Genomic DNA, 49,770 nt, shown 5'->3' with positions numbered 1-49,770 from the left:
GGCCCACCCTCCCCCGCAGTGGGGGCAGGGACGCGCGCCGACCGAGATTCCTTCAGTGAGGCGGTATGCCGTCTCCACCTTCAGCGAGCAGACACGGGTCTCACCCCTTCTTCTTCCGGCCCTTCGGCGGGGGCGCATCGTGGTCCTTGCCGTCCCAGGTCGCGGAGAAGGGGCGGCTGCCCAGCGCCCGCTCGGCCTTCGGCGCCTTCTCGGCAGCCGGCGCTTTCGCGTTCTTGGCGGCCTTGGCCTTCCCGGCCGGCTCCTCCCTGTCCGCCAGGGCGCCGATGCGGCGGCGATGCCAGGCGGCCGAGGCCGCCTTGAGGTCGGGATGGTGCTTGTCGAGGCGCGTCACCAGCCCCTTGGCTTCGGCGTCGGTCAGCCCGTCCACGATCAGCGCGAAGCTCTCCGCGCCCAGGATGTCGCGGATGCGGCGCAGGGCCGGCAGCGGCAGGGCCTTGGCCTTGAGCTGCTTGACCACCAGGGCGCGGCCGGCCTTGGCCACGTCGGCGCGGATGTCGGGAAACGCGTCCGGCGCGGCCGCGACCGCCTTCAGGACGGCGTACCCGTCGACGTCAAGAGCCATGGAGAATCCCCTTCAGTTCCTCGACGAGCGGAATCAGCACGTTCGAGACATGGACACCGTACTTGGCCGAGAAGGTCGGCGGCACCTCGGTGGGCACCAGCGCATCCGCCAGGGCCGCGGCCTGCGGCACCCGCGTCTCCAGGAGCCGGAACCCCGCATCCTCGGAGTCCGCTTCCGCGTGCAGGCGCTCCAGGGTCTGCTGGTGCTGGCGGACCTGCTGCTGGAAGCGCGTGACCAGGACGTAGGGCGGGCTCTTGGGACCGACCCGGCTGCCCTGCCGGGCGCTGCGCCGCCAGATCGTCTCGACGAAGGCGTTGAGGCCGTAGGTCGAGAGGAAGTCGGGGATCGAGGTGACCAGCACGAGGTCGGCGCCGCGCACCACCACCTCGGTCATCGGCGAGATGCCCGGCGCGCAGTCGAAGAGGATGTAGTCGAACTCCTCCGCGAGCGGCACGAAGTCGTCCTGGAACACCTTCCACAGCCGCCCCTCGATGGCGTGCATCGAATATTTCTGCGCCGTGAGCTCGTAGATGATCTCGCGCTCCACCATGCGCAGGTACGGGCCGGACGGCAGCAGGGAGAGCGCCAGCGGCTCGTTCCGGTGCGTGGTCAGGCTGACTTGGCGGTGCACCCGGGCGGCGAGCACCGGCTTCTCCTTCCGGATCAGCTTGAGGGCGAGGTAGGCTTCGAGGGTGCGCCCCTTCGCGATCATCTCGGCCAGCAGCGCGTCGCCAGCCAGGCACACCGAGACGCTGGCCTGCGGGTCGAGGTCGACCACGAGCACCTGCGCCCCGCCCGCGGCCAGGGCCTCGGCCAGCATCACCACCGTCGTAGTCTTGCCGACGCCGCCCTTCATGTTGGCGACCGCGATCAGCTTGCCCGTCACGCCTGTGCCCCCCTCACCGCCGCTTCGAGGGCGGCCCGATGCTTCGCCGACAGCCTCGATTCGAGGAAGCCGTCGATCACGGCGGGCAGCGTCGCCCGGCGCTTGGGATCGACCAGGATCTCGCCGCTCTCCGCCCGCTTCGGGTCGCGCAGGCGGATCAGGCCGATCCCGTGGGCGTCGCAATGGGCTTCGATCTCGGCCAGCCGCGTCTCGGCCTTCGAGCCGGTGGGCAGGTGCCAGACCAGATGGCCGAAATGGGTGAACCGGGTCTGGGCCAGGGCCTCGTGCACCGCCTGCACCGTGCCGCCCGCCTCGGTCTTCAACTCGAAGGAATGCACGTCCACCTGCGCGCCGGGAAGCAGGCGGAAGCGCATCGCCGTAACCAGGACGAAGTCCGGCCGCGACCACTGGCCCCTGCCGATGGTGGAGGTGTCCTGCACGAGGCAGAGGGCGTCCGAAAGGTCGAGGCCGGCGCGGAACGGGCCTTCCAGGTAGGCCCGGAGCGGCCCCATCAACTTGGCCTCGGGCCAGGCGTCGGGCTCATCCGCGGACCGGTCGGCGGGCGGGGCCGGGAGGGCCTCCGCCTCGGTGGCCAGGAAGACCTGCCCGCCCTGCCCGCGCAACCGGCCGATCGACCGGTCCGCGAGCAGGCGGTCGCGGGCGGAGAAGTAGGCCTCCGACGAGACCGGCCGCTCGCAGGCGCGGGCCAGCATCGCGCGCATCACCCGGTTGAGGACCGGCGTCCCGTCCGTCGGCAGCAGCGCGAGGATGCGGGCGTCGAGGCTGCCCTGGTCGGGTGTCGGCATGGACGTTTGCGGCACCGGGTCGTGCGTGAGCGCCCTGGAGCGCCGCACGGTACCTAAAGTCGGCGCGTGCCCCGGCAAGCGGCATCCCGCATCGCGGAGCGATGGGGCTCAGCCGGCGCGGCGATTGCAGCGGACGTAGGAGGCGGAGCCCTTGGCGCTCGACCACGTCAGGCGGTCGCCCTCGACCATGAGGCGGACCTGGGAGGACCAGCGGCGGCCGCGGTCGCTGCACTCGGCGGCCATGACCCAGGTGTTGCCGCTGCGGTGGCCGTCGTGGAAGTTGCAGATCGTGCGGCCGGCCTGGGCACGCTCCTGGGAGATCATGGCCGGGATGTAGCCGCGGCGGCGCGAGCGGGCACCGCACGCGGCCGGGTTCGGCCCCCAGAGGCCGACATACTCCGCCCGCGGCGGCGGGGCCGCGTCGTCGGCCGGCCGCGCCGCGGCGGCCTTCGTGTCCGCGACGATCTTGTCCGCGACGATCTTGGGCTCGACGACCGGCTTGGCCTCGGGAGCAGGCCTTGGCTCGACAGGCGTCCGCGCGGCCGGTGCGGCCTCGACGCTGCGGGCGACCGGGCCCAGCGCGGCCGGCGGCTGGGCGGGCCAGGCGGGGAAGTCGAAGGCCGTGGCCTCGGACTGCGTCGGGGCCGGGCGGAACGGCAGGTCCTCGGCCAGGAAGATCGCGCTGTAGGCAAACAGCGCGCCCCAGCCGGCGGCCAGGGCGAGGACGACCGCGAACCACCGGCGCGTCCCCCCCGGGACCTCGCCGCCGAACTCCGCCAGGCCCGGGTCCAGCCCCGCCGCCATCATGCCCTCTCGCTCCTCCCGACCCGGCCCGGCGCCGTCAGCGCCCGAAGATCCCCTTCAGGAACTGGGCCGTGCGGTTGCGCTTCTTCTTGCGCTCCAGCTCCGACGCGTCCTTGAGCCAGGCCACCTGCACCACCCGGCGCTCGCCCTCGAACGGCTCGTGGCCGTGCCAGGAATTGTCGGCGCGCAGGAAGGCGAACATCGTGCCCATGGTCGGCGGCACCTCGACGGCGAAGGGCGAATAGTTCTTGCCGTCGTAGAGCACGCGCAGCCGCCCGGCCGCCGGGGCGTCCCAGGCGTCGTTCATGTAGACCAGGAGCGTCAGAACCTTGGAGGGGCCGTCCGTGTGGATCGAGCCGTATTTCGGCTGGCTGCGCTTCATGATCGTGGTCAGGCGCGGGCAGGAGACGAGGTCGATCCCGAACTTGTCGCCCAGGATCTTCGAGAACGCGTCGCTCTCCAGCTCCTCGATCAACTCCTTGAAGCGGCCCTTCAGGGCGACCTCGTCCACGGTCAGGTAGCCGGGCTTGGCGATGTCGGGGAAGTCGCGGCGGATCGCGTCGATCGTCTCGGGCTTCAGCACGTCGTGGCCGAGGGTGAAGGCGTAGGGCTCCCGCGTGACCGGGGCGGCGCGCACGGCGGCGATATCGAGGATCGAGGTGGCGGACATCGGTCGGATCCCTGGAGGCACGTCGGGCTTTCGCATCGGGGACGGCCGATTCCTGTCCGAGAACAACGAATTCTTAACCGTTCGCGAGGGCGTGAGAATCCCTAAATCGCCCGATTGCGGCGGCGGCACGGCGAATGGTCCCGGATGGGGCACGGAAGGCACAGTCCGGCCCTTCCCGGCCGGCGCGGAAACTGCCATGCTTGGCCCGGTAGACAACTCCTGCGTGCTCACGGAAGGCGTCCGGCCCCCTGCGATGAGATCCATCGCCTTCCCTCTCCTCGTCGGGTCCCTCGCCGGCCTGCTCGCCGCAGGACCCGCCTCGCCCCAGTCGCGCGCGCCCGCGCAGGGCCGCTCCACCGTGCAGCGCATGACCTGCGCCGAGACGATGGACCTGGTGAAGCGCGAGGGCGCGGTCGTGCTCGGCGCCGCCGCCGGGCAGCCGGAGCGCTTCGTGCGCGACCGCAGCTTCTGCGAGATGTCCGAGATCGCCGAGTTGCGCTTCGTGCCCACCCGCGACAACCCGCAATGCCCGATCGGCTACCGCTGCCGGGAGCCGGGTTTCGACGACTGGAACTGGGACTGATCCCCGCACCGCGGCCGCCCTGCCCCGCATGACGGACGTTTCACGGGGCACGGGCGCCCCCGCGCCACGATCTCGCCACGACCCGTCGTCACTGCCGCTCACGGCGGCCTCGTAGGCGGGTCCGCCGGGATTTCAGGCGTCGGGAGAAGCGCGTGGCGGCAATCAGGAACGGGCTCGGGGTCCAGGCCGTGCTGACGGCGCTCGCCGCCCTCGTCCTGATCGCGGTGCCGGGCATCCCCTCCCCGCCCCTCTACGTCTCGCTGGCGGGCTTCGCCATGGCCGGCATCCTGCTGGCGTCGGCCAACATCTCCGCCTACCTGAAGGTCTTCGTCTCGGTCTACGGGGTCGGCTACCTGCTGCTGGCCGGCTCCAAGACGCTCGCCGCGATGGGCGCCCTGCCCGCGGTGGTCGCGGCCCTCCTGCCCCCGGCCTTCGCCGCCACCGGCGCCGTGGTCTTCGCCGGCATCGTGCTCGGCATCTCCTACCTGCGGCCGATCCGCGAGATCACCCTGATCGCCGACCCCTACTTCGCCAACCGCGACGCGCCGACCAAGGAGATCGGCCTGTTCCGCTGGTTCGGCAACACCGAGGGCAAGATCGGCCAGCGGCTCGTGGCGCTCTCGATCTTCGTGAACTTCGCCGACGTGGCCCTGACCCTGCGGTTCAACTTCTTCTACCGCGACATGTACAACACCCTCCAGGAGTACAACGCGGACGCGTTCTGGTATCAGGTGCTGTGGATCTTCATCCCGCTGGCCTGCCTCAACATCGCCATCGGCATGATCGACCTGTTCGTGGATTCCTCCCTCCACATCCGCTGGCGGACCTGGCTGACCCACAGCCTCTACGAGCGCTGGCTGGGCAAGGGCACGCATTACCGCATCCCCTTCACGGACGAGCCGGCCGACAACCCGGACCAGCGCATCCAGTCCGACGTCAACGCCTTCATCCAGCAGACCGCGAGCCTCTCGATCCGGCTGCTGTCCCAGGCCGCGCAGCTCGTCTCCTTCATCGTGATCCTGTGGGCGCTCTCGCGCGACTTCGTGCTGCCCTTCACGGACCAGGTCATCCCCGGCTTCCTGGTCTGGCTGGTGATCGCCTACGCGGTGGTCGGCACCTGGCTGACCCACATCATCGGCAAGCCCTTGATCGGGCTCGACTTCCGGCAGGAGCAGGTGGAGGCGGACTTCCGCTTCTCGCTGGCCCGCAACCGCATCTACTCGGAGCAGATCGCGCTGCTGCGCGGCGAGCGGGCGGAGGCGTCCCGGCTGCACACGCTGTTCCACGCCATCATCGACAACTACGTCGGCATCATCTTCCGGCGCATCAAGCTGATCGCCTTCACCTTCAGCTACCGGCAGGCGAGCACGATCTTCCCGCTCATCATCGCCGCCCCCTCGTTCTTCGCCAAGAAGATCACGCTCGGCGCCCTGCAGCAGACCTCGGACGCCTTCGGCAACGTCCAGTCCTCCCTGTCCTTCTTCATCAACGCCTACATCACGCTGGCCGCCTACAAGGCCAACACCATCCGTCTGGGCTCCTTCAAGCGGGCGATGACCAAGGCCGAGGCCCTCACCAGCGTCGGCTACGGCCTGGCGCAGGGCAACGAGACCGGCGCCGACGTGACGGCCCGCGACCTGGTGATCGCCCTGCCGGACGGGCGCGAGATCGTCGTCGCCGACCGCCTCGCCTTCGCCAAGGGCACGGCCACCCTGGTCACGGGGCCGTCCGGCTCGGGCAAGTCCACCCTGTTCCGCGCGATCGCCGGGATCTGGCCCTTCGGCAAGGGCCGCATCGACGTGCCCGCCGGCCAGTCGGCGCTGCTGCTGCCGCAGCGGCCCTACATTCCCCTGGGCACGCTGCGCGGGGCCGTGGTCTACCCGAACACGGTGGACCAGTTCTCGGACGAGGCGATCCGCGACGCGCTGGTCGCCGTACGGCTTCCGCAGCTCGCCGACCAGCTCGACACGGTCGATGCCTGGGACCGGCGCCTGTCGGGGGGCGAGCAGCAGCGCCTCGCGCTGGCCCGCGCCGTGCTCGCCAAGCCCGCCTGGCTGTTCCTGGACGAGTCGACCGCGGCCCTCGACGAGCCGAGCGAGGCGGCGATCTACCGGATGCTGCGCGAGCGCCTGCCCGGCACCACCATCGTCTCGATCGGCCACCGTTCCACCCTCAACGCCCTGCACGACCAGCGGGTGGAGATGCAGCCCGGCGACGGACGCTTCACGCCCCGGGTGCTGCAGGTCGCCATGCCCGCCGGGTGAGTGGTTCGGGGTCGGATCCGGCGCGCGAACGTATAATTTCGTACAGTCGGGATGATTTTCCGGTCAAGCTTGCCGATCGGAAATATTAAGGAACCGATTTGGACAGGGCCCGTTCTTTCGGAGACACAAAAATCCGGAGGAACGTATGACCAAGATCACCACCCTCGCCGGTGCCGCCGCCGTTCTGCTGATGTCGTCGGCCGCGTTCGCCGCGCCCTGCTCGACCGGCACAACCGTCGGCAACGACAAGAACACGAACAAGAGTTCGACCGTCGATCCGAAGGCCACGGGCAACACCAGCCCAGGCGCCAAGGCCGAGTCCCCCGGCACGGTCGGCGCCATGAACAACGCGGGCTCCGCCGCCTCGACGGCGACCTCGCCCGGCGACGTGCAGCGCCAGTCGGAAGGCAAGCCCACCGCGACCCAGGAAGCCAAGGGCGGCAACGACTGCTGATCTAGCGCTTAGTTTCGTTCAAGGCCCGCCCGGCTCACGCCGCGGCGGGCCTTTTTCGTTCGGGCTCAGTGTTTCCGGAGCAGGGAGGCCGCCTCGGCGGCCTTGCGGATGGCGGCCACGTCCGGCGTTCCCGGCTTCACAACCCAGCTTCCGCCGACGCAGAGGACGCAATCCTGCGCCAGCCAGTCCGGCGCGGTGGCCTCGGTGATGCCGCCGGTCGGGCAGAGGCGGACCTGGCCGAAGGGGGCGGCGAGCGCCTTGATGGCCTTGAGGCCGCCGGCGGCCTCGGCCGGGAAGAACTTGAAGCGGTCCAGCCCATGGTCGAGGCCGCGCATGATGTCGGCGGCGTTCGCCACCCCCGGCAGGTAGGGCACGCCGTTGGCCTGCGCGGCCTCGGTCAGTGGCGCGGTGAGGCCGGGGCTGACGATGAACTTCGCGCCGGCGCCCAGCGCCGCGTCGAGGTCGCGGGGGTTCAGCACCGTGCCGGCCCCGACCACGGCGCCCTCCACCCGCGACATTTCGCGGATCACGTCGAGGGCCGCCGGCGTGCGCAGGGTGACTTCCAGGGCGGTGAGCCCGCCCTCCACGAGGGCGCGGGCGATGGGCTCGGCATGGGCCGCATCCTCGATCACGAGGACCGGGATCACGGCGACGGAGCGCATCAGCGCGTCGATGCTGGTCATGGCGGTATCCCTGTTGTCTCGGCTCATAGGCCCGCGGCGGCGAGCATGGCGGAGGCGCCCTTCTCGGCCCCGTCGGCCCCGTGGCGCATGAAGGCGAACAGTTCGCGCCCCGTGCCCGAGGCCGGCAGCGGCGGCACGGCCTCCTCGCGGGCCGCGAGTTCCGCGTCGTCCACCATGACTTCGAGCAGGCCCTCCGCCGCGCTGAGGCGGACGACGTCCCCGTCGCGGATCTTGCCGATCAGGCCGCCGCCGAGCGCCTCCGGGGTCAGGTGGATCGCCGCCGGCACCTTGCCGGAAGCCCCCGACATGCGGCCGTCCGTCACCAGGGCGACCCGGTGGCCGCGATCCTGGAGGACGCCGAGCGGGGGGGTGAGCTTGTGCAATTCCGGCATGCCGTTGGCGCGCGGCCCCTGGAAGCGCACCACCACGATCACGTCCTTCTCGAGTTCCCCGGCCTGGAACGCCTTGAGCACGTCGTCCTGGTGGGAGAAGACCCGGGCCGGCGCCTCGATCGTGCGGCGGCTCTCCTCGACGGCGCTGGTCTTGAAGGTGGCGCGTCCGAGGTTGCCCTTCACCAGCCGCATGCCGCCATCCGGCTGGAACGGCCGGTCCGGCCTGCGGATCATGGTGTCGTCCAGGCTCTCGGGCACCGCGTCCTCGAAGACGAGGTCCTCGCCCGAGAGCTTCGGGTCGCGGGCGTGGTCGCGCAGGCAGGCGCCCGAGACGGTCAGGATGTCGTCGTGCAGCAGCCCGCCATCGATCAGGGCGGCGATGACGAAGCTCATGCCGCCGGCCGCGTGGAAGTGGTTCACGTCGCCCGCCCCGTTCGGGTAGACGCGGGCGACGAGGGGGACGACGGCCGAGAGCTGGTCGAAATCCTCCCAGTCGAGGACGATGCCGGCCGCGCGCGCGATGGCCGGCAGGTGGATGGCGTGGTTGGTGGAGCCGCCCGTCGCGAGCAGCCCGACGAGGGCGTTGATTATGGCCTTCTCGTCGATGCAGCGGCCGAGGGGCCGGTAGTCGTTGCCGGACGCCCCGATCTCGGTCAGCCGGTGGATCGCCGCCCGCGTCACGGCCTGCCGCAGCTTGGTGCCGGGGTTGATGAAGGAGGCGCCGGGCATGTGCAGGCCCATCACGTCCATCATCATCTGGTTGGAGTTGGCCGTGCCGTAGAAGGTGCAGGTCCCGGCCCCGTGATACGAGGCGGATTCCGATTCGAGCAGTTCCTCGCGGCCGACCTTGCCCTCGGCATAGAGCTGGCGGATGCGCTGCTTCTCCTTGTTGGCGAGCCCCGAGGGCATGGGGCCGGCCGGGATCAGGATCGTCGGCAGGTGGCCGAAGCGCAGCGCGCCGATGAGCAGGCCCGGCACGATCTTGTCGCAGATGCCGAGGAGCGCCGCCCCGTCGAACATGCCGTGGCTCAGGCCCACGGCGGCCGAGAGCGCGATGGTGTCGCGGGAGAACAGGGACAGCTCCATGCCCTGCTGCCCTTGCGTGACCCCGTCGCACATGGCCGGCGTACCACCGGCCACCTGCGCGGTTGCGCCCCGCTCGCGGGCAAAAACCCGGATCTGGTCGGGATAGCGCGCATAGGGCTGATGGGCCGAGAGCATGTCGTTGTAGGCGGTGACGATGCCGATGTTCATCGTCCGCCCCGAGCGGATCGCGGCCTTGTCCTCGCCGGAGGCGGCGAAGCCGTGGGCGAGGTTGCCGCAGGCCAGAGTCGGACGGTGCACGCCGGACTCGCGCTCCCGCTCGATCAGGTCGAGATAGGCCCTGCGCGAGTCCCGCGAGCGCGCCACGACGCGGGCCGTGACGGCGGCGACCTCGGGATGGATCTCGGCCATGCTCGTTCCCTCCGCTCAAACCGGCGCATCCGCGCCCGCCCGTGATTTCGAGCCCTTCTAGACTTCGCAACGCAAACTGTGAACGTTTACAGAGACGGTCCTGGACGCCCCGGCCACCCTCGCGAAGCGGCCGGGGCGCGCGTGCGCCCTCAGTATTCCCAGAAGATGCGCTGCAGCTCCTTGGTGTCGCTGGTCTTGGTCAGGGCCACGGCGGCCAGGATCTTGGCCTTCTGCGGGTTGAAGTCGTGGGCCACCACCCAGTCGTACGTGTCGTCCGGCTGTTCGGCGTTCCGCAGCACGAACCCGTCGCCGACATGGGACGAGCGGATGATCAGCGTGCCCTTGGCGCGGATGTCCTTGAGGGTGTCCACGAGGTAGCCCGGCACCGAGCCGTTGCCGGTGCCCGCGTTGACGATCGCCTTGGCGCCGGCATCGACCGCCGCCTTGTAGGCGCCCGCGTACATGGTGCCCGAGCCGTAGACGATGGCGACCAGCGGCAGGCTGTCGATCGTGTCGATGTCGAACTCGGAGCCGGCGTTGTGGCGCTTGGTCGAGGCACGGAAGAAGTAGGTCTTGCCCTCCACCACCATGCCCATCGGGCCCCATTGGCTGAAGAAGGCGCTGGGCACGATGTTCGTGCGCTTGGTCACGTCGCGCCCGGCCTGGATCTGGTCGTTCAGGGTGACCATCACCCCCTTGCCGACCGACTCCTTGCTGGCGGCCACCGTGACCGCGTCGAGGAGGTTCAGGGCGCCGTCCGCCGAGATCGCGGTGGAGGGGCGCATGGAGCCGACCACGACGATGGGCTTGTCGCTCCTGACCACGAGGTCGAGGAACAAGGCCGTCTCCTCCAGGGTATCGGTGCCGTGGGTGATGACCACGCCGTCCACGTCGTCCTGCTTCAGGAGCGCCGAGACCCGCTTGCCGAGCTGGACAAGCTGAACGTCGGTGAAGCTCTCGGAGGCGATCTGGAAGACCTGCTCGCCGCGCACGTTGGCGATGGTGGACATCGCCGGCACGGCGGCGATCAGCTGCTCGACGCCGACCTTGGCCGCCTTGTAGGTCGCGCTGTTGGCCGCATCCGCCCCGGCGCCCGCGATGGTGCCGCCGGTGGCCAGGATCACCACGTTCGGCTTGCGGATCGCGGCCTCGACGGCGGCGTCCGGCATCTCGCGAGCGGCCGCCGGCGCGACGAGGGGCAGCACCGCGAGGGCGAGCGCCGCGAGGGCGACGCGCGGGCCGGTTGAGACTGGAAGCATCGGCAATCCTCGATTCTGTGGCGTTCGCGATGGTAGGCCCGGCGCAGGACGAGGCAAGGAGCGGGCCGCGGACCCGCGTGACAGGACCGGGCCTCGCTCACGGCGGAGGCCGCGTGGATCGATCGCCGAGCTTGAGCGTTGTCGGATGTTCGCGTCCTCGATCGGAAGGCGTCGCCGATGCTCCCCCTCGCGAGTCTTCTCGACGAACTCGAGCGCAACCTGCCCGCGCGGGCGGCCATGACCCTGCTCGAGAGGTCCCTGTCGCGGCGCACGGTCGAGGAGCAGACCGCGTTCTGGCGCGCGATCGACCTCTACTACGTCTCCCGCAAGGCGCCGGGTGAGGCGGACCCTCAGCCGGCCCCGGTCGGGCCAGCTACGGACGCGGCGATCCCGGCGGTGGCCTGACGACCGGGTCCGCGTCATGCCTCGATAGGCGGGCGGGACAGGGGCGCCGCGACGTCCCGCGCCGCCCGGCCGGTCCTCAGGTGAGGCGCACGCGCCAGATCTCGTCCGCGTATTCCCGCATCGCGCGGTCCGAGGAGAACCACGCCATGCGGGCGGTGTTGCGGATCGCCTTGGCCCACCAGCCGGCCGGATTGCGCCAGGCCACGTCGATCTCGCGCTGGGCCCGCCAGTAATCCTCGAAATCCACGGTGAGGAGGTACTGGTCGCGGTGGCGCAGGTCGTCGGTCAGCGGCCGGAAGCGGTTCGGCTCCTCCGGCGAGAACCGGCCGGAGGCGATCATGTCGAGGGCGGCGGCCAGCCGCGGCGAGGCGAGGATGGCGTCGCGCGGATAGTTCGGCTCCGCGATGCGCGCCTGCACGCCGGCGGCGTCGAGGCCGAAGATGAAGATGTTCTCCGCTCCCACATGGTCGCGGATCTCGATGTTGGCGCCGTCGAGGGTGCCTACCGTCAGGGCGCCGTTGAGCGCGAGCTTCATGTTGCCGGTGCCCGACGCCTCCATGCCGGCGGTGGAGATCTGCTCGGAGAGGTCGGCCGCCGGGATGATCGCTTCGGCCAGGCTCACCGAGTAGTTGGGCAGGAACACGACCTTGAGCCGGTCGGCCACCTCGGGATCGTCGTTGACGGCACGCGCCACGTCGGCGGCGAGCTTGATGATGAGCTTGGCCTGGGTGTAGCTCGGCGCGGCCTTGCCGCCGAAGATCTTGACCCGCGGCGTCCAGTCCTTGTGCGGTTCGGCCTTGATCGCCTGATACAGGGCCACCGTCTCGACGATGTTGAGGAGCTGGCGCTTGTATTCGTGGATGCGCTTGATCTGCACGTCGAACAGGGCCGCCGGATCGACAGCGATGCCGGTGCGCTCGGTGATGATGGCGGCCAGCGCCTCCTTGCGCCCGCGCCGCATCCCGGCGTAGCGCGCCACGAAGGCGGGGTCTTCCGCGAAGGCGTCGAGGCCGCGGAGCTTGCCCGGATCGTCGAGCACGCCCTCGCCCACCGCCTCCACCGCGAGGCGGGTCAGGGCGGGGTTGGCGTTGTGCAGCCAGCGGCGGAAGGTGATGCCGTTGGTCTTGTTGACGATCTTGTCGGGATCGAGCGCGTGCAGGTCCCGGAACACGGTGGAGCGCATCAGGTCGGTGTGGAGCGCCGAGACGCCGTTCACCCGGCGCGAGCCGTGGAAGGCGAGATGGCCCATGCGCACCCGGCGCCCGTGCGATTCGTCGATCAGGGAGACGGAGGCGAGATGGGCCGCATCGTGCCGCCCGTGCCGGCCCTGCTCTTCCAGGTGCATCCAGTTGATCAGGTAGATGATCTGCATGTGGCGCGGCAGCAGCCGCTCCATCAGCTCCACCGGCCAGGTCTCCAGCGCCTCGGGCAGGAGGGTGTGGTTGGTGTAGTTGAGGGTGTTGGTCGTGACGTGCCAGGCGTCCTCCCAGAGGAGGCCGTGGTCCTCCAGCAGGATGCGCATCAGCTCCGGCACGGCGATGGCCGGGTGGGTGTCGTTGAGCTGGATCGCGGCGTGGTGGTGGAGCGAGCGCACGTCCCCGCGCTCGGTCACGTGCCGCCGCACGAGGTCCTGCAGCGAGGCCGAGGTGAAGAAGTATTCCTGGCGCAGGCGCAGTTCCTGGCCGTCGGTGGAGGAATCGCTCGGGTAGAGCACCCGCGAGATCGCCTCGGCCCGCACGCGGCTCGCCACCGCGCCGACATGGTCGCCGCCGTTGAACCGGGCGAGGTCCACGGGTGCGTCGGCCTCCGCCTTCCACAGGCGCAGGGTGTTGACGTTGCGCCCGCGCCAGCCGACCACCGGCACGTCGTGGGCGACCGCGCGGATCGTCTCGGCCGGGTGCCAGCTCCGGCGGATCACGCCCTCGGAGACCATCGCCATGGTGACGTGGCCGCCGAAGCCGATCGCGTAGGTCGCCTCGGGCCGGACGAACTCCCAGGGATTTCCTTCCGCGAGCCAGGTCTCCGGCGCTTCCCGCTGCCAGCCGTCCTCGAAGGATTGCCGGAACAGGCCGTGGTCGTAGCGGATGCCGTAGCCCACCGCAGGCAGGCCGATGCTGGCCATGCTCTCCATGAAGCAGGCGGCCAGCCGCCCGAGGCCGCCGTTGCCCAGCGCCGCGTCGGGCTCGGCGCCCTCGACCGTGCCGAGGTCGATGCCGAGGTCGGCCAGCGCCGCCCGCGTCGTCTCCACGAGGCCGAGGTTGTTCATGGCGTCCGAGAGCAGGCGCCCGATCAGGAATTCGAGGGAGAGATAGTAGACGCGCTTGTTCGGCACGCTCTGGTCCGAGGCCATGCAGGCGTCGACGATCCGGTCGCGCAGGGCCAGGGCGGTGGCGGCGAACCAGTCGCGCTCGCGAGCGGTGGCGGGGGTCTTGCCGACGACGTAGGCGAGCTTGGCGCGGATCGCCTCGCGCATGTCCACCACCGGGTCGCCGGACGTGGGGAGCGCGGGCTTCGTCCAGGGCGCCTTGGCGGCGGCGACGGTCGCGGCGTGTGCGGCGGGCATCTCGTGGACCTTGTCGTCCACGGTGACGGGCAGGGTCGGAGCTTCGTTCAGCACGTGCATTCCCCCATTCGTTCCACCGGCGCGAAGCTGCGATTCTGGAGCGTCACACGCGTCTGGCGGCGGTGATCGGTCCCGCTTCCGGGGACCACGATCCTGCGGCCGCATTCCGGCCTTGTCGAGGCGTCAAGGCCTGCGGCGGCCCTTGCGATCGATCTGCCTCGTATCCGTGTCATTGTGGACACAACAGCCTCCTGCCGCAACCCGACCGGTACTTTGGCACCTCCGGTTGAAGCAAAGCTGAATGCCGGGCAGGTCGAACCACGCCGTTTCACGGGTCGCCTCGCGTGCGGTCACAGGCTAACCCTGTCGCACCGATTCGCCCGGGAGCGACGCATGCCTGAGACGGTCTGGTGGAAGCGCGGCACCGTCTATCAGGTCTATCCGCGATCCTTCCAGGACACGAACGGCGACGGCGTCGGCGACCTGCGCGGCATCACCCAGCGGCTCGACTACCTCGCCTGGCTCGGGGTCGACGCGGTCTGGATCTCGCCGGTCTATCCCTCGCCCATGGCCGATTTCGGCTACGACGTGGCCGATTATTGCGGCATCGACCCGCTCTTCGGGACGCTCGACGACTTCGACGAACTGGTGGCCGAGGCCCACCGGCGCCGGCTCAAGGTCATCCTCGACTTCGTGCCGAACCATTCCTCGATCCGGCATCCCTGGTTTACCGACAGCCGGGCCTCGCGCGCGAGCCCGCGGCGGGACTGGTACATCTGGCGCGATCCCGCCCCGGGCGGCGGCCCCCCCAACAATTGGCTGAGCAACTTCGGCGGCCCGGCCTGGACCCTCGATCCGGCCACCGGCCAATACTACTACCACGCCTTCCTGGCCGAGCAGCCCGACCTCAACTGGCGCAACCCGGCCGTGCGGGCGGCGATGCACGACGCCCTGCGGTTCTGGCTCGACCGGGGCGTGGACGGCTTCCGCGTCGACGTGATCTGGCACCTGATGAAGGACGAAGGATTCCGCGACAACCCGGAGAACCCGGACTTCTCGGCCGACCTGCCGGAGATCAACCGCTTCGCCCAGGTCTATTCCGCCGACCGGCCCGAGGTGCTCGACGTGATCGCCGGGATGCGCGCGGTGCTGCGCGACTACGGCGAGCGGGTGCTGATCGGCGAGATCTACCTGCCGATGGAGCGGCTGATGGCCTATTACGGCCCGGACCTGACGGGCGCCGACATGCCGTTCAACTTCCAGCTCATCCAGACGCCCTGGCGAGCGGACGCGGTCTGCGAACTCGTGGAGAACTACGAGGCCGGCCTGCCGGAGGGCGGCTGGCCGAACTGGGTGCTCGGCAACCACGACCAGCCGCGGATCGCGGCCCGTGTCGGCGAGCTCCAGGCGCGGATCGCGGCGATGCTGCTCCTGACCCTGCGGGGCACGCCGACCCTGTATTACGGCGACGAACTCGGCCTCGGCCACGTCCCCATTCCGCCCGAGCGGGTGCGCGACCCGTGGGAGCGCAACGAGCCCGGCCACGGCCGCGACCCGGAACGCACGCCGATGCAGTGGGATGCGGGGCCGCAGGCGGGCTTCTCCACCGCCGAGCCCTGGCTGCCGCTGTCCGAGGACGCCACGACCCGCAACGTCGACGCGATGCGCGACACCGCGACCTCGATGCTGACCCTGCACCGCCGCCTCCTCGGCCTGCGCCGGGAGCACGCGGCTCTGGCTGTCGGCGGCTACCGCACGGTGCCCCTCGGCCTGCCTGAAATCTTCGCCTACGAGCGGTTCGAGGACGGGACGGTGCTCCGCATCGTCCTCAACTTCGGCGATGCCGGCCACACGATCCCCCTGACGGACGCCTCCGCCTGGACGATCCTGATGTCGAGCCATGCCGGGCGCAGCGGCGCGCGGGTCTCGGGCGCGGTCGACCTCGCGCCCGCGGAAGGGCTGATCCTCCTGCGTGCGTGACGATTTGCGTGCATGACGATTTGCGTGCGTGACGGTTCGCGTGCGTGACGTTGACGCGTTGCGGTGCATCGAAAATCTGTTGCGGCGCCGTCGTAAATTACCTGGGCTTAACGATAGCGATGGCTTAATTTGTGCGTCGCAACGCGAACCGCGGCGCACGGGGGCATCAATGAGCATGGCGACGATCGTGACGGACGAGGCCGGCCATCTCGGACCGGTTGCCCGCCGCGAGACGCCCGGTCCGGACGATGCCGTCCTGTGCGACCACCGCGAGGCCGGGGCCGAGCGCCGCTCGAAGGCCAGGGCGAACCCGGCCGAGGCCAGGACCACCCTCCAGCCGCGCATCCTCTACGCGACCCCCGAGATGTCGGACTTCGTCAAGACCGGCGGTCTCGGCGAGGTCGCCGGTGCGCTGCCCCGCGCGCTTCGGCGCCACTACGACGTGCGGGTGCTGATCCCCGGCTACCGCCAGGTGCTGGCCGCGCTCACCGACATCACGGTGGTGGGCCGCCTCGAAGGCTTCGCCCACGTGCCGCCCTGCGACCTGGGGCTGGCCGAGACCGCGGACGGGTTGCGCGTCTACGTCCTGCTCAGCGCCGAACTCTACGAGCGCGACGGGACGCCCTACGGCGACGCGAACGGGGATTTCGCCGACAACGACCTGCGCTTCGCCCGCCTCAGCCTCGCCGCGGCCGAACTGGCGCAGGGGGCCGACCCCGCCTGGAGCGCCGACCTGCTCCACCTGAACGACTGGCAGGCGGCGCTCGCGCCGGCCTACCTCGCCTGGCGCGCCGCCCGCGTGCCGAGCGTGCTGACGATCCACAACCTCGCCTACCAGGGCCTGTTCCCGCGCGACAACCTCGCCCGCCTCGGGGTGCCGGACACGGCCTTCCAGATGAACGGGGTCGAGTTCTACGGCCAGCTCTCCTTCCTCAAGGCCGGCATCTACTACGCCTCGCAGGTGACGACCGTCAGCCAGACCTACGCCCAGGAGATCCTGACGCCCGAGATGGGCTGCGGCCTCGACGGGCTGCTGCGTACCCGCGCGGCGCAGGGGCGGCTCGCGGGCATCCTCAACGGCATCGACGAGAGCTGGGACCCGCGCACCGACCCGCACCTGGCCACCCGCTTCGAGGCGGACGACTGGAAGGGCAAGCGCGCCAACGCCGAGGCGGTGCGCCGCCAGTTCGGGCTGTCCGTCTCCCGCGGGCCGCTCTTCGCCATCGTCTCGCGCCTCGTGCACCAGAAGGGCATCGACCTCAGCCTCCAGGCGGCGGAGGCGATCCTGGCCGAGGGGGGACAGCTCGTCGCCATCGGCCAGGGCGAGAGCCGCTTCGAGAATGCGCTGCGGGGCCTCGCCCGGCGCCATCCGGATTCGGTGGGCGTCCATGTCGGGTTCGAGGAGACGGATGCGCGCCGGATGTTCGCCGGCAGCGACTTCCTGCTGATGCCCTCGCGCTTCGAGCCCTGCGGCCTTGCGCAGATGTACGCCCAGCGCTTCGGCTCCCTGCCGATCGTCCACCGCACCGGGGGGCTCGCCGACACGGTCGAGGACGGCGTGACCGGCTTCACCTGCGCGGACGCCTCGGCCAAGGGGTTCGGGGGCGCCGTGCGCCGGGCTCTCGACGCCTTCGGCCAGAAGAAGCGCCTCAACGCCATGCGCCGGCGCGCCATGTCGCGCACCTTCGGCTGGGACGAGGCAGCGGCCAATTACGGCAGCCTCTACGCCCGTGCCTTCGGCAACGGCGGCCCGTCGCGCCTTCGGATGGCCTGACCGGCCTTTTTTACTCTGGCGCCGCCGTCGGCAAAAACGATCCGAAGGGCACCATGACGCTGCATCGAACGAAGATCGTTCGGTGCGAGTCCCTCGCCCTCTGCGGGTTACCGGATTCACACATCTGCACAGGGTAACCGGAGAGGTCGTTCGAAGCGCTGGGCGGCCCCCTCTCCCGTGCGGGAGAGGGTTGGGGTGAGGGACCCAGGTCTCTCCGGAGAGGTCGCATCCCTCACCCTGCCCCTCTCCCGTACGGGAGAGGGGACCCACGCCTTTTCGCCTAGTGTCGCGAGATGTGTGAATACGGTAGCTCTGCGGGGGCCACCCTGTCCCGCAAAGGGGAGCGGGAAACGCCCGCGCCGCGTCACGGCATATCGACAGGCAGAATCCTCGTTCAGCCCTCGCGCACGAAGATCATCGTCGCGAGCGGCGGCAGGGTCAGGCAGAGGGAGTGCCCCTGCCCGTGGCTCTGCGTGCCCTCGGCGTGCAGGCCGCCCATGTTGCCGACGTTCGAGCCGCCGTAGATCCCGGCATCCGAGTTGAAGGCCTCGCGGTAGAAGCCCGCCTCCGGCACGCCGACGCGGTAGCCCTCGCGGGGTACGGGCGTGAAGTTCGAGACCACGATGGCGACCTCCCCCTGCTCGCGGCCCTGGCGGGCCCAGGCGATCACGCTGTTGTCCTGGTCGTCAGCCACCAGCCACTGGAAGCCGGCGGCCTCCGTGTCGCGGCTGTGGAGGGCCGGCGTGCCGGTATAGAGCCGGTTGAGGTCGCGGACCGCGTCCTTGACGCCCCGGTGCAGCGGGTCCTCGAGCAGGTGCCAGTCGAGGGACTGGTTGTGGTTCCACTCCCGCTCCTGGCCGAACTCGCCGCCCATGAACAGCAGCTTCTTGCCGGGATGCCCCCACATGAAGCCGAAATAGGCACGCAGGTTGGCGAATTTCTGCCAGCGGTCGCCCGGCATCTTGCCGAGCAGCGAGCCCTTCCCGTGCACGACCTCGTCGTGGGAGAGCGGCAGCACGAAGTTCTCGGAGAAGGCGTAGAGCAGGCCGAAGGTCAGGTCGTGGTGGTGGTAGCGCCGGTGGATCGGATCGGTCGCGATGAACTGCAGGGTGTCGTGCATCCACCCCATGTTCCACTTGAAGCCGAAGCCCAGCCCCCCGGCATAGGTCGGGTGCGAGACGCCGGGCCACGAGGTGGATTCCTCCGCCACCGTGATGGTGCCGGGCGCGTGCGAATACGTGGCCTCGTTGGTCTTGCGCAGGAAGTTGATCGCGTCGAGGTTCTCGTTGCCGCCGTACTGGTTGGGAATCCACTCGCCCGCCCGGCGCGAATAGTCGAGGTAGAGCATCGAGGCCACCGCATCCACGCGCAGGCCGTCGAGATGGTAGTGCTCCAGCCAGAACCGGGCGTTGGCGGCCAGGAAGGTCGAGACCTCGGCGCGGCCGAAATTGTAGATGTAGGTGCCCCAATCCTGGTGGAAGCCCTGGCGCGGGTCGGCATGCTCGTAGAGATGCGTGCCGTCGAACTGGCCCAGCCCATGGGCGTCCAGCGGGAAGTGGCCGGGCACCCAGTCGAGCAGGATGCCGATGCCGGCCTCGTGGGCCGCGTCCACGAAGGCGGCGAAGTCGTCGGGCGTGCCGAAGCGGCTGGTGGGCGCGAACAGCGACACGGGCTGGTAGCCCCAGGAGCCGTCGAAGGGGAACTCCGTGATCGGCAGCAACTCGATATGGGTGAAGCCCATCTCCGTGACGTAGGGGATCAGCCGTTCGCCCAGCTCCTTGTAGGTGAGGTAGCGGTTGCCCTCGTCGGGCACGCGGGCCCACGAGCCGAGATGGGCCTCGTAGATCGAGATCGCCGTGTGGCGCGGGTCGCGCTTGCCGCGGGTGGCCATCCATCCGCTGTCGCGCCAAGCGAACTCGCTGGTGCCCTGGAGGACGGAGGCCGTGGCCGGCGGGTGCTGGGCGGCGAACGCCACCGGGTCTGCCTTCAGGGGCAGCAGCGTGCCGTCGGGCCCGCGGATCTCGAACTTGTAGTTCTGGCCGACCTTGAGGCCGGGCACGAACAGCTCCCAGATGCCGCCGTTCTGCCAGAGCCGCATCGGGTGGCGGCGGCCGTCCCACTCGTTGAAGTCGCCGACCACGCTGACGCGCCGGGCGTTCGGCGCCCAGACCGCGAAGCGATAGCCGTCGATCCCGTCGAGGCGGCCGATCTGCGCGCCGAGCACGGTGTAGACGACGTTGGTGCCGATCTCGCGCAGGTTGTCGATGTCCTGCTGGTTCAGCGACGAGCCGAAGCCGTAGGGGTCGTAGCGCCGCCGCCGGGTCCCGTCCCAGAACGTGACCTCGATCTCGTAGAGGGGCCGGCCCTCGCTCGCGATGCGGGCGACGAAGAACCCGTCCGGATGGCGCTTGTCGAAGGCGATCCGCTGCTCGCCGACGACCAGCGTCGCGCCCTGCGCCTCCGGCAGGATCGCGCGCACTTCCCAGGCGCCCGGGCCGACCTGATGGGGGCCGAGCACGGCGAAGGCGTCGCCGTGGTCGGCCGACATCACCGCGGCGACGGCATCCGGATGCAGGCTGTGCCCGCCCGCGGCCGAGGCCGACGGGGAGCCGGGCGCCGGGACGTCCGCGAGGCGAGGCGAGCCGGTTCCAGGGTCGGTCCTCGGTGCGAAAGTCTCGTCGATAGCCGTCATCCAATCGCCTCTCTTGTCCGCGTTCAGCGGGCGTCGTCCAATATGGAGAGAACCCCGCGGGCGGGGATTTCGATCCAGTCCGGACGGTTGTTGGCCTCGTAATCGACCTCGTAGAGCGCCTTGGTGAGCAGGCTCAGCCTGAGCAGGCGCGCGTGGGTCTCGGGATCGGTCACGGCGGCGCGGCTCTCCCGCACGGCCGTGTCGTAGCCTTTGAGGAACGCCGCATCGATCATGCCACGCCATGCGGTGGCGGCGGCGCGTGCGCGCCCCTCCGAATCGGCGAACCGGCCCGCGATCTCGCGGGTGATGGTCTCGGCGCCGTAGGCGAAGGAGCGCAGCATCCCGGCCACGTCCCGCAGGGGGGTGGACTTGGCCCGGCGCTCGTCGGCCGGCCGCGAGGGCTCGCCCTCGAAGTCGACGATGACGAGGTCGCCCTCCGCCGCCAGCACCTGCCCGAGGTGGTAGTCGCCGTGGATGCGGGTCTTGAAGGCACCCTTCGGCGGGTCGCGGGTCAGCGAGGCGATCAGGGCCTCGATCTCGCTCCGGCGCCCGGCCAGGGCCGAAATGCCCGGCCGCCCGGCATCGAGGCCGCGGTCGGTCAGGCCCTTGAGGCCGCGGAAGGCGCGCTCTCCTTGCGCCTGCGCGTCGCGTCCCATCACCGCGAGGTCGTCGGCGGTGAAGGGCTCGGCCGCGAAGGCCGGGTCCTCAGTCGGGATCGCGAAGGCGTTGTGCATCTCGGCCGTGCGCCGGCCCAGGAGGTCGGCCCAGCGCAGGTGGTCGTGGAAGGCGTCCTCCGGGGCGGCCGCCTCGCTCTCGGGGGCGAGCACCACGGTCTCGAAGTCTCGGCGCAGGCCCTCCAGCATCAGGGTCCAGGCATCGCCCTGGTTCAGGACGAAGGCCTGGAGCACGGCCAGCGCCGTGCGGGTGCCGTCCCCGGCCACGTGCTCAAGGGTGCCGAGCAGCGCCGGCGTATTGGAAAAATGCGCCTCCTCCGTGAGGAAGCGGCCGACCTCGACCTCGGGGTGCGTGCCCGGCTGGAGCCGGCGCAGCAGCTTGAGCATCATCTTCGAGCCGATGGCGATCGAGGTGTTGCTCTGCTCGGCCGAGAGCCGGCGGACCTCGGAGGCCTCGAAGGGCACGTCGCGGTCGAAGGCGGAGGTGGCCGAGAACACGAGCTTGCCGGTCTCGGTCGGGATCTCGCGGCCGTCGCGCATGCCTTCCGCGAGGCAGATCGCGAAGTCGGCCGAGCCGGCCGCGCCGTAGAGCAGGCCGGTGCGGGGGCCGCGGCGCACCCGGGCGACCGCGAACTCCATCAGCGTCTCGTCCTCGCGGCCCTCGTCCACGCCCACGGGGACGAAGTAGTCCTGCCGCTCGCCGTTGGAGAGCTGGACGCTGAGGCGCGGCAGCAGGAAGCGCGCCTCGCCGTCGGCCTCCTTCACGGTGGCGCAGTCGATCACCTGCACCGACTTGATGCGGGAGCCCTTGGCGCCGAACCAGCGCCGGCTCGCCAGGAAGGGCGGCACCACCGTGCGCTCGAAGGCGACGCGCTCGCGCCCCGCCATCAGGGTCTCGATGCCGCCGGTGAGCACCAGGGTGAACAGCTCCGGCGGCTCCTGCTTGGGCCCGACGGCGCCGGTATTCGCGCTGCTGAGGCCGAACCAGTAGAAGCCGTAGGACGGCAGCGTCAGCAGGTAGGGCAGCTCGCCGATGGGCGGGAACTCGCTGCCGCCGGTCAATTCGATCGGCACGGCGCTGCGCAGTTCCGACAGGTCGAGCTGCACGGCCTGCGGCGCGCGCGACAGGTTGGCGACGCACAGCACCCGCTCGCCCTCGAACTCGCGGATCCAGGCCAGCACCTTGCGGTTGGCCGGGTACAGGAACTGGATGCCGCCGCGGCCGAGCGCCACGGAGTTGTTGCGGATCGCGATCATGCGCCGCGTCCAGTTGAGCAGGCTGGTCTGCGAACGGGTCTGCGCCTCGACGTTCAGGGCGTCGAAGCCGTAGATCGGATCCTGCACCGCCGGCAGGAACAGGCGGGCCGGGTCCGAGCGGGAGAAGCCGCCGTTGCGGTCGGGCGACCATTGCATCGGCGTGCGCACGCCGTCGCGGTCGCCGAGGTAGATGTTGTCGCCCATGCCGATCTCGTCGCCGTAATACAGCACCGGCGTGCCGGGCATCGACAGGACGAGGGACTTCATCAACTCGATCTTGCGCCGGTCGTTCTCCAGCAGCGGCGCGAGGCGGCGGCGGATGCCGAGGTTGATCCGGGCCCGGCGCTCGGCGGCGTAGAACGACCAGAGGTAGTCGCGCTCCTCGGCCGTGACCATCTCAAGGGTCAGCTCGTCGTGGTTGCGCAGGAAGATCGCCCACTGGCAGCCTTCCGGGATCTCCGGGGTCTGCCGCATGATGTCGGTGATCGGGTGCCGGTCCTCGCGGGCGATCGCCATGTACATGCGCGGCATCAGCGGGAAGTGGAACGCCATGTGGCATTCGTCCCCGTCGCCGAAATACTGCGCCGTCTCCTCCGGCCACTGGTTGGCCTCGGCCAGCAGCATCCGGTCGGGGTAGCTGGCATCGAGCGCGGCGCGGATCGCCTTGATGACCGTGTGGGTCTCCGGCAGGTTCTCGCAGTTCGTGCCGTCGCGCTCGATCAGGTAGGGGATCGCGTCGAGGCGCAGGCCGTCCACGCCCATGTCGAGCCAGTAGCGCATCACCTTGATGATGGTCTCCAGCACCTTCGGGTTGTCGAAGTTCAGGTCGGGCTGGTGGCTATAGAAGCGGTGCCAGAAATACTGCTTGGCGACCGGGTCCCAGGTCCAGTTCGAGGACTCGGTGTCGAGGAAGATGATGCGCGTGTCGGAATAAGGCGTGTCGGTGTCCGACCAGACGTAGAAGTCGCGCTCGGGCGAGCCGGCCGGGGCGTTGCGGGCGCGCTGGAACCAGGGGTGCTGGTCCGAGGTGTGATTGATGACCAGCTCGGTGATGACCCGCAGGCCGCGCTCGTGGGCGGCGTCCACGAAACGGCGGAAGTCGGCCATCGTGCCGTAGGAGGGGTTCACCTCCTCGTAATCGGCGATGTCGTAGCCGTCGTCGCGGAGCGGCGAGGGGTAGAACGGCATCAGCCAGATGGCGGTGACGCCGAGGTCGCGGACGTAGTCCAGCCGCTGGGTCAGCCCCTCGAAATCCCCGATCCCGTCGTTGTTCGAGTCGAAGAACGACTTGACGTGGATCTGGTAGATGATGGCGTCACGGTACCATTGCGGATCGCTGCGATCGATCATCGCGTCGTTGCCTCGCACGTCGGATCAGGGGCTTTTCGGACCGGTCCCGCACGACGGGGTCGTGGCGCGATCGGCGTGCGGCCCAAGGACCGCATGAAGGTGGCGACAGCGCGACCGGCCGGGCCGGGCGCGCGCCGGTTCTGGTTACACGGGCCGCCTCATCCCGCAACCCGCCGCGGCCGGCTGAGGCGCCAGATCACGCAGGATCGCTCGGTCGGGTCGAGGGCGATGCGGTGCGACTTGCCGCGCAACTCGAAGGTGTAGCCGTCGAGCAGGTCCTCGACCGCGACCGCGCCGTCGTCCGGCTCGCCGAGCAGCCAGAGGGGCACCTCGTAGGTGCATTCCTGACGGTTCTTCGGGTCGAGGTTGACCATGACGAAGACGCAGTTGTCCGCCTCCGGCGTGGTCTTGGCGTAGGCGATGATGCTGTCGTTGAAGGCGCCGGTGAAGGCGACGTTGCGGAAGTCCCAGAGCGCCGGGTTCTCCCGGCGGATGCGGTTGAGCTTGACGATGTGCTCGCGGATGTTGCCGGGCCGGTCGTAGTCCCAGGCCTTCAACTCGTATTTTTCGGAGTTGAGGTATTCTTCCTTGCCCGGATAGGGCGCGGCCTCGCAGAGTTCGAAGCCGTTGTAGATGCCGTAGACCGAGGACAGGGTAGCCGCCAGGGTCGCGCGCACCACGAACCCGGCCCGCCCGCTGGTCTGGAGGTAGTGCGGGTTGATGTCGGGCGTGTTGGCGAAGAAGTTCGGGCGGTAGTACTCGCCCATCGGACCGGCCAGTTCGAGGGCGTAGGCGGTGAGGTCCGCCTTGGTGTCGCGCCAAGTGAAGTAGGTGTAGCTCTGCTGGTAGCCGGCTTTTGCGAGCTTCATCATCATCTTGGGCCGGGTGAAGGCCTCGGCCAGGAACAGCACGTCGGGGTAGCGGCCGTTCACCTCGGCGATCACCCATTCCCAGAACGGGATCGGCTTGGTGTGCGGGTTGTCGACCCGGAAGATGCGCACGCCCCGCTGCGCCCAGCCGAGCAGGATGTCGCGCAGCTCGATCCACAGCGACGGCAGCGCGCCGGAATAGAAGTGGACGTTCGAGATGTCCTCGTACTTCTTGGGCGGGTTCTCGGCGAACTTCAGCGTCCCGTCCGGCCGCCACTCGAACCACTCGGGATGGTCCTTGATCCACGGGTGGTCGGGGGAGCACTGGATGGCGAAGTCGAGAGCGATCTCCATGCCGTAGGCGTGGCTGGCCGCCACCAGCCGCTCGAAGTCCGCCAGCGTGCCGAGGTCCGGGTGCACGGCCTCGTGGCCGCCTTCCTCCGCGCCCACCGCGTAGACCGAGCCCACGTCCCCCGGCAGGGCCTTGAGGGTGTTGTTCTTGCCCTTGCGGTTGGTGCGCCCGACCGGGTGGATCGGGGTGAAGTAGAGCACGTCGAAGCCGAGTTCGCGGATCTCGGGGAGCCGCGCGATCACGTCGTCGAAGGTGCCGTGGCGGTTCACGTCCATCGACTGGGAGCGCGGGAAGATCTCGTACCAGGCCGAGAACCGGGCAGCCAGGCGGTCGGCGATGACGGGCAGCACGACAGGGTAGCGCGACAGGTTCACCCGCTCCGCGTTGGCGCGCACGAGGCGGGCGGAATCCGGCTGGAGGATGCGGTCGAGTTGCGCCGCCGAGCCGGTTTCTTCCGCGGCCAGCGCCGAGACCAGGGCGGCGAGCCGCTCCTTGTCGCGGCCGGTGGCGAGGTCGGCCGCGGTCTTGGCAAGCGTCACGCCCTCGATCGTCTCCAGCCGCACGTCGACGCCGGCGGCGCGCTTCTTCAAGGTGTCGCGCACCCAGGAGGAGAAGGCGTCGCGCCACGCCTCGATGGTGAATTCGTAGCGGGCGTTCCGCTCCAGGGGGAAGTGCCCGCCCCAGCGGTCGTTGTCCACGAACACCATCGGATCGCGCCGCCAATGCTCCGACCCGACCACGCGGGAGAGGATGGCCGCGTCGATGATCTCGTGGCCGTCCGAGAAGATGTCGGCCTCGACCCGCAGGCTCTCGCCGACGATGCGCTTGACCGCCGAGCGGCCCCCGTCGAGTTCCGGGCTCACCGCCTCGATGACCACGCGGCCGCTGCCGTCGGGCGTGCCCCGGCTCGGCTGGACCGCCACCTTGGCGGCCGTGGCCGCGATGATCCGCAACTCGCCCGGGGCGAGGTCGATGGCGCTGCCGGGGTGGAAGGCGATGGGCTCCGCCTCGGGGGTGCGATCCACGAAGGGGCCGAGCATCCCGCCGGTGCGCGCGATCAGCGCCCCGGCATCCACGGGCACGGGCGCCTCGGTCGGGTTGTAGAGCACGATCAGGGCGTGCCGGGCCGAGGCCGGGTGGCCGGTGTCGAAGCGGGCGAGCGCCACGAGGTCGGAATCGGGGGCCGAGACGCGCATCTGCGCGCCCTCGACGTTGGCGGCGGGCAGTTCGGCGCGTAGCGCATTGATGGCGGCGATGGAGCCGGAGATGTCGATTCCCGTGTCGTCCTCGCGGGAGGCCGGGCTGGTCTCGACCACGTGCAGGGCCCGGCGGTAGCCCCACTCGTAGCCCACCGGCATCAGCACGCCGGCCGAGAAGAAGGCGGCCAGCGCATAGCGGCTGCGGAGATGGGCCGCCACCGCCTCTGGGCCGCCACCGATGCCGGCCGCCAGCCGCGGCATGTCGTGGTTCTCGGGGAAGGCGATCGAGGGCGCGATCACGCGCAGCCGCTCGTACTGCTCCAGGGCCCAGGGCTTCTTCAGGTCCCACCAGGCGAAGGAGTTGAACAGGTAGTCGAAGCCGGCGCCCGCCGTCGCCCGCGCCTCCTCGAAGGTGCAGCCGAGGGTCTCGGCCGCGAACAGGCAGGCCGCGTCGCGCGCCTTGGCCTGCCCGATCAGGGCGCGCCAGGTGTCGGGCGGGACCTTGTAGGCGGCATCGCACCGGAAGCCGGCGACCCCCAGTCCCTGGAGGTGGGCGACGTAGGCGTCCCAGATCCGGGTCAGCTCGGCCTTGGGGCCTTCGGAATGGTAGTCGAGTTCGGCCAGATCCCCCCAGACCGTGCGGATCGTCGGATCGTCCGGGTCGACGGCCGCAGGGCTCGCAATCGTGCCGTCCGCGTCCTTGACGAAGAGGTCGGGCCGCTCGCGGGCGAGGCGCCCGTCGTTGGCGGTGTGGTTGACCACGAGGTCGGTCATCACGGAGAGGCCCGCGTCCCGCGCGGCGGCGCAGAAGCGGCGAATCTGCTCGTCGTCGGACGAGCCGTCGTCGTCGCGAAAGCGGTCGTCCAGGCGCTCGGGGTCGGCCACCGCGTAGAGGCTGCCTGAGCCGCCAGCCTGGTGGAACGGGTTGAGGTAGACCCAGTCGAACCCGAGCCCGGCGATCCGCGGCAGTTCGGCGGCCCAATCCGAGACCCGGCCGACCAGCAGGGGGAACAGGTTGTAGATCCGCGGACCCTCGGCGCGCGGCGCGAGGGTGGCGGGCAAGGCCGCACCGGGGCCGCCCGCCAGGGGGGCCGGGGCGACCTTGGCGGTCGTGGTCGCGGTGGTCGGTGCGTTCATGCCAGCCTGCCTGTCGTCGTTCGTCGTGCTCTGTCGCTAACGCCCGAGCGTCCGCCTCGTGCCGAACGAAGCGACCGGGACGGGCATCCGGCTCAGTTCGTCCGTTTCAGGACGGCGTAGGGAAGCTGCCGGAACAGCCGGCCGAGATCGGTCGGCCCGCCCTCGTACACGGCGCCCGTGACGAGATCGCGCCAGCCCGCACCGAGGGGCAGGTCGGCTGTGGTGCCTTCGAACGCCTCGGCCGACCAGACGCCCTCCCCGATCAGGCGCGAGACCAGACGCGGCACGGCCACGACCAGGTCGTCACCGCCCGGATCGGCGCGCAGGAAGGCGATGGCGTGGTCCGCACGGGCGCCTTGCACCGGCACGACCTCGTAGTCGGCGTCGGCGAAGAAGATCGGGCGCTCGGCCCGCTCGGCCAGGAGCGCGGCCAGCGTCGCCTGCTTGATCCGGCCGTCCTGCCACCGGGCCAGGAGGTCGGCCGGCCGGCCCTGCTCGGCCAGCGCGCCGTCGAGAGCGGCGTAATCCACCGGGCGGCGGTTGTCGGGGTCCACGAAGGAGAAATCCCAGAACTCGGTGCCCTGGTAGGTGTCGGGCAGGCCCGGCAGGGTGCATTTCAGGACCGTGCGGCCGAGGCTCGTCACCATGCCGAGATGGGCGAGCCGCCGGGCGAAGGGCCGGAGCGTGTCGAGGAAGGCCGAGCCCGGCGCGACGATCGCCTCGAACAGCTTGCGGACGGCGCCCTCGTAGGCCTCGTCCACGTTGACCCAGCTCGAGCGGCGCTTGCCCTCGCGCATCGCCTTCTCGCCGTAGGCGATCAGCCGCTCGCGGAAGTCCTTCACCGCCTCCGGGTCGTCCCGCTCCAGCAGTTCCAGGGGCCAGGCCCCGAGGATGGCCTGGAAGAACATCCACTGGTCGTTGGCGTCGGGCGCCGGGGCGCCATCGATGCGGGCGAGGTGCGGCCCGGCGGCCGCCCGCCAGAGGTCCCAGGCGCGGGCCCAGTCCTCGGGCATCTCGGAGAGCGCCAGCAGCCGCGTGCGGGCATCCTCGCCGCGCTTGGTGTCGTGGGTCGCCGTGGCGATCATGGCGTTCGGCCAGTCGCGGGCACGCGCCGCCTGGAGGGCGTGGAAATGGTCCGCGTCGATGCCGTACTCGCCCGGATCGCCGCCGACCTCGTTGAGGCCGAGCAGCAGGCTGTAGCGGTAGAACAGCGTGTCCTCCAGGCTCTTGGCCATGACCGGGCCGGTGAACTGCTGGAAGCGGCGGCGGAAGCGCAGGACGACGCGCGGCTCCGGCCGCCCCGCGCCGGCGGTCTCGATGCGCCCGAGCAGCACGTCGCGGGCGAAATCGTGCACCGAGCGGTCCGGCAGGCCGCTCCAGCGCTTGGCCTTGGCCACCGCGCCCTCGATCACGCGCACGTCCTCGGGCTCCACGTCGGTGTCGTCGAGGTCGCCCGGCAGGTAGCTGCGATAGGTCGGGAAGCGCGCCACGATCTCGATCAGCGCGCGCCTGATGGCGTTGACGGAGAAGTCGCGGGTGCGCCGGTCGGAATCGGCAATCTCCTTCAGGTCGGTGGTCAGCACCTCCAGCTCGCTGGCGAAGCTGATCTCCAAGATCTCGGTCTTGGCCGCGCGGAGCTGGAAGCCGTAGGGCTCGTCGACGCCCGTGGCCCACTCGTAGAGCCGCCGGATCTTCCCCTGCCGCTCCTTGTCGACCAGGATGCCGTCGAGCTGGTTCAGCACGTCGTAGCCGGTCGTCCCGGCCACCGGCCAGGGGCGCAGGCGCTCGCCCGGCTCCAGGATCTTCTCCACCACCACGTAGAAGCCGGGGCCGACCGCGGCCTGGAGGGCGCGGGCGTAGCCCAGCGGGTCGGCCAGCCCGTCGATATGGTCGATGCGCAGGCCGTCGATGCGGCCCTCGCGGACGTGGCGGAACACGGTCTCGTGGGAGCGGTGGAAGATGTCGGTCTTCTCCACCCGCAGGCCGGCCAGGGAATTCACGTCGAAGAAGCGGCGGTAGTTGATGTCGCTCGACGCCACCCGCCAATGGGCCAGCCGGTAGGCCTGCGCCTCCAGCAGGCGGTGCAGGGGGCCGAAGCTGTCGGGGCGTCCCTCCGTGCCGTTGAGCAGCTTGAGGCTGCGGCCGACCGCGTCCCGGATCACGGCGGAGGCCGCGTACACGTCGGCCAGCCGCCGCTTGAAGCCCTCCGCCTCCTCCGGGAAGCCCCGACGGCGGTCCGCGTCGGTGTCCGTGGACATGGCGCGCAGGCGCTCGGAGATCGCCAGCAGTTCGGCCTCCGCCTCGTCGTGCACGTCGCCGATGGCGGCCAGCACCCGGTTGAGGATCGGCGGGTAGGTCAGGGGGCGAACCGGAAACTGGTGCTCGTAGTGCCAGACGCTGAAGGCGCCGGTCTGCGGGTCGAACTTGAGCTCCAGGGTGCCCTTCTCCAGGGCCTCGCCGTAGCGGTCGCCCAGGAACGGGATGACGAGGTTGCGTCCGGCGCCCAGCCGCTCCCAGTCGATGTCGAAGGCGTGCGCGAAGGGCGAGAGCGGGCCCCATTCCAACACCGAGAGCCACCAGGGGTTGTCGGCCCCGCCGACCCCCATGTGGTTGGGCACGATGTCCAGCAGCAGCTTGAGGCCGTGGGCCTGCAGCGCCTCCGAGAGGCGCACGAAGGCCGCCTCGCCGCCGAGTTCCGGGTTGATCGCGCCGTGGTCGACGATGTCGTAGCCGTGGGTCGAGCCCGGCCGCGCCTTCTGCAGGGGCGAGGCGTAGACGTGGCTGATCCCGAGCCTGGCGAGGTAGGGGACGATGCGCTCCGCGTCCGTGAAGGTGAAGTCCTTGTGGAACTGCAGGCGGTAGGTCGCCCGCGGCGGCACGGAGGCGAGCCGCGCCGCGCCCGAGCGCGCCCCGCGGTTCTCGGCCGACAGGGAGGCCGCGAGCTTGGCCAGCGGCCCGCCCGGCTCGGCGATGGCCGAGAGGTCGCGGTCGAGCTTGCGCCGCCAGTTCGGGTAGCCCTCCGTCGAGCCCGGCACGTTGGCCTGGCTCAACTCGGAGATCACGTCCTCGTACTGGACGGCGGTGAGCACGGAGGGGGCGCGGGCGAGGTAGCGGGCGGCGGCCTCGAAGGGCGCGGCCTCCGGCGGTTCGGAGCCCGGCTGGAGCTGCTCGGCGGCCAGCGCCTCGGCGAGGCGGCGGCGCTCGGTGACGCGCTCGTTGCGCTCGGCCTCGGCCCGGTCCTGGTCGTAGAGGCCAAGGGCCTGGCGCGTGTCGGTGTCCACGCCCCGCCACCAGCCGACGAAGGTCGGCAGGTCGTGGGTGGTGATGGCGGTCAGGGCATCGCGCGGATAGGCGCCGGGCGCCTTGAAGCGGCCGTCCGCCTCCCGCTCGAAGGCGAGGATGCGGTAGCTGAGGATGCCCGCGCGCATCAGGGCGTCGGAGAAGCCTTCCGGTGCCGTGCCGAGGTCTTCGGCGATGACGAGGCACTTGTTGCGGTGGCTCTCCAGGCGCAGCACGGCCAGCATCGGCTCGAAGGGCATCGCCACGTAGGCGCCCGCGTGCGCCCCGGCGCCGAGGGGGATCAGGAACAAGCGGGCGAGCTGGAAGGCGTGGTCGATGCGGATCGCCCCGGCATGGCGCATGTTCGCCCGCACCAGGGCGCGGAAGGCCGCGAGCCCGTCCCGCTCCATCGCCAGGGGGTCGAAGGCGGGCAGGCCCCAGTCCTGGCCCTTCGGGGCGAGGAGGTCCGGGGGCGCGCCGATCGAGACGCCGTTGGCGAAGCGCTCGGGGTGGGACCAAATCTCGGAGCCGCCGCGGTCGGCGCCGACCGCGAGGTCGCGGTAGAGGCCGATGCGCATCCCGGCCTCGATGGCGGCCTGCGAGGCCGCCTCCAACTGCCGGTCGGCGAGGTATTGCAGCCAGGCGTGGTAGCTCACCGCGTCGGCGTGTTCCTCGGCGAAGGCCGCGACCTCCGGCGTCCCGGCCCGGCGATACGCCTCCGGCCAGTCGCCGAGCCAATGGGCGCCTTCCGCCTTGAAATGGGCCGACAGGGTCTCGAACACCGCGTGCGCGTGCAGGTTCTCGCCGCCCGCGGCGCGGAAGCCCTGGAAGCCCTCGTCCGTGCCGGAGCGGGCGGGCGATTCCTCCCACAGGGCCAGGAGCACGGGGGCGAGCACCTCCCAGATGCCCTGGTGGTCCACGAGCGCCGCCTCGCGCAGGGCCTCGACCCGCCCGGCCGCCTGGTCGAGCAGCGCCTCGGCCCGCGACCCGGCAAAGCCCGGCAGGCCGTGGGGCGCGATGAACAGGGTCTCCAGGAACAGGCGCGAGGAGGGCGAGTAGGGCGAGATCTTGCTGCGGTCGGACCCGAACAGGGCATGGACCGGGCTCAGGCCGAGGAAGGCCGCGCCGCGCAGACCCGCATCCCGCGCGGCCCGGCCGGCATCGGCGTAGGTGCCGATGCCGATGTTCTCCCGCGAGCGCAGGCCGTAGAGCTGGGCCGCCAGCCCCCAGTCGCTGGCGCCCTCGTCGGCATAGGGGGCCGGGCGCCAGCAGCGCTGCGGGGCTGCGATGATCCAGGCCTCCGCCCGGCGCTCGCCGAGGCTCACGGTGAGATGGTGGTAGCCCGGGGTCAGGGGCGGCAGGTCGAACCCGGCATCGGGCCCCCGCGGGGCCGAGCGGCCCTCGCGCACGGCCCCGCGCTCGTCCACCAGGCGCCAGACCACCGGGCCGCCGGCGTTGCGGACCGGCACGCGGGCGGCCCGGCGCGCCTCGACGGGCAGGAGCGGCGGGATCAGGCCGAGGCGCAGGGCCTCGACGCCCGCGAGGCTGGCTTCGATCTCCGCCTCGCTGCCGACCGCGAAGCCGAGGGCGGCGAGCAGGCCGCGGCGGGTCTCCAGCCCGGTCTCGACGGGTTGTCCGAAGGCGTCCGTGTAGCCGGAGGCGACGCCGACGAGGTCGGCCAGACGTTCGAGGGTGCCGCTCACTGGTCGCTATCCGTTCTGATCGATTTTTTGGATGATTGTGGCGGCGAGTTCCCGTCTGCGGGGACGGGTACGGCCTACTTGGATCTTGATAGTCCGCGACGTTGGGCGGACCCGGTGCGGGCGTTTCCCTCTCCCCCCTGCGGGAGAGGGTGGCCCGCGAGCTAAGTCGGGAGAGGGGAGCGCCGTATCCGGACGCGCCGCTCCCCTCTCCCGACCCTCGCTGACGCGAGGCCCACCCTCCCCCGCAGAGGGGGGAGGGACGCGCGTTCCGGAACGGAGACCGATCCTGCAATCCTCCGGCACGGCACCACTCACCGGGCCGGGCCCGTGAAAAAGACGCCGGTCCATGCCGGCAGCGCGCCCCCGGTCCCATCGGGCGCGTTGGTCCAGACCACCCGCTCGCCGCCGGTCGCGGGCGAAAATTCGCCCGTCCCGACATTGGCGACGAAGCGCAGGGTGCCGGCCTCGAAGCGCCAGGTGCAATCGACCACGTCCGGCCGCGGCAGCGCCGCCTCGGCGCCGCGATAGCCGGACTTGGCCAGCGGCACCACCACGTCGCGGCGCAGGGCGAGCAGGCGGGTGGTCTCGGCGAGCACCTCCCGGTGGGGGGAGCGCTCCCGCTCCGACCAGTCGAGCTTGGAATCCGTAAACGTCTTCGCCTCGGTCGGATCGGGGATCACCGAGGTGTCGTCGGCGAAGGCGGCAAAGCTCTTGAACTCGCGGCGGCGGCCCTCGCGCACCGCCTTGTTCAGCTCTTCGTCCGGGGCGAAGTCCACGAAGAACAGGAACGGCGTCGAGGCCGACCATTCCTCGCCCATCCACAGCATCGGGATCTGGGGCGCCAGCAGCAGCCCGGCCCGCGCGAGGTCGAGCCGCTTCGGGTCGGCCAGCGCGCTCAGGCGCTCCCCGAGCGCCCGGTTACCGACCTGGTCGTGGTTCTGGAGGAAAGTGACGAAGGCCGAGGGCGGCAGGTGGGCGGAGGGCTCGCCGCGGGGGTGGTCGCCCAGGGTCTTGAACGGCTCGCCCTGGTAGGCGAACCCTTCCGCGAGGCAGCGGGCGAGGCGCTCCACCGGCTTGTCGGCGAAGCTCTCGTAGTAGCCGGCGCTCTCGCCCGTGAGCAGGACGTGCCAGCAATGGTGCAGGTCGTCCGCCCATTGCGCATCGTGCATCAGCGGGCTGCCGGCGGCGTTTCGCTCCAGCCAGCGGGCCTGGTTGGCCTCGTTCTCCAGCATCAGGTGGACGTGGCGCCCTGGGAAGGTCTTCCGCACCGTCTCGCCGAGTTCGGCCAGGAAGTGCGTCTCGGAATCATCGAGGATCGCGTGGACGGCATCGAAGCGCAGGCCGTCGAAATGGTACTCCTCCAGCCAGTACAGGGCGTTCTGGATGAAGAACTGGCGGACCGTGTGGCCACTCTCCTCGCCGTCGAAGTTGATGCCGGCCCCCCACGGGGTCTGGTGGCGCTCCGTGAAGAAGGTCCGGGCGTAGGTGTGGAGGTAGTTCCCGGCCGGGCCGAAGTGGTTGTAGACCGCGTCGAGGTAGACCATCAGCCCGAGGGAATGGGCCGTGTCGATCAGGCGCTTGAGGTCGTCCGGGCGGCCGTAGGCGGCGTCCGGCGCGAAGGGCTGCACGCCGTCGTAGCCCCAGTTGCGCGTGCCCTTGAAGTCGGCCAGCGGCAGCAGCTCGATCGCCGTGACGCCGAGGTCGCGCAGGTCGCCGAGGCGCTTCGCCAGCCCGGCATAGGTGCCCTCGGGAGTGACCGTCCCGACATGGGCCTCGTAGATCACCGCCTCCTCGAAGGGCCGGCCCGTCCAGGCGCCGTCGCTCCAGGCGAAGGCCTTGGGGTCGACCACCTCGCTCAGGCCCGAGACGTCGTCGGGCTGGAAGCGGGAGGCGGGGTCGGGGACCATGAGGTCGCCGTCGATGCGGAAGCCGTAGCGGGCGCCGGCCCGCACGCCCGGCAGCGTCGCCCGGCGCCAGCCCTCGCCCGCCTCGGGGATCGGGTGGTCGGCGCCGTCGACCACCAGGGTCACGTCCGTCGCGGTCGGCGCCCAGAGGGCGAAGCGCACGCCCGCATCCGTGATCTCGCTGCCGAAGGCCATCTCGTGGCTGCGCCGCATCGGGCCACCATCCTCGATTTCGGGAGTCTCGTGCGGGCCCGACGGCCCGCGCTCCTGACAGAAGGCCAAGCGGAGCAATCCGGTTCCCGCACCGCAGCGTAAGTGTGCCTCCCAAAAACGCCCGATCGCCGGAAGCCTGCCTCAGGCCGCGCCGGGTGCCGTGCCGGTCGGACAGACGAAGACCGCGACCGAGCGTGGCGGGCGCCGGATCTCCGCGCCCTCTTCATACCCCTGCGCGAAGGCGGCGACCGCACCGGTCTCCAGGGCGGTGTCGAACACCGGCCGCCAGGGGCCGCCGATCACGCGGGTGAGCCGAAAGGCGCATTCGCCCTCGCCCGCGTTGAACAGCACCAGCAGCCGGTCCCCCTCGACGCCGTCGTTGCCGATCTGCATGCCGAAGCAGAGCCGCTCGTCGTCGGCCCAGGCGCCGCCGTCCATCTCCCCGCCGTCCGGCGAGAGCCAGTGCACGTCGCGCAGCGGCTCGTCCGGGTCGATCAGGGCGCCGTTGAAGAAGTCGCGGCGGCGCAACGCCGGCTGCTCGCGCCGCAGCCGCATCAGGTTGGCGACGAAGGGCGTGAGCGTCGGGTCCGGATCGGAGATCCAGTCCATCCAGCTCGTCGGGTTGTCCTGGCAATAGGCGTTGTTGTTGCCGCCCTGGCTGCGCGAGCGCTCGTCGCCCATCAGCAGCATCGGCACGCCCTGCGCCAGCATCACGGTGGCGAGCAGGTTGCGCTTCTGGCGGTGGCGCAGCGCCAGGATCGCGGGGTCGTCCGTGTCGCCCTCGACGCCGTAATTGCGCGAGAGGTTGTGGCCGTGGCCGTCGCGGTTGTCCTCGCCGTTGGCCGCGTTGTGCTTCTGCTCGTAGGCGACCACGTCGGCCAGCGTGTAGCCGTCGTGGCTGGCCGCGAAGTTGACGCTGGCCAGCGGCGAGCGGCCGGACGGGCCGAAGACCTCGCGCGAGCCCGTCAGGCCCTGGGTCAGCCTGGCGAGCTGCCCCCGGTCCCCGCGCCAGAAGCCGCGGGCGGCGTCGCGGAACTGGTCGTTCCACTCGCTCCAGCCGCGGGGATAGCCGCCGAGGCGATAGCCGCCCGCGCCGATGTCCCAGGGCTCGGCGATCATCTTCACGCGGGCGAGCACCGGGTCCTGCGCCACCGCCTGGAAGAAGGCGGCCTGCGGGGAGAAGTCCATGGGCGCCCGGCCCAGGCTTGAGGCGAGGTCGAAGCGGAACCCGGCGATGCCGTAGGCGGTGACCCAGTGGCGCAGCGAATCGAGCACGAGCTGCATCACGCGCGGGTGCGACACGTCGAAGGTGTTGCCGCAGCCGGTGCAGTCGACCTCCCGGCGGGGATCGGCGGGGTCGAGCTTGTAGTAGCTGGCGTTGTCGATGCCGCGGAAGCACAGCGTCGGCCCGGTGTGGTCGGCCTCCGCCGTGTGGTTGTAGACCACGTCGAGGATGGTCTCGATGCCGGCCGCGTTCAGTTCCCGGATCGCCGCCTTGAGGCCGCCGAGCCCGCCCTCCCCGAGGTAGCGCGGATCGGGGGCGAAGTAGCCCAGCGGCGAGTAGCCCCAGAAGTTGACGAGGCCCTTCTCGACCAGGAAGCGATCGTCGGCGAAGGCCTGGATCGGCAGCAGTTCCAGCGCCGTCACCCCGAGCTTCCACAGGTGCTCGACGATGGCCGGGTGCGCCAGGGCCGCGTAGGTGCCGCGCTCGGCCTCCGGCACGTCCGGATGGGTCATCGTCAGCGCCTTGACGTGCGCCTCGTAGATCACCGTCTCGGAGAGGGGCCGGCGCACCGGCTGGAGGGCGAGGTTGGGCACCTCCGGGGCGGTGACGACGGATTTCGGCATGTAGACCGCGCTGTCGCGGCGGTCGATCTGGTCCTCGCGCTGCAGGCCGCGGCGATAGCCGTAGAGGGCGTCGTGCCAGCGGATGCGGCCGCGGATCTCGCGGGCGTAGGGGTCGAGCACCAGCTTCGAGGCGTTGAAGCGGTGGCCGCGGGCCGGGTCCCAGGGGCCGTGCACCCGGTAGCCGTAGAGCTGCCCCGGCAGCACGCCGCGCAGGTAGCCGTGCCAGACGTCGTCGCTGCGGCAGGGCAGCCGGATCGTGCGCGTCTCGTGCCGCTCGCCCGGCTCGAACAGGCAGAGGTCGACCGCGGTCGCGTGCTCGGAGAACAGCCCGAAGTTGACGCCGCGCCCGTCGAAATGCGCGCCGAGCGGTGCGGGCACGCCGTCGTCGACGGCGATCATGGGCGGAATCCGCCGGACGGAGGTGCGGCGGGACCTATTCGGCGGCTGCCGCCGCGGTCGGCGGCTCGCGCTCGACGGTGCGGAAGTTCTCGAGTTCCGACAGGAAGTTGCGCGCCCACCAATCCACGTCCTCGCGGGTCATGCGCTCGACCATCGGCTTCCAGCGATCCAGGCGTTCGCCGCGCGGCATGTACAGCGCGGTGCGGATCGCCTCGGCGACCTCGAAGCTGTCGTAGGGGTTGACCAGGATGGCCTCCGGCAATTGGCGTGCCGCGCCGGCGAACTTCGACAGCACCAGGACGCCGGGGTCCTCCTCGCTCTGGGCGACGACGTATTCCTTGGCCACCAGGTTCATGCCGTCGCGCATCGGCGTGACGAGGCCGACCCGGGCCGCCCGGTAGAGCCCGGCGAGCACCGGGCGCGGATAGGCCTTGGTGACGTACTGGATCGGCGTCCAGGCGGGGTCGCCGAGGGCTCCGTTGATCTCGCCCACCGTCTCGTTCACCTCGCGGGAGAGCTGCTCGTATTCCGGCACCTCGCTGCGGGATTTGGGCGTGATCTGGATGTAGGTGACGTTGCCGCGCTGGTCCGGGTTCGAGGCGAAGAAGCGCTCCACCCCGTGCATGCGCTCGGGCACGCCCTTGGAATAGTCCAGCCGGTCGACGCCGATGATGAGCTTGCGGGTGCGCAGGCCCGCGATGGTCTCGCGCACCACCTTGTTGGAACCGGCCTTCTCGGCCGCGTCCTTGAAGCCGTCCACGTCGATGCCGATCGGGAAGCTGCGGATGCGCGTGCGGCGCCCGTCCACCATCAGCGAGCCGCCGCCGAGCGGGATCGCGCGCAGGGAATCGATCAGGTTGCGCTGGAGGTTGTGCACGTCCGGGTCGGTCTGCAGGCCGATCAGGTCGTAATCCACGATGGCGCGCAGCAACTCGCCGCTCGCGGGCAGGGAGTTGAACACGTCGGCCGCCGGCCACGGGATGTGGTGGAAGTAGCCGATCGGGTTCGAGAGCCCGAGGCCGCGCAGCTCGGCGGCCAGCGGCAGCAGGTGGTAGTCGTGCACCCAGATGATGTCGTCGGGCGCGACGAGCTTGGCCAGCGCCCGGGCGAAGATGCGGTTGACGCGGCTGTAGCCGGAATAGTCGGACCGGGAGAAGGTGCCCAGCCCGAGCCGGTAATGCATGATCGGCCACAGCGCCCGGTTGGCGAAGCCGGCGTAATATTCCTTGTGGTCCTGCGGCGAGAGGTCGACCACCGCGTACTGCACCCGGCCCCGGTCGATCAGGGTCGGCTCCTCGGAGGGGTCGTCGACGATGTTGCCGCTCCAGCCGAACCAGAGCCCCTCGTAGGCGGTGAACGCCTCCTTCACGGCGACGGCGAGGCCGCCCGCGGCCACCGCCTTCCCACCCTCTTCCGGAACCGCCACGCGGTTCGATACGATCACAAGGCGTGCCACGAAGACGGCTCCGGATCACCAGCGCGCAGGCGCAGCCGCGCCCAATCTCAACATTTCCTACCGAGAACGCGCGGAAGCCTGGCGCGATCCGTCGCCGCCAGCCAAGCGCGTTTGACCCGCGCGGGTCAAGACGCAGGGCCCGGCCGCTCACGACGAAATACCGAGGCTGTCCTCCAGGCCGCATCGTCCACGTGCGCGCTCCGCATGGCGTCCCGGCCCGATCCCCCGCCCGATCCCAGGCCCGCGCGCAAGCTGCCGCCGCGAAGCTGAACGGCGGCTGAGCTTGGCCGATGCCGAGGCGAAGCGCGCGGGCGGCGGAAACGGGACCGGAACCGGCGACGGCGGGGAATGTTACACAGCCGAACATGCCCCGTTTTCGCGTGCGAGGAAGTCCCGACATGGCCGTCTCCGAGTTTCCCAACCCGCTGCCGGGGCAGACCGACGCCCCTCCCGGCGAACGGCCGGCCGACGACCGTGCCGAGTGGCGCGGGCTCAAGGGCGACGTGGAAGGGCTGGCCGACGTGGCCGCCGCCCAGGGGCGCGGCCTGATCGACGCCGCCCGGCTCCAGGCGCAGGATTACGTGGAGCGCCGCAAGAACGACGCGGCCCAGTCGGTCCACGACCTCGCCCGGACGCTCCGCACCTCCGGGCGCGACATGGACGACAAGCCCAACATCAAGGCGTTCTTCGACAGCGCGGCCGATGGGCTGGAACAGCTCGGCGGCACCATCGAGAAGCGCAGCTTCGGCGACTTCTACGGCGAGGCGGAAGCCTTCGCCCGCCGCGCGCCGGTGGCGGTCGCGGTCGGCACCTTCGTGGTCGGGCTCCTGGCCGCCCGCTTCATCAAGTCGTCGAGCCTGCCGCCGGACGGCGACGCGCGCGACGGCTTCCGCGCCTGAGGGATGGCGATGTCCCAAGGCAGCGCCCCTCCCCCGCCCGGCGGCCAGCCGTCGAGCATCCAGAGCCTGCTGGGCGATGCCCTGCGCGAGACCAACGAGCTCGCCCGCAAGGAGATCGCCCTGTTCCGCGCCGAGATGGCGAGCAACGTGCGCTCGCTCATCATCGGATTGGCCTGCATGGTCTCCTCCGCGGTCTTCGCGGTGGTGGCGCTGCTCGTGCTGATCGGCGCCTTCGTGAAGTGGCTCGCCACCATCGTCGGCTCCGAGTGGCTCTCGGCGCTGATCGTCGGCGGCGTGCTGCTCGTCCTGGCGGTCGTCATGGCGCTGGTCGCCCGCAACGCCCTGTCCCTCTCGACCCTGGCTCCCACGCGCACCACGCGCCAGGTCCGCCAGGATGCCCGTGCCCTGTCGGAGCGTGTGTCCGGATGAGTTCGATGAACGAGTTGGAGCGGGACATCGAGGAGAGCCGGGCCCGGCTCGACGAGACCATCGACCGCATCCAGGGCCGCCTGTCGGTGACGAGCCTCGTGGACGAGATGCTCGGCAACGCCCGGCGCACGCCGCTCAGCGGCACCTACGACGGTGCCCTGGAGGCCGTGCGGCGCAACCCCGTCCCCGTCCTGCTGATCGCCGCGGGCGTCGGCTGGCTGGTGCACCGCATGTCGCAGGAGGCGGAGCGCAAGCGCACCCACGTCTCGGCCGAGCGCGTGCCGGTGCTCAACACGGGTGCCGCCCGCACCTACGACCCCGACAGGCCGACCGGCGCGCCCGCGCATGCGCCGGTCGAGGAGACGCGTCTCTAGGCGTCGTCTCCACACCATCGACAACGAGGGCGGTCGCGTGTTCGGCCGCTCCGCCAGAGTTCCGAGGAGCAGGCCATGAGCGAGACCAAAGACAGCACCGGTGCGGCCCCCACATCGGCCTCCGGGATCGGACGAAGCCCCGCCGACGAGGCCCGCCTGGATCCGCACGCGCGCTCGGGCGAGTTCACCCTGCGCCCCGACCCGAAGGGCGAGCACGACCCGATCGGGGCCTCGCACCTCGACCCGCACGATCGGGCGAGCGACTTCACCCTGCGCCCCGATCCGACCGGCAGCCGCGATCCCCTGGCCCGCGCGAACCTCGATCCGCACGGGACGGCTGCCGAGTTGCCGCCGAACGCCGCCGGCGTCGGCCTCGACGACCTGGACGAGATCGCCAAGCGGGCGCGCGACCACGCCTCGGGGATCGCCGACGACATCCAGGACCGGATCGGCGGCGCGGCCGACGACGCGCGCAGGCGCGCCTCCGCCGCCCTGGACGACGCCAGGGGCTGGGCCTCCGACGTCCACAGGCAGAACCTGCGCCGCATCGACGACCTGGCCGACCGCGGCGTCGACGGGCTGAACCGGGGCCGCAGCGCGGTCGAGCAGTTCGTGACCGAGAACCCCCTCCTCGTCGGCGTCGTCGGCGTGGCGGCGGGCCTCCTCCTCGGGGCGCTGCTGCCCCGCACCAAGCAGGAGGACCAGAACATCGGGCCGATCGCCGACGAGGTCCGCGGCCAAGGCCTGCGCTACGCCCGCGAATTCACCAGCCGCGGCCGGGACTTCGTGCAGACCGCCCTCGATCCGGACAACCTCAATGCGGCAGTCCGCAAGTCCGCCGACGAGCCGATGCCGGTGCCCCCCGAGGGCGAGCGGACCGCGCACCGGCTCTGACCCGGCCGCTCCGGCGATCGGTCGAACAGGCGGCATCCCCGGATGCCGCCTTTTTCGTGCGTCGACCCGGGATCGACGGCGTATGGCGCGCGCGCGGCGAATGCGTCATCGTCGGGACAGCGCCCCGCCTTCCGACGCCCATGCCAGACCCCCGCCTCCTCCCCTGCGGCGACACCGCCTTCACCGTCGAGTTCGGCGACGCCATCGATGCCGGCGTCAACGCCGCCGTGCTGGCCCTGGAGGCCCGCGTGCTGGCCGCAGGACTGCCCGGCGTCCTCGAGACGGTGCCGACCTACCGATCCCTGACCGTGCATCTCGATCCCCTCGCCGCCGACCCGGCCGAGACGGGCGCCGCCGTCCTGCGCCTCGCGGATGCCGACAGCGCGGCCGAGGCGGGCCGGCGGCACTGGCGGATTCCGGTGGTCTATGGCGGGGATTTCGGGATCGATCTCGAAGGGGTCGCCGCCCACCACGGCATCACGGCCGAGGAGGTGATCGCCCGGCATTCGGCGCCGGACTACCGCATCTTCATGATCGGCTTCCTGCCGGGCTACGCCTATCTCGGCGGCCTCGATCCGCGGCTGGCCCTGTCGCGCCGGCCCGCGCCGCGGCCGGTGACGCCCGCCGGCACGATCTCGATCGGCGGCCCGCAGGCGCTGGTGGCCAGCATCGCGGCGCCCAGCGGCTGGCACCTCCTCGGCCGCACCCCCGTGCGCAGCTTCAAGCCGGGGCGCGATCCGGTCTTCCTGTTCGAGCCCGGCGACACCGTCCGGTTCGAGCCGATCCCGGAGAGCCGCTGGGGCGAACTCGACCGGGCCGCGGCGGCGGGCGAGATCGTGGCAGAACGGGTCGCGCCATGAGCGGCGTCCACCTCCACGTCCTCGATTGCGGCGCGGCCACCAGCCTCCAGGATGCCGGCCGGCGGGGCTACCAGCGCCAGGGACTCTCGCCCTCGGGACCGATGGACGCGCTGGCGTTCGCCGCCGCCAACGTGCTGGCCGGCAACCCGCCGGGCACGGTGGCGATCGAGATGGCGCTCGCCGGCGGGCGCTTCCGGGCCGAGGGCGGCCCGGTCCGCCTGGCGCTCGCCGGAGCGCCCTTCGGCCTGCGCATCGACGGGGAGCCGGTGGCCGACCACCGCGCCTTCACCCTGCACGCAGGCGAGACGCTGGCGCTCACGCCCCCGAAGGCCGGCCTGTTCGCCTGCCTCGCGGTTCAGGGCGGGTTCGATCTGCCCGAGGCCCTGGGCAGCCGGGCGCTCCACCTGCGCGCGGCGCTCGGCGGCGTGGACGGGCGCGGCCTGCGGGCCGGCGACCGCCTGCCCCTGCCGGGTGCCGCAGATACCCGGCCCGAGCGCTGCCTCGACGCCCTGTCCCTCGACCCCGGCGAGCCGGTCCGCATCGTCCTCGGGCCGCAAGGCGACCTGTTCCCGGAGGCCGGCCTCGCCACGCTGACGGGGGCGGCCTTCACGGTCTCGAACCGGGCCGACCGCATGGGCTACCAGCTCGACGGGCCCGCGATCGCCCACGGGCCGACCGGCTTCAACGTCGTCTCCGACGCCACCGTTGCCGGCTCGATCCAGGTGCCGGGCAACGGGCGGCCCATCGTGCTGATGGCCGACCGCCAGACCACGGGCGGCTACCCGAAGATCGCCACGGTGATCTCGGCCGACCTGCGCCGCATCGCCCAGCGCCGGCCGGGGGAGACGGTCCGCTTCCGCGCCATCGGCCTCGACGAGGCGGTCGCCGTCGCCCGCGCCCGCGGCCGCCTGGTCGCGGCCCTGCCCGACGCCCTGCGGCCGGTGCTCTCGGCTGACGAACGTCTGCTGTCCGCCAACGTCGCCGGCAACGTGGTGGACGCCCTGTCCGACTGACGGCGTGGCTCGAATCGCGACGGTTCGCGTTGTCGCCCCATGCGTGATGAGTCACCCCGCCTCGGCTTCTGCTGCAAGTTCGTCCTCGACGAGCCGGAGGGCACCCACAAGACCCTGAAGGCCGCAGCCGAAGCCGCACTCGCCATGAACCTGACGAGCGTGACCATGGCCCATCTCGGGCGCCTCGGCCCGGCCGCGCGGCAGGCCAAGCTCACGGGCATCGTCACCCACAACCTCGCCGCGCTCGGGCGCCAGATCGAATGGGTCGGCGCCCGGCCGCCCCTGGAGCGGCTCCTGCGCATCGCGAGCAACGTCCTGCCCGGCTACACCCACCCGGTGGCGCGGGCCGCCTATGCCGACGCGTCCCTGAAGGATGCGATCGAGACGGGGCTCGCCGCCATCGGCGCGCGGGCGCGGACCCTCGGCGTGCGCCTCAGCTTCCATCCCGGCCCGTTCTGCCTGCTGGCGAGCCGCAACCCCGATGCCCTGGCCAACGGCATCGCGGAACTCGACTACCACGCCGAACTCATGGACCTGATGGGCTATGGCGGCGGCTGGCACCCGCATGGCGCCCACATCAACATCCATGTCGGCGCCCGCGACCCGGGCGTGGCGGGCTTCCGCGAGACCCTGCCGCGGGTGAGCCGCATCGCCCGCGACCTCGTCACCGTGGAGAACGACGAGAACAGCTTCGGCATCGACGCGGTGCTGATGCTCGCCGAGACCGTGCCGGTGGTGCTCGACCTGCACCACCACTGGGTCGAGAGCGGCGGCACCTACATGGAGCCCGACGATCCCCGGATCGCGCGCATCCGGCAATCCTGGCGCGGGGTGCGGCCGGTGGCCCATATCAGCGTCTCGCGGGAGGCGGTGATGGCCGATTGCGATGCCGGCGCCCTGCCCGACTTCCAGGCCCTGCGCGCGGCCGGCCATTCCTGGCGGGACCTGGCCGCCCATTCCGACGGGATGTGGAACCGGGCGGTCAACGACCTCGTCGCTCGCCACCTCGCCTGGGCGGATTTCGAGATCGAGGCGAAGGCCAAGAACCTCGCCTCGGTCGCCATCGCCCGGCACGTCACGCGGGCGCTCCCGTCGCTCGCGGCCGCGTGAACCCGCCTCGACGCCTCCCGCCCGAGGCGTTAGTCAACAGCCATGAAGACGGCCGATTGCGACATCCTGATCCTGCCCGGGCTCTCCGGCTCCGAGGAGGAGCACTGGCAGGCCCGCTGGGCCGGCCGCCTGTCCACGGGCCGCATCGTGGAGCAGGACGACTGGCATGAGCCGACCCCCGCGGCCTGGTGCGGGCGGATCGCGCAGGCCGTCGCGGCGGCGACCCGGCCCGTGATCCTGATCGCCCACAGCCTCGGCGTGGTGGCCGCCGTCGAGGCCGTGCCGTCCTTCGCGGAGGGCGTGGTGCGGGGCGCCGTCTTCGTGGCGTTGCCCGACATCGAGCGTGCCCCCGGCCTGCCCGAGAGCGTGCGCGCCTTCGCGCCGATCCCGCGCGATCCCCTGCCCTTCCCGTCGCTGGTGGTGGCGAGCCGCACCGATCCCTACTGCGCCTACGAGCGCGCCGAGGACTTCGCCTATGCCTGGGGCGCGGCCCTCGTGGATGCGGGCGAATCGGGCCACATCAACGTGGCGAGCGGGCACGGGCCCTGGCCGGAGGGACTGATGCGGCTCGCCGGCTTCATGAAGAACCTCTGAACGGTCTCCATCCGCCCGCCGCGCTTGCGTGCGCGTTCGGGCGGGATTAATTAACCACCTGATATCACAGGTCTTCCCGGACGCAGCCGCACCCGCGGCATCCCGCGCTCCGCGGCAGTGACGGCACGCCCCGGACGCGGGGTTTTCGCCATACGGAACAGCACCTTGGCCAATAAAGACGATCCGGGGGCCCCCGCGCCGCCGCCCGCCAGCGACATCCGCCCCGTCTCCATCACCGACGAGATGCGCCGCTCCTACCTCGATTACGCCATGAGCGTGATCGTCTCGCGGGCGCTGCCCGATGCCCGCGACGGCCTCAAGCCGGTGCACCGGCGCATCCTCTACTCGGCCTTCGAGTCCGGGCACCTGCCCGAGCGCAAATACGTCAAGTCCGCCCGCATCGTCGGCGACGTGATCGGCCTCTACCACCCGCACGGCGACCAATCGATCTACGACGCCCTGGTGCGGATGGCGCAGGACTTCTCCATGCGCCTGATGCTCATCGACGGGCAGGGCAATTTCGGGTCGGTCGACGGCGATCCGCCGGCGGCCATGCGCTACACCGAATCGCGGCTGGCCAAGCCCGCCAACGCGCTGCTGGCCGACATCGACAAGAACACCGTCGACTTCCAGCCCAACTACGACGAGTCCCGCGAAGAGCCCACCGTCCTCCCGGCCCGGTTCCCGAACCTGCTCGCCAACGGCGCGGGCGGCATCGCGGTGGGCATGGCCACCAACATCCCGCCCCACAACCTGGGCGAACTGATCGACGCCTGCATCGCGCTGATCGACGATCCGGGGCTGACCATCGAGCAACTCACCGAGATCGTGCCCGGTCCCGATTTCCCCACCGGCGGCTCGATCCTCGGCCGGGCCGGCACGCGGCTCGCCTACGCCACGGGCCGCGGCTCGATCATCATGCGGGCCAAGTCCCACGTGGAGGAGCTGCGCAAGGAGCGCGAGGCCCTGATCTTCACCGAGATCCCGTATCAGGTGAACAAGGCCACGCTCGTCGAGAAGATCGCCGAGCTGGTCAAGGAGAAGCGCGTCGAGGGCATCTCGGACCTGCGCGACGAATCCGACCGCGACGGCATGCGCGTCGTGGTCGAGATCAAGCGCGACGCCATGGCCGAGGTGGTGCTCAACCAGCTCTACCGCTTCACGCCGCTGCAATCCTCCTTCGGCTGCAACATGGTCGCCCTGAACGGCGGCCGCCCCGAGCTGATGAACCTGAAGGACCTGCTCACGGCCTTCGTGGACTTTCGCGAGGAGGTCGTCTCCCGGCGCACCAAGTTCCTGCTCGGCAAGGCGCGGGAGCGCGCCCACGTCCTGTGCGGCCTCGCCATCGCGGTCGCCAACATCGACGAGGTGATCCGCCTGATCCGCACCTCGCCGGACCCCAACACCGCCCGCGAGGCCCTGATGGCCCGCGACTGGCCGGCCCACGACATCGCGCCCCTGATCGCGCTGGTCGACGACCCGCGCCACCGGGTGAAGGAGGACGGCACCTATCGCCTCTCCGAGGTGCAGGCCCGCGCCATCCTCGACCTGCGCCTGCAGCGCCTCACGGCGCTCGGCCGCGACGAGGTCGGCGACGAGCTGAAGGCCCTGGCCGACGAGATCGCCGACTTCCTCGACATCCTGCGCTCGCGGGAGCGCATCCAGGCCATCGTCAAGGACGAGCTGGCCGAGGTGCGTACGCAGTTCGCCACGCCCCGGCGCACCGTGATCCTCGACTACGATTCGAGCGTGGACGACGAGGACCTCATCCAGCGCGAGGACATGGTCGTCACCGTCAGCCACGCCGGCTACGTCAAGCGGGTGCCGCTCTCGACCTACCGGGCCCAGCGCCGCGGCGGCAAGGGCCGCTCCGGCATGGCGACCCGCGACGAGGATTTCGTCACCCGCCTGTTCGTGGCCTCCACGCACACGCCGGTGCTGTTCTTCTCCAGCCAGGGGCAGGCCTACAAAGAGAAGGTCTGGCGCCTGCCCATGGCCGCGCCGAACGCGCGGGGCAAGGCGCTGGTCAACATCCTCCAGCTCCAGGACAACGCCGAGCGCATCACCACCATCATGCCGCTGCCCGAGGACGAAGCCTCCTGGGAGACGCTGGACGTGATGTTCGCCACCGCCAGCGGCGGCGTGCGGCGCAACAAGCTCTCCGACTTCGTGCAGGTGAACCGCAACGGCAAGATCGCGATGAAGCTCGATCCGGGCGACCACATCGTCCATGTCGAGATCTGCCGGCCCGAGCAGAACGTGCTGCTGACCACCGCGGCCGGCCAGTGCATCCGCTTCCCCGTCGAGGACGTGCGCGTGTTCAAGGGCCGCGATTCCACGGGCGTGCGCGGCATCAGCCTCGCCAAGGGCGACCGCGTCATCTCGATGACGATCCTCAACGCCTTCGACGCGAGCCCCGAGGAGCGGGCGGGCTACATGAAGATGCGCCGCGCCGTCATCGGCGACCAGGGCGAGGGCGACGCTGCCGAGACGCCGGACGCCGAGGAGGGCGTCGGCGAGGCGAGCGCCGTCTCGCTGGAGCGCTACAACGAGATGAGCGCGGCCGAGCAGTTCGTGCTCACGCTGTCCGAGCGCGGCTACGGCAAGCGCTCGTCCTCCTTCGAGTACCGGACCTCGAACCGGGGCGGCAAGGGCATCACCGCCATGCGGGTCAACCCCCGCAACGGCAGCCTCGTGGCCTCCTTCCCGGTGGAGCCCTCCGACCAGATCATGCTGGTCACGGACGGCGGCCAGCTCATCCGGGTCCCGGTGGACGACATCCGCATCGTCGGCCGCGCCTCGCAGGGGGTGACGGTGTTCAACACGGACAAGGCCGAGAAGGTCGTCTCGGTCGAGCACATCGTCGGCGAGGACGAGACCGGGCCCGAAGACGAGACCGCAGCCGAGACCGTCTGAGCGGGCCGGGGTGGCCGGAGACGGGCATGCCCCGGTCTCCGGCCGGGACCGCCCATGCCGTCCCGCGCGGATCTCGCGGGCCGCCGATGAAAATCTCGCCGCCTAAACAAAAGATCGCGGATTAGCGGATGCTTTCGGACGTAGGAAGTCTAGATCGGCCTCTCGTCTGATCCGGTCGGGGTGTTGCTTTCAGGACATAGGCTAGGCGTCAAGTAAAGGGTAATGGTCGCGCCAACGATACGGACATCGGGGTCGCGACCATCATGAAGACGTTCCTCCTCGCCACCGCCGCCACGGCGCTCCTCTCCGGCACGGTGTTGGCCGCCGACCTGCCCCGCCGCGCCCCGCCGCCGGTCTTCACGCCGGTCCCGGTCTTCACCTGGACGGGCTTCTACCTTGGCGTGAACGCCGGCTACGCCTTCACCGAGAGCGACACGATCCGCACGACGGGTATCGGCGCCCTTCAGGGCAACGTGAACAACAACCTGCGCCGCCCGAACGTGGTGGTCTCGCAGGAGGGTTTCTCGGCGGGTGGCCAGGCCGGGTACAACGTCCAGTTCACGCCGGGCAGCGGCATCGTCGTCGGCGTCGAGGCCGACGCGCAGTACACCGACCTGCAGCGCACCCGGACCGAGGCGATCTTCAACCCCGTCTTGAACCCGAACGTGCTGACCAACAGCTACCGGACGGAACTCGGCTTCCTGGGCACCGTGCGCGGCCGGATCGGCTACGCCTTCGACCGCGTCCTGGTCTACGGCACCGGCGGCTTCGCCTACGGCGACGTGACCCAGAGCGTCAGCTTCCGCACCGGCGCGCCGGTGACCTATGCCGGTTCGCGCTCCTCCATCGAGACCGGCTACGCCTATGGCGGCGGCATCGAGTTCGCCCTGCCGACCGAGTCCTTCCTGAACTTCTTCCGCGCCAGCGCCGTGACGGTGAAGGGCGAGTACCTCCGCTACGACCTCGGCAGCCGCAACCTGTTCGTCGCCAACGTCGGCCCGGCCGGCACGCCGGGCGTCGGCTACAACGCCCGCTTCCAGACCGAGGGCAGCATCGCGCGGGCCGGCATCAACTACAAGTTCGGCACCTACTAGAGCGCACTCCGACGAAACGGATACCGGTTCGTCGTGAAAGTGCGCGTCGAAACGAAGACCTGGAGCCGCGACCCGACCCAACGTGGCCGGGCACGGCTCCAGGATCGGTTCCGCTCGACACGAGACCAAGGCGGGTGCCCCACCGGGCGCCCGCCTTTTTCGCATCCGTGCCGGCCGGGGATGGGCGGTTTGGCCCCCCGGCCCGGTTCCGTTGCCCGCAAAAATCCTCTAGGGCGTCGGGCGATGACCCGCACCGCCCTCTATGCCGGCTCCTTCGATCCGGTCACGAACGGCCACCTCGACGTGGTGCGCCAGGCCTGCCGCCTGGTGCCGCGGCTGGTGCTCGCCATCGGCGTGCATCCGGGCAAGGCGCCCCTGTTCGACGCCGCCGAGCGGGCCGCGCTGCTCGCCGAGACCTGCGGGCCCCTGGCGCAGGCCGAGGGGACGGACCTGGAGGTCGTCACCTTCGACGACCTCGCCGTCTCGGCGGCGCGGCGCTGCGGCGCCAGCCTGTTCATCCGGGGCCTGCGCGACGGCACCGACCTCGACTACGAGATGCAGCTCGCCGGCATGAACGGCGCCATGGCGCCGGAGGTGCAGACGGTGTTCCTGCCGGCCTCGATCCAGGTCCGGCCGATCACCGCCACGTTGGTGCGGCAGATCGCGGCCATGGGCGGGGACGTCTCGCCCTTCGTGCCGCCGCAGGTGGCCGCGCGGCTGGCCGCGCGTTTTGCCGGACAGCGCTGACCCACCGACACCACACCCAGGAGACCATCCATGAACCGCCGCAACGCCGTCCTCGCCCTCGCCCTGGCCTTCGGGCTCGGCGCCTCGAACGCCGCGCGCGCGGCCGACGAGAACACCGTCTACCTCGACACCAAGGACGGGCGCGTCACCATCGAGCTGCGGCCGGACCTCGCGCCCAAGCACGTCAAGCAGCTGAAGACCCTGATCAACCAGGGCTTCTACAACGGCCTCAAGTTCCATCGGGTCATGGATGGCTTCATGGCCCAGACCGGCGACCCGAAGGGCAACGGCACCGGCGGCTCCAGCCTGCCCGACATCCCGGCCGAGTTCTCCTCGTCCCCGTTCCGCCGCGGGACGCTCGGCATGGCGCGCTCGTCCGATCCGAACTCGGCCAACTCGCAGTTCTTCATCTGCCTCGGCGATCCGTCCTTCCTCAACGGCCAGTACACCGTGGTCGGCCTCGTCTCGGACGGGATGGCGGTCGTGGACAAGATCAAGAAGGCGCCCGCCGGCTCGCAGGGCGGGGCAGTGCAGAACCCCGACAAGATCGTGAAGATGCAGATGGCCGACAAGGCCAAGTAAGGCCGGCGGACGCGGATGCGCGGGGCGTGGGCCGTACTCCTGCCGGCCCTCGTCCTGGCGCCCGCGGCGCGGGCCTCCTATGATGGCGGTCCGGGCTACCCCTTGAGCCTGCCGCAGACCCTGCGCGGCACGGTCGCGGTGCCGCTGGAGGCGGAGCCGGCCGGCCCCGCCGATACGCTGGCCGCCCTCTATCCGGTGCTCGCCGCCTGCTGGCGGACGCCTGCCGGGCTCGATAGGACGGCGCAGGCGACGGCGCGGTTTGCGCTCCGGCGGGACGGTTCCCTGATCGGGCCGCCGCGCATCACCTTCGGCACGGGTGCCGCGGGGCGCCTGCGGGCCAGCCTTTTCCGGGCCGCGCGCGAGGC

General features: G+C 70.9%; 35 protein-coding genes. 19 read left to right on the top strand and 16 right to left on the bottom strand.

Translation table 11 applies throughout. The annotated features are described in order from the left end of the window. Positions 1-100: 100 nt before the first annotated feature. From COGEMETH_RS01570 to COGEMETH_RS01550, 5 genes are all read right to left on the bottom strand, one after another. On the bottom strand, positions 101-583 hold the full coding sequence (locus tag COGEMETH_RS01570) for a hypothetical protein (protein WP_238180864.1): 483 nt from the start codon (positions 581-583) through the stop codon (positions 101-103). Continuing rightward, complete coding sequence (locus tag COGEMETH_RS01565) at positions 573-1,469, bottom strand: ParA family protein (RefSeq protein WP_238180863.1); 897 nt, start codon at positions 1,467-1,469, stop codon at positions 573-575. Before COGEMETH_RS01565 ends, COGEMETH_RS01570 begins: the two co-directional genes overlap by 11 nt. Then, positions 1,466-2,275, bottom strand: coding sequence for a hypothetical protein (locus tag COGEMETH_RS01560; protein WP_238180862.1), 810 nt, complete (start codon positions 2,273-2,275; stop codon positions 1,466-1,468). Before COGEMETH_RS01560 ends, COGEMETH_RS01565 begins: the two co-directional genes overlap by 4 nt. A 108-nt stretch (positions 2,276-2,383) precedes the next feature. Then, positions 2,384-3,082, bottom strand: coding sequence for a peptidase inhibitor family I36 protein (locus COGEMETH_RS01555; RefSeq protein ID WP_238180861.1), 699 nt, complete (start codon positions 3,080-3,082; stop codon positions 2,384-2,386). Positions 3,083-3,116: 34 nt separating this feature from the next. After that, positions 3,117-3,749 carry a 2OG-Fe(II) oxygenase gene (locus COGEMETH_RS01550; protein WP_238180860.1) on the bottom strand — a complete coding sequence of 211 codons (633 nt, stop codon included), beginning with the start codon at positions 3,747-3,749 and terminating at the stop codon, positions 3,117-3,119. A 253-nt stretch (positions 3,750-4,002) separates the two neighbouring features. On the opposite strand from COGEMETH_RS01550, the gene COGEMETH_RS01545 reads away from it, so the two are divergent. The 3 genes from COGEMETH_RS01545 to COGEMETH_RS01535 all read left to right on the top strand — a co-directional run bounded on the left by COGEMETH_RS01545 (position 4,003) and on the right by COGEMETH_RS01535 (position 7,050). Further along, positions 4,003-4,332 carry a hypothetical protein gene (locus COGEMETH_RS01545; RefSeq protein ID WP_238180859.1) on the top strand — a complete coding sequence of 110 codons (330 nt, stop codon included), beginning with the start codon at positions 4,003-4,005 and terminating at the stop codon, positions 4,330-4,332. 152 nt (positions 4,333-4,484) lie between these two features. Then, positions 4,485-6,596 (top strand): ABC transporter ATP-binding protein/permease, encoded by a 2,112-nt coding sequence (locus COGEMETH_RS01540; protein ID WP_238180858.1) that lies wholly within the window; start codon positions 4,485-4,487, stop codon positions 6,594-6,596. A gap of 145 nt (positions 6,597-6,741) precedes the next feature. Then, positions 6,742-7,050, top strand: a complete 309-nt coding sequence (locus COGEMETH_RS01535) for a hypothetical protein (protein ID WP_238180857.1) — start codon at positions 6,742-6,744, stop codon at positions 7,048-7,050. Positions 7,051-7,115: 65 nt separating this feature from the next. Here the strand turns inward: COGEMETH_RS01535 and eda are convergent, their stop codons facing one another. From eda to COGEMETH_RS01520, 3 genes are all read right to left on the bottom strand, one after another. Continuing rightward, positions 7,116-7,733 (bottom strand): bifunctional 4-hydroxy-2-oxoglutarate aldolase/2-dehydro-3-deoxy-phosphogluconate aldolase, encoded by a 618-nt coding sequence (eda, locus tag COGEMETH_RS01530; protein WP_238180856.1) that lies wholly within the window; start codon positions 7,731-7,733, stop codon positions 7,116-7,118. A gap of 23 nt (positions 7,734-7,756) precedes the next feature. Next, positions 7,757-9,580 carry a phosphogluconate dehydratase gene (edd, locus tag COGEMETH_RS01525; protein WP_238180855.1) on the bottom strand — a complete coding sequence of 608 codons (1,824 nt, stop codon included), beginning with the start codon at positions 9,578-9,580 and terminating at the stop codon, positions 7,757-7,759. A gap of 149 nt (positions 9,581-9,729) precedes the next feature. Further along, positions 9,730-10,839 carry an asparaginase gene (locus COGEMETH_RS01520; RefSeq protein ID WP_238180854.1) on the bottom strand — a complete coding sequence of 370 codons (1,110 nt, stop codon included), beginning with the start codon at positions 10,837-10,839 and terminating at the stop codon, positions 9,730-9,732. Positions 10,840-11,016: 177 nt separating this feature from the next. On the opposite strand from COGEMETH_RS01520, the gene COGEMETH_RS01515 reads away from it, so the two are divergent. After that, positions 11,017-11,244: a hypothetical protein gene (locus tag COGEMETH_RS01515; RefSeq protein ID WP_238180853.1), complete on the top strand. Its 228-nt coding sequence runs from the start codon at positions 11,017-11,019 to the stop codon at positions 11,242-11,244. Between the two features lie 76 nt (positions 11,245-11,320). Here the strand turns inward: COGEMETH_RS01515 and COGEMETH_RS01510 are convergent, their stop codons facing one another. Next, a complete protein-coding gene (locus tag COGEMETH_RS01510; RefSeq protein WP_373875297.1) occupies positions 11,321-13,861 on the bottom strand; it encodes a glycogen/starch/alpha-glucan phosphorylase in 2,541 nt (846 codons plus the stop codon). A 339-nt stretch (positions 13,862-14,200) separates the two neighbouring features. Here COGEMETH_RS01510 and COGEMETH_RS01505 point away from each other — a divergent pair, with 339 nt between their 5' ends. After that, on the top strand, positions 14,201-15,787 hold the full coding sequence (locus tag COGEMETH_RS01505) for an alpha-amylase family glycosyl hydrolase (RefSeq protein WP_238180852.1): 1,587 nt from the start codon (positions 14,201-14,203) through the stop codon (positions 15,785-15,787). Between the two features lie 169 nt (positions 15,788-15,956). Continuing rightward, complete coding sequence (gene glgA, locus COGEMETH_RS01500; protein ID WP_238180851.1) at positions 15,957-17,561, top strand: glycogen synthase GlgA; 1,605 nt, start codon at positions 15,957-15,959, stop codon at positions 17,559-17,561. 394 nt (positions 17,562-17,955) lie between these two features. Here glgA and glgB read toward each other — a convergent pair whose 3' ends face one another. The 7 genes from glgB to COGEMETH_RS01465 form a co-directional block, all read right to left on the bottom strand. Continuing rightward, entirely contained in the window at positions 17,956-20,253 is a 2,298-nt protein-coding gene (gene glgB, locus COGEMETH_RS01495) for a 1,4-alpha-glucan branching protein GlgB (RefSeq protein ID WP_238180850.1), read from the bottom strand. A 23-nt stretch (positions 20,254-20,276) separates the two neighbouring features. Continuing rightward, positions 20,277-23,534, bottom strand: a complete 3,258-nt coding sequence (gene treS, locus COGEMETH_RS01490; RefSeq protein WP_238180849.1) for a maltose alpha-D-glucosyltransferase — start codon at positions 23,532-23,534, stop codon at positions 20,277-20,279. A 158-nt stretch (positions 23,535-23,692) separates the two neighbouring features. Continuing rightward, positions 23,693-27,091, bottom strand: a complete 3,399-nt coding sequence (locus COGEMETH_RS01485; RefSeq protein ID WP_238180848.1) for a maltotransferase domain-containing protein — start codon at positions 27,089-27,091, stop codon at positions 23,693-23,695. Between the two features lie 92 nt (positions 27,092-27,183). After that, the gene (locus COGEMETH_RS01480) at positions 27,184-32,073 is read right to left on the bottom strand and encodes a malto-oligosyltrehalose synthase (protein ID WP_238180847.1); all 4,890 of its coding nucleotides are present in this window, start codon (positions 32,071-32,073) and stop codon (positions 27,184-27,186) included. Positions 32,074-32,384: 311 nt separating this feature from the next. Beyond that, positions 32,385-34,190 (bottom strand): malto-oligosyltrehalose trehalohydrolase, encoded by a 1,806-nt coding sequence (gene treZ / locus COGEMETH_RS01475; RefSeq protein ID WP_238180846.1) that lies wholly within the window; start codon positions 34,188-34,190, stop codon positions 32,385-32,387. Positions 34,191-34,331: 141 nt separating this feature from the next. After that, positions 34,332-36,437 carry a glycogen debranching protein GlgX gene (gene glgX, locus COGEMETH_RS01470; RefSeq protein WP_238180845.1) on the bottom strand — a complete coding sequence of 702 codons (2,106 nt, stop codon included), beginning with the start codon at positions 36,435-36,437 and terminating at the stop codon, positions 34,332-34,334. A 34-nt stretch (positions 36,438-36,471) separates the two neighbouring features. Further along, positions 36,472-37,893, bottom strand: a complete 1,422-nt coding sequence (locus COGEMETH_RS01465; protein ID WP_238180844.1) for an alpha,alpha-trehalose-phosphate synthase (UDP-forming) — start codon at positions 37,891-37,893, stop codon at positions 36,472-36,474. Positions 37,894-38,291: 398 nt separating this feature from the next. Here COGEMETH_RS01465 and COGEMETH_RS01460 point away from each other — a divergent pair, with 398 nt between their 5' ends. From COGEMETH_RS01460 to COGEMETH_RS01400, 13 genes are all read left to right on the top strand, one after another. Continuing rightward, a complete protein-coding gene (locus COGEMETH_RS01460) occupies positions 38,292-38,792 on the top strand; it encodes a hypothetical protein (protein WP_238180843.1) in 501 nt (166 codons plus the stop codon). 9 nt (positions 38,793-38,801) lie between these two features. Next, positions 38,802-39,221, top strand: coding sequence for a phage holin family protein (locus COGEMETH_RS01455; RefSeq protein ID WP_238180842.1), 420 nt, complete (start codon positions 38,802-38,804; stop codon positions 39,219-39,221). Between the two features lie 5 nt (positions 39,222-39,226). After that, entirely contained in the window at positions 39,227-39,595 is a 369-nt protein-coding gene (locus tag COGEMETH_RS01450) for a DUF3618 domain-containing protein (RefSeq protein WP_238180867.1), read from the top strand. Positions 39,596-39,670: 75 nt separating this feature from the next. Continuing rightward, on the top strand, positions 39,671-40,489 hold the full coding sequence (locus COGEMETH_RS01445) for a hypothetical protein (RefSeq protein WP_238180841.1): 819 nt from the start codon (positions 39,671-39,673) through the stop codon (positions 40,487-40,489). A gap of 140 nt (positions 40,490-40,629) precedes the next feature. After that, positions 40,630-41,349: a 5-oxoprolinase subunit PxpB gene (gene pxpB / locus COGEMETH_RS01440; protein ID WP_238180840.1), complete on the top strand. Its 720-nt coding sequence runs from the start codon at positions 40,630-40,632 to the stop codon at positions 41,347-41,349. Then, complete coding sequence (locus tag COGEMETH_RS01435) at positions 41,346-42,362, top strand: 5-oxoprolinase subunit C family protein (RefSeq protein ID WP_238180839.1); 1,017 nt, start codon at positions 41,346-41,348, stop codon at positions 42,360-42,362. Before pxpB ends, COGEMETH_RS01435 begins: the two co-directional genes overlap by 4 nt. A 39-nt stretch (positions 42,363-42,401) precedes the next feature. Then, complete coding sequence (locus COGEMETH_RS01430; protein ID WP_238180838.1) at positions 42,402-43,472, top strand: apurinic/apyrimidinic endonuclease family protein; 1,071 nt, start codon at positions 42,402-42,404, stop codon at positions 43,470-43,472. A gap of 42 nt (positions 43,473-43,514) precedes the next feature. Next, positions 43,515-44,066 carry an RBBP9/YdeN family alpha/beta hydrolase gene (locus COGEMETH_RS01425; RefSeq protein ID WP_238180837.1) on the top strand — a complete coding sequence of 184 codons (552 nt, stop codon included), beginning with the start codon at positions 43,515-43,517 and terminating at the stop codon, positions 44,064-44,066. A gap of 165 nt (positions 44,067-44,231) precedes the next feature. Beyond that, complete coding sequence (gyrA, locus tag COGEMETH_RS01420; RefSeq protein WP_283214945.1) at positions 44,232-46,982, top strand: DNA gyrase subunit A; 2,751 nt, start codon at positions 44,232-44,234, stop codon at positions 46,980-46,982. 260 nt (positions 46,983-47,242) lie between these two features. Next, positions 47,243-48,076 (top strand): outer membrane protein, encoded by an 834-nt coding sequence (locus COGEMETH_RS01415; protein WP_238180865.1) that lies wholly within the window; start codon positions 47,243-47,245, stop codon positions 48,074-48,076. 243 nt (positions 48,077-48,319) lie between these two features. Continuing rightward, positions 48,320-48,823, top strand: coding sequence for a pantetheine-phosphate adenylyltransferase (gene coaD, locus COGEMETH_RS01410; RefSeq protein WP_238180836.1), 504 nt, complete (start codon positions 48,320-48,322; stop codon positions 48,821-48,823). A 30-nt stretch (positions 48,824-48,853) separates the two neighbouring features. Next, positions 48,854-49,405, top strand: coding sequence for a peptidylprolyl isomerase (locus COGEMETH_RS01405; RefSeq protein ID WP_238180835.1), 552 nt, complete (start codon positions 48,854-48,856; stop codon positions 49,403-49,405). Between the two features lie 15 nt (positions 49,406-49,420). Further along, positions 49,421-49,770, top strand: a 350-nt coding sequence (locus tag COGEMETH_RS01400; RefSeq protein WP_238180834.1) for a UCP034077 family protein, incomplete at its 3' end; no start/stop codon positions are given.

Origin of the sequence: Methylobacterium trifolii, from assembly GCF_022179685.1 — a bacterium.
GTDB classification, from domain to species: Bacteria; Pseudomonadota; Alphaproteobacteria; order Rhizobiales; family Beijerinckiaceae; genus Methylobacterium; species Methylobacterium trifolii.
The sequence above is the reverse complement of the archived record's forward strand: the minus strand, read 5'-3'. Positions and strand labels throughout refer to the sequence as shown.

Excerpts from the sequence above, each read along its gene's own strand:
- COGEMETH_RS01570 (WP_238180864.1), bottom strand. The coding sequence starts at position 583 with ATGGCTCTTGACGTCGACGGGTACGCCGTCCTGAAGGCGGTCGCGGCC.
- COGEMETH_RS01560 (WP_238180862.1), bottom strand. The coding sequence starts at position 2,275 with ATGCCGACACCCGACCAGGGCAGCCTCGACGCCCGCATCCTCGCGCTG.
- COGEMETH_RS01555 (WP_238180861.1), bottom strand. The coding sequence starts at position 3,082 with ATGATGGCGGCGGGGCTGGACCCGGGCCTGGCGGAGTTCGGCGGCGAG.
- COGEMETH_RS01550 (WP_238180860.1), bottom strand. The coding sequence starts at position 3,749 with ATGTCCGCCACCTCGATCCTCGATATCGCCGCCGTGCGCGCCGCCCCG.
- COGEMETH_RS01545 (WP_238180859.1), top strand. The coding sequence starts at position 4,003 with ATGAGATCCATCGCCTTCCCTCTCCTCGTCGGGTCCCTCGCCGGCCTG.
- COGEMETH_RS01535 (WP_238180857.1), top strand. The coding sequence starts at position 6,742 with ATGACCAAGATCACCACCCTCGCCGGTGCCGCCGCCGTTCTGCTGATG.
- eda (WP_238180856.1), bottom strand. The coding sequence starts at position 7,733 with ATGACCAGCATCGACGCGCTGATGCGCTCCGTCGCCGTGATCCCGGTC.
- edd (WP_238180855.1), bottom strand. The coding sequence starts at position 9,580 with ATGGCCGAGATCCATCCCGAGGTCGCCGCCGTCACGGCCCGCGTCGTG.
- COGEMETH_RS01520 (WP_238180854.1), bottom strand. The coding sequence starts at position 10,839 with ATGCTTCCAGTCTCAACCGGCCCGCGCGTCGCCCTCGCGGCGCTCGCC.
- COGEMETH_RS01515 (WP_238180853.1), top strand. The coding sequence starts at position 11,017 with ATGCTCCCCCTCGCGAGTCTTCTCGACGAACTCGAGCGCAACCTGCCC.
- COGEMETH_RS01505 (WP_238180852.1), top strand. The coding sequence starts at position 14,201 with ATGCCTGAGACGGTCTGGTGGAAGCGCGGCACCGTCTATCAGGTCTAT.
- glgA (WP_238180851.1), top strand. The coding sequence starts at position 15,957 with ATGAGCATGGCGACGATCGTGACGGACGAGGCCGGCCATCTCGGACCG.
- glgB (WP_238180850.1), bottom strand. The coding sequence starts at position 20,253 with ATGACGGCTATCGACGAGACTTTCGCACCGAGGACCGACCCTGGAACC.
- treS (WP_238180849.1), bottom strand. The coding sequence starts at position 23,534 with ATGATCGATCGCAGCGATCCGCAATGGTACCGTGACGCCATCATCTAC.
- COGEMETH_RS01485 (WP_238180848.1), bottom strand. The coding sequence starts at position 27,091 with ATGAACGCACCGACCACCGCGACCACGACCGCCAAGGTCGCCCCGGCC.
- treZ (WP_238180846.1), bottom strand. The coding sequence starts at position 34,190 with ATGCGGCGCAGCCACGAGATGGCCTTCGGCAGCGAGATCACGGATGCG.
- glgX (WP_238180845.1), bottom strand. The coding sequence starts at position 36,437 with ATGATCGCCGTCGACGACGGCGTGCCCGCACCGCTCGGCGCGCATTTC.
- COGEMETH_RS01460 (WP_238180843.1), top strand. The coding sequence starts at position 38,292 with ATGGCCGTCTCCGAGTTTCCCAACCCGCTGCCGGGGCAGACCGACGCC.
- COGEMETH_RS01455 (WP_238180842.1), top strand. The coding sequence starts at position 38,802 with ATGTCCCAAGGCAGCGCCCCTCCCCCGCCCGGCGGCCAGCCGTCGAGC.
- COGEMETH_RS01450 (WP_238180867.1), top strand. The coding sequence starts at position 39,227 with ATGAACGAGTTGGAGCGGGACATCGAGGAGAGCCGGGCCCGGCTCGAC.
- COGEMETH_RS01445 (WP_238180841.1), top strand. The coding sequence starts at position 39,671 with ATGAGCGAGACCAAAGACAGCACCGGTGCGGCCCCCACATCGGCCTCC.
- pxpB (WP_238180840.1), top strand. The coding sequence starts at position 40,630 with ATGCCAGACCCCCGCCTCCTCCCCTGCGGCGACACCGCCTTCACCGTC.
- COGEMETH_RS01435 (WP_238180839.1), top strand. The coding sequence starts at position 41,346 with ATGAGCGGCGTCCACCTCCACGTCCTCGATTGCGGCGCGGCCACCAGC.
- COGEMETH_RS01430 (WP_238180838.1), top strand. The coding sequence starts at position 42,402 with ATGCGTGATGAGTCACCCCGCCTCGGCTTCTGCTGCAAGTTCGTCCTC.
- COGEMETH_RS01425 (WP_238180837.1), top strand. The coding sequence starts at position 43,515 with ATGAAGACGGCCGATTGCGACATCCTGATCCTGCCCGGGCTCTCCGGC.
- coaD (WP_238180836.1), top strand. The coding sequence starts at position 48,320 with ATGACCCGCACCGCCCTCTATGCCGGCTCCTTCGATCCGGTCACGAAC.
- COGEMETH_RS01405 (WP_238180835.1), top strand. The coding sequence starts at position 48,854 with ATGAACCGCCGCAACGCCGTCCTCGCCCTCGCCCTGGCCTTCGGGCTC.